Raw genomic sequence first — 42,818 nt, 5'->3', positions numbered from 1 at the left:
CGGATCATGCGGTTAGCTGAATCGTTCTACGGTCAGACGTCAACCCGTCAAAAGTCGGGTGCTCGAGGACTCTGTGTATAATTAAACTTGGTGCAGCTATAGGGAAAACAGGGTTCTTCAGTTTGCAGTTAACCAAAACCCCTTATTTTACTTGCTATTATGAAATTATGTGTTGTTTCAGCATCAGTTTTATCCACAGGCTAAAAGATGAAAAAAGGCGGACTTGTGAAGGGTGCGAAACAGTCCAGTTATCTCGTTCAGATTGTTCACTTATTTGTCTGAAAATAGAAAGCACTGCTACGAATCGCTCATATGGAAATGCGATTCCTCTCTTCGATTTGTCTCATTTTGCAGAGCTTAAGGATAGCGTGATACCCTCAGAACGTAAAACACCGGCAAAGAGATGCCGGTGTCCAAATCAATTCAGGCGAAAAATGGCTCAGCGCGTTACGGAGCCGCCTCTTCCACAATCACCAGATCACGCTCAGATGCACCCCGCGCGAAATCGAGCGCTTTTTGATAGGCATCCGAATGATAGCAATCATGCGCAGCTTGCAACGATGGAAAACGTGCAACGACATTGCGCGCACGATCACGTCCCTCGAGTTGTTCATGCTTACCTGCCCGCGCCAGAAACACACCGCCATGGTCCGCTATCGCCCCAGTTGCACGACTTGCGTACTCTTTATAGGCGTCCTCGTCAGTGACATGAACATTCGCAATCCATAATGCAGTTGGCATCGGTTAACCCTCCAGTACTTTTTTCGCAGCGGCAATTGCAGCATCAGCGTCGGAAACATCCTTGCCGCCACCCTGAGCCATATCAGGACGCCCGCCACCGCCCTTACCGCCTAGCTCGACAACAGCGGCCTTTACCAGATCCACGGCAGAGACCTTGTCTTTGCAGTCATCCGTAACACCCGCGGCAACCGCCGCTTTACCGCCAGCATCCGCGATCAACAGCACAGCACCAGAGCCGATGCGCGCTTTATGCTCGTCAATCAAAGTCGGTAAATCTTTGCCCGAAACGCCGCTGAGCACCTGAGCAATAAAGCTCATACCATTCACTGTCTCTGCTTCAGCACCACCCTGACCGCTGCCACCAGACATCGCGAGTTCACGGCGCAGCTGCGCAACTTCGTTGCTGAGCGCCTTTCGCTCTTCGAGCAGCGCTTTAACACGCGCGGGCGCGTCCGCAGCAGGCGCCTTTAGATCGATCGCAATCTCGGCAAGGCGCATATCCTGTGCACGCAGATAATCGAGCGCAGGCTGACCTGTCAGCGCTTCGATGCGACGCACACCAGCGCTGGATGCGCTATCGCCGAGCAAAACAAACGCGCCAATATCACCGGTTTGGCGTACATGCGTCCCACCACACAACTCTAATGAGTACGTGTCGCCCTGCGCGCCTTTGCCAGAACCTGCTTGGGTGCCCATGGACACAACGCGCACTTCGTCGCCGTATTTCTCACCGAACAAAGCTTGCGCACCTAGCGCGCGTGCATCATCTGGCGTCATGATACGCGTCTCAACAGGCGCGTTCTGACGGATATAAGTATTAACGTCTTTCTCGACGCGCGCGATTTCTTCCAAGCTCAACGCATTGCTGTGCGAGAAATCAAATCGCAAACGATCTTGCGCATTCAAAGATCCACGCTGCGCTACGTGATCACCAAGCGCTTCGCGCAAAGCTTCGTGCAACAGGTGCGTTGCAGAATGGTTCGCGCGAATAGATGTGCGGCGCGTGTGATCAACGTTCAAAACAGCGGCGCTGCCTTTGGAAATTTCACCCTCTTGCACCGTGGCAATATGAATAAAGATGCCTTGGCTCTTCTTCGTGTCTGTAACTTTCGCAATGCCCGTTTCGGTTTTAATCACACCTTGATCACCGACTTGGCCGCCACTTTCCGCGTAAAACGGAGTTTGGTTCAGAATGATCTGTACCTCTTCACCTGCTTTTGCGATGTCCGATTGCTTGCCATCTTGAACAAGTGTCGCGACCTGACCTTCTGCCGTTTCCGTGTCATAGCCAAGGAAATCCGTGGCACCATATGCGTCAACAATATCAAACCAAATGGCGCTATCCGCTGCCTCACCTGTCCCAGACCAAGCTGCGCGCGCCTTTGCCTTTTGCGCATCCATTGCTTTGTTGAAGCCATCGACATCCGCTTCACGCCCTTTTTCGCGCAACGCGTCTTGGGTCAAATCCAATGGAAAACCGAAAGTGTCATACAGCTTGAACGCAGCATCACCAGAAAACACTTGTCCTTCTGGTAAACCAATCAGCTCATCATCAAGCAACTTCAAACCACGATCCAAAGTCTTCTTGAAACGTGTTTCCTCTTGGCGAAGGGTCTCTTCGATCAAGGCTTGCGCTTGTCCAAGTTCAGGAAATGCGGCCCCCATCTGCCGTACAAGCGCTGGAACAAGACGATGCATAAGCGGATCTTTTGCACCCAACAAATGCGCGTGACGCATCGCGCGGCGCATAATCCGACGCAAAACATAGCCGCGCCCATCGTTCGCAGGCATAACACCATCAGCAATCAGAAAAGAGGTTGAACGCAGATGGTCTGCAATCACACGGTGATGCGTGTTGGTCGGGCCGTCAGGATTGACACTTGTGGCATCTGCGCTCGCTTCGATGAGCGCGCGCATAAGATCTGTGTCATAGTTATCGTGTTTGCCTTGCAACAGCGCACCGATCCGCTCGAGCCCCATGCCCGTATCAATGCTCTGCATGGCAAGAGGTTTAAGAGTACCATCCTCGAACTGCTCGTTTTGCATGAAAACGATGTTCCAAATCTCAATAAAACGATCGCCGTCTTCCTCGGGACTACCAGGAGGGCCACCCCAAATGTGGTCCCCATGATCAAAGAATATTTCAGTACAAGGCCCGCAGGGTCCTGTTGGCCCCATCCGCCAAAAATTGTCATCCGTGGCGATACGAATGATGCGATCATCACTGAGACCCGCAACTTTCTTCCAGATTTCAGCAGCCTCATCATCCGTATGATAGATCGTGACGAGCAGCTTTTCTTTGGGAATCTTGAACTCAACGGTAAGAAGTTCCCAAGCATAGGCAATTGCCTCAGCCTTGAAATAGTTGCCAAAACTGAAGTTACCAAGCATCTCGAAAAACGTGTGATGACGCGCAGTATATCCGACGTTGTCTAGATCGTTGTGCTTACCACCTGCGCGCACGCATTTCTGAGAGGTGGTTGCTCGCGTATAATCTCGTGTTTCCAAACCGGTGAACAGGTTCTTGAATTGAACCATCCCCGAATTAGCGAACATCAAAGTGGGATCGTTGCGCGGAACAAGCGGGCTAGACGGCACAATCGCGTGCCCTTGCTTTTCAAAGTAATTCAGAAACGTGGATCGAATATCGTTGAGACTTGCCATGTGACATATGCCTTTTGGGCCGGATTTGCGTTGCCTTTGAGATACCCGCCCATCAAGTCACTGTCCACAGGGCACGCTTACTTGAAGACGTTTCATGCCCGAAACAAACAAAGCGCCCCCGAAGGAAGCGCTTTGTTCAAGTTCTAATGTACCTATTTGGCTCTATGCCTCTAAGATATCATCGTCATCTTTTTTCTCTTCTTTCGGCATTTCAAAATCAAGACCATGAGATGCGCGGATCTTATCTTCGATCTCAAAAGAAATACGTGTGTTTTCTTTCAAGAAGGTTTTCGCATTTTCGCGCCCCTGCCCGATCCGTTCATCACCATAGCTGAACCAAGATCCTGACTTATCAACGATGCCAGCTTTCACCCCGAGATCGAGCAGCTCGCCCATCTTGGAAATCCCTTCGCCATACATGATGTCGAATTCCACCTGTTTGAACGGCGGAGCCACTTTGTTCTTTACAACTTTCACACGCGTTGCGTTTCCGACGACTTCATCGCGGTCCTTCAATGCGCCGATACGGCGAATATCGAGACGGACAGAAGAGTAAAATTTCAAAGCGTTGCCACCAGTCGTGGTTTCCGGCGAACCAAACATAACGCCAATCTTCATCCTGATCTGGTTGATAAAGATAACCATACAATTAGAACGACTGATCGACCCGGTTAACTTACGCATCGCTTGGCTCATAAGACGCGCGTGCACACCAACGCTGCTGTCGCCCATGTCCCCTTCAAGCTCAGACTTTGGTGTGAGGGCTGCAACAGAATCGACGACGATCATGTTCACAGCGCCAGAACGAACCAATGTATCGACGATTTCGAGCGCTTGCTCACCGGTGTCCGGTTGTGAGATCAATAACTCATCAATATTTACGCCAAGCTTCTTCGCGTACTGAGGATCAAGCGCGTGCTCGGCATCAACAAATGCACAAACGCCGCCCTTTTTCTGCTCCTCGGCAACGGTATGCAATGTAAGTGTAGTCTTACCAGAGCTTTCCGGACCGTAGATTTCAATAATGCGCCCCTTTGGCAGTCCCCCAATGCCAAGTGCGATATCAAGTCCAAGCGAACCTGTTGAGGTCGCCTCGATTTTTTGAACCGCGTTTTCATCACCCAATTTCATAATCGAGCCCTTACCGAACTGACGTTCGATTTGCGCCAACGCGCTATCAAGGGCCTTTTGCTTGTCTGCTGCTGCTTTGCTGCTCATGTTCAATAAATCTGCCGTTGCCATTGTTTCTGCTTCCTTATTTCATATGCTACAGGGCGCAGCAATCGGTTCGCATGTTCTACTCTTGTTCTAGATGGATACAAAAAGAGAACAAATCAAGTTAAATCTTCATTCTGGTAGATTCCAACAGATCAGTTAAGATTACGTTTAGACGCTCTATGAATGTGGAAATTTGAAGTATGCTTGTGTTCTGGAAGGAAAAATTGGTTCTTTTGTCGTATCAGAGCTTGTTCGCACTCTGCGTCGTCTAAAAACCGCTTCGAGCCACAAAACCAATAGAATAATCGAAAAAACGAATAGTCCCATTGAGGCGGTGCGCTGCGTCAAAATTGAAGCGAAATAGGCGGCCACCAGAAAAAACACCGGGGCTGCCAGCATAAAAAAGCGATACAATCGTAACGATGTCACTGGCCCTATCTGTTTGATTATCGCGTCAGTCACGATGTGCTCCCATGGATCGGCTTGCTTTGCTCTTAAGCTGCATGGGTTAACACTAGATGAATATGCACCAATTTGCAATTTTTGGTTGAGTGACTATCCCTTAAATTGCAAAACTGCGACGTAAAACCCATCGCATCCATCCAAGGGAGTCCACGATTTCTGCGATATCAAAGCAAAATCATCATTACCTTTGAGAAACGCGTTTACCTGTTCTTCATTTTCTTGTGTGAAGAGAGAACAAGTTGCGTAACACAACACACCGCCTGCCCTAACAAACACACTTGCATCACTTAAAATACGCGTCTGCAACGCAAGGAGTTCTTCGAAATCCAATCTAGTCGTTTTCCATTTCGCATCAGGACTACGTCGCCATGCACCCGATCCCGAACACGGCGCGTCACAAAGTACTAGGTCAAAAGGAGCCTTCATGCGTATCGCATCTTTATCAATGCAATGAATTTGAACCCCTGCGCGGTTTGCGCGGGTTGGAATATCCTGCATTCTTTTAGAATTTACATCATGGGCAAAAATCTGCGCCTGCGTACGCGCGGCCATTGCAAGAGACTTGCCGCCCCCGCCTGCGCAATAGTCAAGAATGGTCTCACAATCATTGAGTGGTAAGTCATCAATCAATGCTTGGCTACCTGCATCCTGCAGCTCTACCGCGCCACCTAAGTATGCTTTCGAATTTTTAACTTTGCGAGGGTTGGACTTTACCCGCAGCGCCGTTTCACTGATCTGAAAACGTTCAGTGTCAATGTCGTCTTCCTCCAGCTGTTCAATTGCCTCAGCAGAAGTGCTTTTTGAGAGGTTAACACGCAAGTCGACAGGAGCGCGTTCGGTCAGCAAGTTCGCGATTTTAAAAGCATTCTCAGGATACGAAGACTTCAGGAGATCCACACACCAATCTTGCAGGTTCCATTGTTCTAGAGTTGGCACATGATCATGCGCAGTGTGACTCACCTTAGAATTTTTAAGAAGCAGTTCGCGTTCTATATCGTCCAAGAGTGCCGGAGCATGCCCTTCTCCCGAAAACAGCTCAGCGAGATTTGCATCTTGAAGCCTCATAAGACCGATCATCACAGCGCGGCCAGTCAGTGCACCGCCAAGATCTGCGCAACTATCGCGTTTTCTCAAAGCATCAAAAACATGATCACGCACGGCGGCGCGGTCCTTTGAACCAGCAAACCGAGAGCGCCGTGCCCAACGGGTAAGTGTTTTTTCCGCAGGGTCTCCTGCAAAAATTTGATCTAAACACTCAATAGCTGCTGAAACGCGTGCGCCAGGGGTCATGTGAGAAGCCTATCCAATGCGGTAATTGGGCGACTCACGTGTGATTTGAACATCATGCACATGACTCTCTTTCAAACCAGCACCCGTGATTTTAACAAAGCTACAATTGTGGCGCATTTCCTCAATGGTCGCGCATCCAGTGTACCCCATGGCCGCGCGCAAACCACCAACGAGTTGATGAACCACTGCACTTGCAGACCCTTTGTAGGGTACCTGCCCCTCAATTCCTTCGGGAACGAGTTTATCGCTTGCGGCGTCTTTCTGAAAATACCTGTCGGCCGAACCGCGCGCCATGGCACCCAAACTTCCCATGCCGCGATAGCTTTTGAAGCTACGCCCCTGATAAAGAATGATTTCTCCGGGGCTTTCATCGGTCCCTGCAACCATCGAACCAACCATGGCACAACTTGCGCCTGCGCCAATCGCTTTTGCAAAATCACCGGAAAACTTAATGCCGCCATCGGCAATGATCGGCACATCGCCAGCAGCTTTCGCACAATCGACGATCGCTGTCATTTGCGGCATCCCGACACCCGCAACCATACGCGTTGTGCAGATCGAACCCGGACCAATACCGACTTTCACCGCATCCGCACCTGCATCAATCAAAGCACGCGTCGCTTCTGGAGTAACCACATTGCCAACCACAATCTGCACATCCCCAGCAATCGCCTTCGCGCGTTTGACCGCTTCGATCACACCCGCAGAGTGACCATGCGCCGTATCAATCACAACGATATCAACCTGCGCATCGATCAAAGCCTGCGTGCGCTCGAAACCTGAGTCACCAACGGAAGATGCCGCCGCCACGCGCAAACGGCCTAAACCGTCCTTGCACGCTGTTGGGTTCAGCACCGCCTGCTCGGTATCTTTCAAAGTCAAAAGACCTGTCAAAACACCGCTACCATCATGCACCAGTAATTTCTCAATGCGGCGCGCCCGCATGAGGCTCTTGGCTGCCTCTAAATCAGCAGGCTCCGCCAGCATCGCCAGGTTCTCCGAGCTCATCATAACATGAACCGGCGTTTCGTCAGAGTTCGCAAACCGCATATCGCGATTGGTCAGAATACCCACGACACGCCCTTCAGGATCAACAACTGGAAAACCTGTAAAATTGTAGCGTGCCACCAGCGCCTTGGCATCGGCGAGCGTTTGATCCACACGCAAGGTTACCGGACTATAAACGATTCCGCTCTCAAAACGTTTCACGCGGCGTACTTCACGCGACTGCGCTTCCACATCGAGGTTCTTGTGAATTACCCCCATGCCGCCCGCTTGCGCCATTGTAATTGCCATTCGGCTTTCGGTCACCGTGTCCATCGCTGAGCTCAAAAGTGGTATGTTAAGAGCGATCGACTGGGTCACAAAAGTGCGCGTATCTGCAGTGCTGGGAAGCACGCTAGAGGCCCCGGGGACCAGCAGCACATCATCAAAAGTAAGAGCCTCGCGAATCTCCATGAGAGTTCTCCTTGGGAGGGTACGTTTGGCAGTTTCCTATTTCACGGCTTTAAGAGAATGAAAAGGGGACCCAAGGCTTTATGCGGTCGCAGCACCCGTTTTTATCGCCAAAGCACCGCTCGCCCACATCATCAGCACCCGAGCAAATATCAAAGGGGCCAGTAAGCTCACCAATAACAAAGGCACCAAAGCGAGCCATGCAAACGCGCCGACCTGAGCACTAATCAAAAATAGTGCGACGCTCAGAGTGCCTACAGGAAAGGTAAATGCCCCCCAAAGAGGGGAAAATCCAGCGTTGGTCAAATATCGTGTCGCGCTCAGAAGGACGCCGGCAACACCAACCGCCAAAACTGTGAAGACGAGCGCCAAAGTTGTATAGCCCAAAAGCACCGACACCGTCGCGAAAAGACTGATTGGTGCAAGGTGGATTGCAAGCATCGGTCGCAAAGGCGGCGGCATGTCGGTTTGGCTCATCTGCAACAAACTAACCCCGTATATAATCGAAGCTGTAGAGACGGTAATGACCAAGATGGCGGCAGCCAACCCGGTGTAACCAAGTGGAATCGCCGCCAAACAAGCAACAACGAAACCCACAAAACTCAGGTGCCAAGCGGGCGAAACCACCAAACCATCAGGCGTGCGTATCATCACACTCAACGCCAAGACGGTCGTAAAAATATGAAGCGGCAGCGCTATGAAAAGCGCAACAGTGGCAACTGTCGGTGAAATCGGTGCAAGGCTTGTCGCAAACAAAAAGATACTCACGGTAATTGCAGACACGCCCGCGCGCCCCGGCACGCTCTTCATATCATCTAGGATGACGCTTGGGCGGTAGCTCAATTTTGAGATGTAGGAAGACAGAAGAAACAGTTGGACCAAACAAGCGAGGCCTAAAATACAGTAGCTAATCCAAGGTGTTATGGAAAATGGCGCGAACTCGGACGCTGCACGCCACGCTAACCCCAGCCCGAAAAAACCCATCATTGACGGAAACAAAGCAGGCGGAGTGCGCCGCCAGAATTCAAGCGAAGTCTCAGATTGAGGCGCGTCTGGTGATGGCATCGACATGGTAAATGACCTTAGAGAGCATGAGGCAGCGCAACGCGTGCGGTCTAACCCTTAACAACAGCTTGTGCGTGTGGAAAGTCTTCTTACTCTTAGCACTGCGCAAATAACGAGCTACCTGCCTCGTAAAAAGACGCTCATGGCGGTTTTTATGACGCTTGATAGCTTTAGCCTTGTGCAGATGCGCCCTATGGTCTTGAAAAATAGTTCAACTTTCAGGTGCACCCTATGTCTGCTGATCCACTCGTCGTCTTCACGCCCTCCGGCAAGCGCGGGCATTTTCCTGTTGGCACGCCCGTTCTCACGGCCGCGCGCCAGCTTGGCGTTGATCTTGATAGCGTGTGTGGTGGGCGCGGAATCTGCTCGAAGTGTCAAATCACGCCATCTTTTGGTGAATTTCCAAAGCATGGTGTAACGGCTCACAAGGACGCCCTGTCCGAATGGAACTCTGTAGAGCAGCGCTATGACGATAAGCGTGGCTTGAAAGAAGGTCGCCGTCTTGGCTGCCAGGCAACTGTTCAAGGCGATATCGTCATTGATGTGCCCGAGGAAAGCCAAGTGCACAAACAGGTTATTCGCAAAGCTGCCTCTGATCGCATCATTACAATGGATCCGGCGACTCGCCTTTATTTTATTGAGGTGGATGAACCGGATATGCACACGCCAACCGGCGATCTCGAACGCGTCGCACGGGCCCTGCAAGAGCAGTGGCAAATCGACAATGTGCGCGCCGCTCTGCCCGTTCTATCAAAGCTCCAACCCGCTTTGCGCAAAGGCAAATGGCAAATCACGGTTGCCTTGAACAAAGGTCATGATGATACCCATGCGCGTATTCTGGATGTTTGGCCCGGTCTTTATGAAGGCGGTATTTACGGCCTCGCGATCGATCTTGGCTCAACCACCATCGCGGCGCATTTGTGTGATCTGGTCACTGGCGAAGTGAAGGCTTCCTCTGGTCTGATGAACCCGCAAATCCGGTTCGGCGAAGATCTGATGAGCCGCGTATCCTACGTCATGATGAACCCCGGCGGAGATGTAGAAATGACAACCGCCGTGCGCACTGCCATCAACGGGTTGATCGAAACAATCGCGACCGAAGCCGAGATTGATCCAAATGCGATTTTTGAGACTGTCTTTGTGTGTAACCCTGTCATGCACCACTTGCTTCTTGGTATTGACCCTGTGGAACTCGGACAAGCGCCATTTGCGCTCGCGACTTCTGACTCAATGAGCCTTGATGCACGTGAAATGGATCTGCACGCGATGAACGACAATGCGCGCGTGTATATTTTGCCCTGTATCGCGGGTCACGTTGGCGCAGATGCTGCCGCTGTGGCCTTGTCCGAAGAGCCCGGTAAATCGGACGATTTGGTTCTGATCGTTGACGTAGGCACGAACGCAGAAATCCTGCTTGGTGATAAAGATCGCGTGCTTGCGTGTTCCTCCCCGACGGGTCCCGCATTTGAAGGCGCGCAAATTAGTTCCGGTCAGCGGGCAGCACCCGGTGCGATAGAGCGGCTAGAGATTAATCCCGAGACCAAAGAACCGCGTTTTCGCGTGATTGGCTCTGACATTTGGTCTGACGAAGACGGCTTTGACAACGCCACCGCAACCACAGGGATCACCGGGATTTGTGGCTCTGGCATCATCGAAGCGGTCGCTGAAATGCGTATGGCAGGATTGCTTGATGACAGCGGTCTCATCGGCTCTGCCGAACAAACAGGCACGTCGCGTAGCATTCCTGAGGGGCGCACACATTCCTACCTTATCCATGATGCGACAGCAGATGGCGGCCCCTTGATTACCGTCACCCAAGGCGACATTCGTGCGATTCAGCTCGCGAAATCAGCGCTTTACGCAGGCGCGCGTCTTTTGATGGATGAACGCGGTGTAGATACCGTGGACCGCGTGGTTCTTGCGGGGGCGTTCGGTGCACATATTTCCTCGAAACACGCGATGGTGCTTGGCATGATCCCTGATGCGCCTCTGGACAAGGTCACAAGCGCGGGCAATGCCGCAGGCACCGGTGCGCGGATTGCACTTTGCAATGTGATGGCTCGCGCGACGATTGAGAAAACCGTTGGAGAAATCACAAAAGTCGAAACCGCGATTGAACCGAAGTTCCAAGAGCATTTCGTTAACGCGAATGCGATCCCACACAAAACGGATCCGTTTCCTGAGCTTGCAAAGATCATGACACTGCCAAACGTGAGCTTTAACACAGGTGGTGGCGACAGTGCTGGTGGCGGGCGTCGACGTCGGCGGCGCGGCTAAGCGCCCTTGACCAGGCTTTAGAGCGCGCGTATCCAAAACAAGTGGCGGGTATGGTGAAAAGGTATCACGGCAGCTTCCCAAGCTTTAGTTACGGGTTCAATTCCCGTTACCCGCTCCATACGCTCGATGCGTCAACTGTTCGCCTTTTCCTCAAGCAATAGCCACTCTTCTTCCGCGTCGCTGAGCGTCGTGTGACGCTCAACCAAGGCATCGCTGGCTTTTGCGAATTTTGCAGGTTCATTGGTGAACAAGTCTGGCTCCCCAAGGAACTCCTCAAGTTTGGCAATTTCCGCCTCAAGTCGCGCGATCACACTGGGCAGTTCTTCAAGACGGTGTTTGTCTTTAAACGTCATCTTTCCGGGCTTTTGTTGCGCGTCTTTTTGAGGCTCAGCGCCCTGCCCTTTGCCAGCTTTGCCGCTGCTTTGAGCAACCGGCGCATCCACGCTGCGCTGCGCTTGGTAGTCGCTCCAACCGCCCGCATAAACGGTTGCGCGTCCATTGCCTTCCATCGCAATCGTCGTACTCGCGACGCGGTCGAGAAAATCACGGTCGTGGCTCACCAGCAAAACAGTGCCCGGGTATTCGCCCAGTAGGTCTTGCAACAAATCCAGCGTTTCGACATCAAGATCATTGGTCGGTTCGTCCAAAACCAACAAATTACTCTCGCGCGCCATGATTTTCGCCAGCAAAAGACGCGCTTTTTCCCCGCCCGAGAGCGATCTCACAGGTGCACGCGCTTGCGCATCATCAAACAGGAATTCTTTCAGATAGCCGACCACGTGTTTAGGCATCCCACGCACCATGATCTGATCCGCTTTACCTGAGACACGCATCTCAGGATCGCCTGCGAGACTGTCCCAAAGCGTCATATCCGGGTCAAGCTGTGCGCGCGCTTGATCAAAGATCGCCGCCTCGAGCTTGCTGCCAAGCTTTACCGTGCCTTGATCGACAGGCTCCTGCCCCATGAGCATCTTGATCAACGTTGTTTTACCCACGCCATTCGGCCCAACGAATGCGATTCTATCGCCACGTTGCACAGTAAAGGTAAAATCCTGAACAATCGGTTTACCGTCAAATGCTTTCGCAAGCCCGACGGCCTCGATGACCTTCTTGCCCGAAGCTTGCCCCGCATCTAACGCCATTGCCGCGGTACCCTGACGACGTATCTGGGACGCCCGCTCAGCACGTAGATCCTGCAATGCGCGCACACGTCCTTGGTTCCTTGTACGGCGCGCTGAAATACCTTCAACGGCCCAACGCGCTTCAGACTTGATCTTGCGATCGAGCTTGTGGCGCTGCATGTCTTCTTCTTCCCAGGTCGCATCGCGCCACGCTTCAAAACCCGCGAAACCCTTTTCCTGACGCCGGACTTGGCCGCGATCAATCCAAAGCGTCGCACGAGTCAAAGCATTCAAAAACGCGCGGTCGTGCGAAATCAGAACAAACGCTGTGCGCGTTGTGCTTAATTCGGCTTCTAACCAGCCAATCGCTTCAATATCGAGATGGTTCGTCGGCTCATCAAGCAACATCAAACCGGGCGCTTCCGCCATGAGCTTCGCCAAAGCGGCACGGCGACGTTCCCCACCCGATGCCGTCTCAACCGGACGCGCGGGGTCAAACTTTAGACCAGCGCCTGCACGTTCCACCTTGTACGCTTCGGATGGATCAAGAGCGCTCAAAGCAAAATCGCCAAGGGTCGCGAAACCCTTCATCTCAGGCTCTTGCTCCATGTAGCCAACGCTCACGCCCGGTCCTGCAACAATGCTGCCTTTGTCCGGCTCAACGAGCCCTGCCATCACCTTCATCAAGGTCGATTTGCCAGAGCCGTTGCGCCCCACCAAAGCCACCCGATCGTTCGGTTGAACAACCAAATCGAGAGCATCAAAAACAGGATCACCGCCAAAAGTAAGCGAGATATCGGAAAGCTGGAGAAGGGGTGCGCGTGCCATACCTGCCAGCTACGCAAGGCCACCAAAAAGGTCAACGCCCTACTTCACCGCAATGGTGTTTGCACCACCGCTTCATCTTTCCAAATAAACTTCCCGCGGAGCGTCCCGCCCTAACCGACAACTGCGCGCAATAAACGTTTTCGCGCTTCTGGGATCTTACAAACCTCGACGCCTGTGAAAACATGCATTGTGTTCATTTGTCGATCAATCACTGCGTGATCACTCACCCAGCCGCCCATCATCAGATAGGTCCGCAGCAATGATGGCATAACACGTTCTGACCTTTGCTTAGCTGTGGAAATAAGATCGAAACAAAACGTATCAGCGGCCTTTTGTCTGGGCCGCAAATGTTCTGGCGCTAGATGTTTATTCGCCAACATAGAAAAACTGCCCAAATATGGCGTAGGATCCGTCCCGACAAATGACGAACACCCAAACATCAACGCAACTTCATGCGTGTCCACAAAAGCAGTCATCGCCCCCCACGCAATACGCAGAACGTCAGGATCGTTCTTAACCTCAGGATCTATGCAAAAGCGGCCCATTTCAACGAGCAACCCATCGTATGTCTGCAAAGCAGACAGGTCATAAAACTGCGCGGAATAGCTTTGCCCAATCTTTGTAGAAGGCAACAAGAGCATCCGAAAACAGCATCGCACTTCGCCAGAACCAACCTCCTCAACAAGAATATGTACAGAGCGCGCATCCAGAGCGTCGCGATCATCGCAGCCAAACGCGCGTGCCCGCAAAGATTGCGCTTTGATGATATCTTGCGCCAGGGTGCTTTGTCGCGCGCGATACCGCCCTTTTTGCAAGACGATTGTCATGGACGCGCGCGTGAACGCCAGCCACCACGTCGACGCGGCTTTTGCGATGCGGCTAAACCTTCGCGTAAAACATCAGTCATTGGATGACCCTCTAAGCCATGGCGCTCAAGCAAAACGGGCAAAGCCTCTGCGCTATCGCCTTCCAAATTCAAGGCCCAATCAAGGAAAATACTACGACATTCGCCCAGTGTTATCCCGTCAATTTTATAGCTCTCCGCGACCAGCCCCTTCGGGTCCAAAGCATCACCTTTAAGTGAGCGCATGATCAGCTCTCCTCATACGTTGACAGAACCGCGTGCAACACTTGTGCCGCGTCTTTTGCCGTTTCAGCGATACCTGTGCGTAAATTGTCCAAGCTGTCAAACCCTGTTTCGCGCAGCAAAAAAGCAAGACCACCCAGCCCGATCACATCCGGCATCTGTTCGTCATCAATCACTTGTTCACTCAACAGTTTCGTTGAAAGCTGCATCTGCCAAAAAAGCCGGTAACTGCGCGCCAAAGCAACACTTTGCTCTGGTGCCAGCCACCCCAATGCTACACTCTGTTCCAACCCTATCTCAATGCTGCGCGCATCCGAGCCACCACCAAGCAACCCTGCTTGGCCGATCAATTCGATCTCTTGCAGACGTCCAGCACCCAGTTTGCCATCCCAAAAGGCCGCTTGTTTTGCAGCTTGTATGCGCAAACGCATTTTGGCGACTTCGCTGAGCACCATCTCAGGGGGCCGCGCGCGCGCTACCATCTCGCAGCGCAATGCTTCGACATCCTCTCCCAACGAACCCTCTCCCGCGATCACCCGCGCGCGCGTCAGTGCAAGATGCTCCCACAACCAAGCTTTGTTTTGTTGATAGTCCTTAAAGCTTTGCCAAGACGTAGCGACGGGCCCTTGCGTACCCGACGGCCGTAGCCGCATGTCCACCTCGTACAGACGCCCTTGTGCCATCGGTGCAGTCATTGCAGTCACCATCGCTTGGGTGAGACGCGCATAATACTGGCGTACGGGCAATGGGCGCTTTCCTTGGGACATTTCGACCCCATCCGCATCATAGATCATGATTAAATCAAGATCAGAAGTCGCGTTCAGCCGCCCTGCCCCGAGGGAGCCCATTCCGACAATCACAGCACCCCGACCGGGCATCGCCCCGTGCTTTTGTGCGAAATGTTGGACCACAAACGGCCAAAGCGCTTGTAAACAAGCTTCTGCTAGTTCCGCATACCGCGCTGCGATTTGTTCAGCGCTCGCAATCCCGCGCAAGTGATGCACACCAATACTAAAGTGCCATTCTTTCGCCCAGCGACGCGTGGCATCCAACTGGTGTTCATAGTCGCTTTCACGCGCAAGTATGTCCGTAAGCTCAGCGCTCAAGGCATCCACCCCGAGCCACTCATCAAAAAAGCTTCCTGCAATCACCGCATCGAAAACAGAGGCATTTCGCGACAAATGACGCGCCAGCGCAGGCGCTGTGCCAACAATATCGATTAGCAGATCAATCAGCTGTGGATTCGCTTCAAACAGCGAAAACAACTGCACCCCCGCGGGCAAGCCAGACAAAAAGCCGTCAAATGCCAACAAAGCCTCATCCGGTTTCGCAGCTTTCGCAAGACGTTCCAGAAAATCCGGTTTCAGCCGCTCGAATATCTCGACGGCACGCTCGGAACGCAACGCTGGATAGGTTTGCCAGTGCGCAACCACATCTTTATCAAATGCATGGCTCTGCGGCGCGGATTTTGCATCAGGGGCAAAGAACCCTTCGGTTAATTCATGCACCGCTTCCAAACGCTGCTTTAAATCGCGGCGCAACTCTGCGTCCTCTCGCCCCATAAAAGCGGCGAGACGTGCGAAGCCTTCATCAGAGTTTGGCAAACTATGGGTCTGCGCATCGCGCACCATTTGCAAGCGATGTTCAACCTCGCGGTGCGCACGATAGTGATCGGTTAGCTCACGCGCAGCGTCATCGGGCACCCATCCTTTGGCGCGCAAGACTTCAAGCCCCTCAACCGTCCCTCTCACGCGCAACTCAGGGTCACGTCCGCCCGCAATGATCTGGCGGGTCTGTGTGAAAAACTCGATCTCGCGAATACCGCCGCGCCCAAGCTTCATGTTGTGCTCTGGCAGCTTCATCGTGCCGCCCAAACCCTTATGCTCGCGATACCGCAGGCGCATGTCATGAGCGTCCTGAATGGCCGCGAAGTCCAGATGCTTGCGCCACACGAAAGGTGTCAGCGTGTTCAAGAACCCCTCACCCGCAGTGATATCCCCCGCGCAAGGGCGTGCTTTGATATAGGCCGCGCGCTCCCATGTACGGCCAAGGCTTTCATAGTAGCGCTCTGCTGCTTCCATCGCCATGCAAACCGGTGTCACCCCGGGATCAGGGCGCAAACGCAAATCGGTGCGAAAAACATACCCGTCGCCCGTGAGATCATTCAACATCGCCGCCATACGACGGGTCGCGCGAACAAAAGAAGAGCGCGCATCATGGAAATCATCCGGCTCAAAGCGGGTTTCATCAAACAGGCAAATGAGGTCGATATCGGAAGAATAATTCAACTCAAACGCCCCCATTTTCCCCATAGCCAACACCGTCATGCCACCTGCATCTTCGATGTTGTCTTGCGTCATGCCCGGAAGCTTGCCGCGCGCAATCTCTGCCGCAATACATGTGCGCAAGGCCGAATTGACCGCAAGATCCGCAAACTGCGTCAACACCTGCGTGACCTTCTCCAAGCTCCAAACTCCGCCTAAATCCGCAAGTCCCGTGAGCAACGCAATCCGACGCTTGGCTTCCCGCAACACCGCAGGCATCGCTTTCGCGTCTATCTGTGGTAACGCTTCAAAAAGATCCGCAACAGCGGCGTCAGGCCCTTCGAGTGCGCTTTGAAGCCACTTCGCTTCTTTAAGGATCAATCCTTTCAAATAAGGACTGCACCCTGCGGCACCATAGATCAATTCCGCTTGCTGCCCTTCCAAAGAGGGCAAAACATTCAACGCGTCTTGTCCGAGATCAGGTTCAAACGCAGTTGGGACACGGGTTATTTTAGAAAAATCGCTCATCTATGTATCAAGGCGCGCGCCACACTGATTTGCAAGTGGGCAAATGATCCGCTTTAATCTGCCAACAGCCATTTTAGAGGACTTTAAATGAGCAAATCATTGAAACGCGTGCGCGCGGCCTTGCTCGCGCATGGGATGGACGACACGATCATTGAGACAGGCCAAGCCACAACAGCACAAATGGCTGCGGATGAGATCGGCTGTGAGGTCGATCAGATCGTAAAGTCTATCATCTTTCTGGGCGAAACGAGCGGTGATTGTATCCTTTTCCTCACCGCTGGCGGCAATCAAGTCGATCCGATCAAAGCCGCAAAACTCGCAGGTGAACCTCTTGGCAAGGCCGATGCAGCAACTATTCGCGCGCAAACAGGGTTTGCGATTGGTGGCGTCTCTCCGATTGGACATCTCACGCCGCCTCGTGCGTTTTTTGACCCCAGATTGCTGGATTTCGCACTAATTTGGGGGGCTGCTGGCACGCCGCGGCATGTTTTCAACGCGGCTCCAGCAAAAATATCTGAATCTTCGAACGCTCAACCATCTGATTTTACGTCATAATTTAAATAAATGTAAATAACATTCACATTTAACCTTGCGCCGGGCTCGTTTGTCACCGTCTTATTCAATGTGAAAGACATTCACATTAACGCAACAAACAGGAGTACATCATGTCCACCCTTGCCCAAGCGCCGACTTATACAAATGAACCCAGCGGCTGGTTCGCTCGTTCTGAGGCTTGGCTCGACAGTAAAGGTAAGGGCGCATGGATCGCAGCCATGGTCCTCGGCTTTACCTTCGTCTGGCCCGTCGGTCTCGCCCTTCTGTTTTACATGATCTGGAGTAAACGTATGTTTAGTCGTCATCACCGTGGCTCTTATGGCCGTCATGGATCCTCTGCCCGTCACGGGTTCTCTGCAATGCGCCCCTCTGGCAACAATGCCTTTGATGCGTACAAAGCCGACACTCTGCGCCGTCTAGAAGATGAGCAACACAGCTTTGAAGACTTCTTGCAGCGCTTGCGTGATGCCAAGGATAAAGCTGAGTTCGACGAGTTTATGGACGACCGTGCCAGCGCCAGTGCCGCGGCTTCCTCCAAGGCGGATGAAAAAGAAGACGCATAAGCATGCTCTTTGAACAAACTGTGGGCCGCCCTTGTGAGTGGGTGGCCCACCAAATAAACATTAAACGACAGTAGGACCATGACCCAGAGTTTCGCCAATCAACCCGACCCCATCCGCGCCCCGCAGTTTTACGCGTCCGTGCCAAGCAAACGCTTGATCGCTTGGATCATTGATGTGGCATTCACGGTTGTGCTTGCGCTTTTGGTTATCCCTTTTACCGCATTCATCGGCATATTCTTTTTTCCCGTACTCGTTATGCTTATCGGATTCGCTTACCGCACCCTGACCATCGCCTCCTCCTCCGCGACTTGGGGCATGCGGATCATGTCGATCGAGCTGCGCGATGAGAACGGCGAACGCTTTGATTTCACCAAAGCGCTGCTGCACACTCTGGGCTACTCGATTTCTATCGCGTTCTTCTTGATACAGGTCGTGTCTGTCGTGATGATGATCGGCTCCGCACGCGGCCAAAGCCTGACGGACCTCGCGCTAGGTTGTGTGATGATCAATCGTCGCTAAGCCCTGATCACAGTTTGTCAAATTCGGGGCTTGGCCCCTGAGTAAATTGAATGCTAGCCTGCGCATGAAGGATAAAATTCACTCATGCGCCACTCGCTTCCCGTTGCCCCGCAGTTCTACGTGACTGCACCGCAGCCCTGCCCTTATCTTGAGGGTCGGATGGAGCGAAAACTGTTCACAGCATTGCAAGGCGACGGCGCGGATACTCTGAACAACGCATTGTCCAAGCAAGGGTTTAGACGCTCGCAAAATGTGCTCTACCGTCCGACTTGCGCCGATTGTGCGGCTTGTCTGTCTGCGCGCATTGATGTGTCAAAATTCACGCTTAGCAAAAGCCAAAAACGCACCCTGCGCCGCAATGCTCATCTTGAACGACGCGCGACATCTCCTTGGGCCACCGAAGAGCAATACGCACTGTTTCGCAGCTATCTGGAATCGCGCCATGCGACCGGCGGAATGGTCGATATGGATGTGTTCGAGTTCGCCGCAATGATCGAGGAAACGCCAATACGCTCGCGTGTTATCGAATACGCTCATCAAGACACATCCGAACTTGAGGCCGTGTGCCTTATGGATGTGCTCGATGATGGTCTCAGCATGGTGTATTCGTTTTACACGCCCGACGTGCCGCGCCAATCACTTGGCACGCATATCATCCTTGATCATATCGAGATCGCGCGCAACGCTGGTCTGCCATATGTTTACTTAGGCTATTGGGTGCCTGGCAGTCCCAAGATGGGCTACAAAGCCAGCTTCACAGGGCTCGAAGTTTTCAGCCAAAACACATGGAATCCCATGCGCGACCCTGCGGAATTTGAACCAACGCTACATCCGCTCTCCACCGCCCCCATCGCCGAGCAGGTCGCCAATATCTCGCTCCCCGATGGCAACAAAGCTGTGTCCGAGTAAAGACGCACCCCCTCCCCTTCATCTTTCCAAATAAACTTTCGTCGAAGACAAAAAAAGCGAGGCTCGTGAGCCTCGCTTTTCTCTTTTTCACAAAGATCGCTCAGATCAATTCGGGATCAGGTCCGGAACGATCGTAACAATCGCGGGGAACATCCATAGAAGTCCCAAACCCGCAACTTGGATCAAAACGAAGGGTGCAACACCGCGATAGATATGACCTGTCGTGACCTCTTTGGGTGCAACGCCGCGCAAGTAGAACAGCGCGAAGCCAAAGGGCGGGGTCAGGAACGATGTCTGCAAATTCACCGCAATCATGATCGTTACCCACTTCGGGTCGAATGTGCCGCCATAAATCACAGGGCCGACGATGGGGATCACGATGTAGATGATCTCTAGGAAGTCGAGTACGAAACCCAGCACGAAAAGCACCAGCATCACGATCAAGAAGACCGTCAGCTCGTTGTCAAAGCTGCGCAAGAACTGTTGGATATAGTGCTCTCCACCAAACGAAATCACCACAAGGTTCAAAACCTGAGAACCAATGAGAATGGTGAAGACCATGCTCGTGACCTTCGCCGTTTCACGCACCACCGGTGGCAGGATGCCAGCGCGGTAAAGAACATAGCACGAGAAGAGCAAACCAAAGAACGCATAGAGCCAAGCCGTATAGGCAAAACCGAACGCGACCCATGTCTCAAAGCTTGGGCTGCCTTGGTTCACGCGCAGATCGAAGTTCACGCCAATCAGGATCATCAAGATCACCGCAAAGGTGGAGAAGATGACAACCTTACCTGACTTGTCCTCATCACGCAGACGACGATAGGCCGCCAGCATGATCGCACCCCCTGCACCAAGAGCCGCCGCAGGCGTTGGGTTGGTGATGCCCCCTAGGATAGAACCAAGCACAGCAACAATCAGAATGAGCGGCGGGAAAACCACGCGCAACAGTTCGTTCTTGGCCAGCATCAGTGCCGCATGGGTACAGCCATAGATCGCGATCACCCAAGGGATGAGCATCAAAACAACCGTCACACCCGGGCTGGTCGAAGGGCTGATGAACAAGATGTCCACCAACAGCCCCAACACAACACCAATCAATCCGATGTAAATCGGACGGTGATCCGCGCTTGGGCGCACACCGCGCGCAGTCGTCAGAACCAGAGCAAGGATGACCGCAAGGATCGCGATACCTGTCCCTATTGGCGCTGCTGCTGCTTCTTTCGCGGCAATCGCTGTTGCCAGCTCTTCTTCGGTGAGTTTCACGCTTTCTGCGACGCCACCTGCGGCTTCGATCTCGGCCGATTGTGTGATGGCAGAATCCCAAGCTTCTTGGCCGTGAAGTTCAATCATCGAAACTTGGCAATCCTCGCCCACATTCGTACGCAAGCTCGCGCTTTGTCCGATGTCAGAATAGCTATCCACTTGTATGCTTTGGCTGCCGACGATGTTGAGGTTGCTCATCAACATCAGACCAGCGATCAATGCGATGGGAACACCAAGGAACCACGTGAAGCCCTCTGAACGCGTGATGACTTCGCCGTTGCCAGAGCCCATTTCAACCGCTGGGGCCTTGGATGGATTCACCAGCGCATAGCCAAAAGCATAGAGCGCATAGAGCAGAGCAAGCAAGATTCCCGGCAAAAGTGCGGCTTGGAAAAGTGTCCCAACCGACAGAACGGCAGGTTGGCCTAAGTAGGTCAAAGCATCCGTACAGCCCGCTTCAATCGCGCGCGCTTCTTGCGCCGAAGAGTAGAGATCGCCAGCAAGCGTTCCGAGTAGAACAATAACGATGGAAGGTGGAATGATTTGCCCCAACGTACCAGAGGCCGCGATGACCCCTGTGGCAATCTCAGGCGAGTAATTGTTGCGCAACATCGTCGGCAAACTGAGCAAGCCCATGGTCACAACCGTTGCACCTACGATACCCGTAGAGGCTGCTAGGAACGCACCAACCACAACAACAGACACGGCCAAACCACCTGGCAGCGGTCCGAAAACCTTGGCCATGGTTGTAAGCAAATCATTCGCGATCTTGGAGCGTTCAAGCGTGATGCCCATAAGGACGAACATCAAAACCGCGAGGAGTGTTTCGATAGACTGGCCCGCAAGAACACGCTCGTTCATACGGTTCACAATGAACGAAACGTTGCGATCAAGTGCGAATTCCCAGCCGCGCGGAAACACTGCTTCTTCCATGCGCGGTAAGTCAGGGTATCGGAAGATCGATATGGCCTCGGGTTTGACCCCGGAATTGACCAGATCGGAATACATCACCGACCCTTTGTCGATCGCTTGGTGAATAAGCAACCCTGCCCCATCGAGCATCGCGATGATAACAAAGGATATTACGCCCGCACCACCAATTGCAAACGCAACTGGAAAGCCCGACAGGATCCCGCCAAAAAGGCAAAGGGCTACAATAATCAGGCCGACTTCAACGCCATCTAAACCGAAGAACATTAGTGTGTCCCCTCATAAGCTTCTTCGCCCTCACCGAGCGTGTCTTTGTCGAGGTACTTGCCCTCGCTTTCAGGTCCCTCTTTCCACTCAAGGTATGAGCGGTAGAAGAACGCGACGGCCTGCAAGAAGACGAGTGCTGCGAAAGTCACGAGCAAGATCTTGAAGAGGAAATAAGCGGTAAATCCGTTGGGTGAGAAACCAATGGTTTCCACGTTCCACTTGAGCAGCTTGGACTTGCGCATCAACAGATCGATGCTGTCAGACGCTGAAACCTTCGGCGTTACAAGGTGGCGCCACATGAAATACCAACCATACATCCAGATCAGGATCGCGCTCGGCATCATGAAGATGATGGATCCGACCATGTCGATGACTTTTTTGGACCGGTACTTTACCGCGGAATAGAAAAGGTCGACGCGCACGTGACTGCCTTGAACGAAAGTGTAGGTTACGCAAAGACAAACAACTAAGGCGTTGTAAAGCTTTAGTTCTTCCGCGAACCAGCTTATGTCGAACTGCAGCGGGATACCAAAGCCGAATGAGATATCAGGGCGCGTGAAGATACGCTGCATAAAGACGATAACGATCTGTTGGATCACCATCAAAAGACCTGCCCACGCAAAGAAGCGCCCAACAGTGTTCGCCATTCCCTCAAGGAAACGCACGGTGCCCCACATGATAGAATTGCGCCACATGCCGACGGCGGTCAGGATCAGGAATGCTGTAAACACAACAAAGAAGAATTCTTGCGAGCCACCATAGTAGATGAACCGCATCATGGATTGGCTGTTTGACCAATCCAGCCAGCTGGCTGGATGCGTAACGGCATAACCGAAGTTGTAAAATGCCATTCCGATGCTCTGAATGAACCAGAGCACGAAATCAGCAATCGCTGCGAGTGCTCCGCGAGATGCTTCGTCGTCCATTGCTATCCCCCTACTGTGTCGTCAAAGGCTGCGCTCTTTTAGTCTGCGCCGCTCGTTTTGATTTAGAATGAGAGCGGGCCTTCGCGCATATGCAAAAGCCCGCCCTCTATTATGTTGGCAAAGGTTTAGCCGTTGCCCAGAACGCGATCACGCTGTGCGACATAGAAGCCGTCAGACTTACCGATCCAGGAAGAAGACGCTGCCATGGACTCTTCGAAAGACTTACGTGTCTTCGCGAAGATTTCGTCGCCCATGTTCTCGTCCATGACTTCTGCGGACGCTTTACCAAACGCATCCCAAACATCGTCAGAGAACTGCAGAACTTTGACGCCCTGAGACTGAAGACGCGCAAGGGCTGCACCGTTGTTTGCAAGTGTCTCAGACAGCTGCAAATGCGTTGTCGCCATCGCAGCGTTCGAGATGATCGCCTGATGCTGTGGGGACAAGTCATTGTATACGTCAAGGTTCATACCAGCCGTCAAACCAGAACCTGGCTCGTGGAAGCCAGCCGCGTAGTAGACTTTCGCAACTTCTTGGAAGCCGGCGCGCTCGTCAGCCATTGGGCCAACCCACTCAAGACCGTCCAAAGCACCGGAAGACAGAGCTTGGTACAATTCGCCGCCCGGGATGTTCTGAACAGATGCGCCCAGCTTACCCAAAACTTTGCCACCAAGACCTGGCATACGGAACTTCAAACCGTTGAAGTCTGCCGCAGAGCCGATTTCTTTACGGAACCAACCACCAGACTGTGAACCGGAGTTACCCGCAAGGAAGGACTTCAAGTTGAAGATCTCGCCCAGCTCGGAGTGCAGCTCGTGGCCGCCGCCGTGGTGATACCAGTTTGTCAGTTCTTGTGCTGTGCCGCCGAATGGAACAGCTGTGAAATACGCATACGCAGGGTGCTGACCGATGAAGTAATAGTCCGCAGAGTGGTACATGTCAGCCTGACCGGAAGACACAGCGTCGAACACTTCAAGCGCGCCAACTAGCTCGCCTGGTGCTTTCTTGTCGATGGTCAACTGACCGTCAGACATAGCGCCAACCATTTCCTGCAGGTACGTTGCTGCGTCATCAAGAACAGCAAAGCCACGTGGCCAAGACTGAACCATTGTCAAAACGCGCTTGCCTTGTGCGTAAGCTGGAGCTGCGAGCGTTGCCGCGGCTGTAGCCGTGCCGCCAAGTGCGGATGTTTTTAGAAAAGAACGACGATCCATTTAGAATCCTCCCAATTGTAATGATGCGCAAAAGGGCAAGATTGATCAGCCCTCCCAGCGCGGATCGTTTCAAGTAAGCAAACCCTAACGAGCGATACGCGGAAGCGGAATACCAAGTAATGCGTAGGAAGCCGCATTTTTAGAGAAAGATTGCGCTAACAAGCCTGTTTTTTAAGCTTTTTAACAATCAGGCAAACCAATCATACTTGGATCACTTGCTCAATTCGCTTTGATTCGCCTTTGATTCGCCGCTAGCAGAGTGACATGACAAAACGCCGCTCACCTTCTTTAAGCTATCAACAAAAGCTCATCCTGCTCGGCACGGTCCCTCTAATACTGGCCGTTACGGCGATCTCTTTGATCGTCGCCTACCAATCGCGCCAGCTTGCAGAGCGCGAGATCGCAACACTTGAGCAGACTTTGATTGATGCCAAGAAAGACGAGTTGCGCAACTACGTCACCCAAGCGCGCAACGGGTTTTACTTTATCTATGGCAGTGCTCCACCCGATGATGAGAACGCCAAGCAACAAGTAAAACAGATCTTATCGGCGATGATCTACGGCGATGAGGGCAGTTTTTTCGTCTATCAATACGACGGCACCAATCTTGTCAGTCCGCGCGACACGCAGCTAATCAACGGTAATTGGAGCGGTTTGAGCGATCCCGAAGGCACCCCTGTGGTGGATGAGTTGATCCGCATCGCGCGCTCCGGTGCGGGATATCACAGCTATCTTTGGCCCAAACCATCGACTGGTGAACCCGCACGGATGATCACCTATGTGACTAGCTTCCCGAGCTGGCAATGGGCCGTCGGCACGGGTGTGTTTATCGACGATGTGATCGCCACTGTCGCGACCAGCCGCGCACAGGTAGAAGCACGCACACGTAAGACGTTTTTATACATTGGAGGCATCACCTTAGCGGCACTTCTTACAGTCTTTGGCTCGGGTCTTTTGCTTAACATTCGCGAGCGACGTTTGGCCGATACCAAACTCAAAGCCCTGACCCAACGTGTGTTTGACGCCCAAGAAGAAGAACGCGGGCGCGTGGCGCGAGAACTCCATGACGGGATCAGCCAAACGCTTGTGGGTATTCGCTACGCTTTGGATGTGACCCGCCGCCAGCTTGGACTGAACAAACGCGAAGTGCCAAAGACGCTGGACCAAGGGATTGAAGGGCTCGCCAGCGCTATCCAAGAAATTCGCAGCATCAGTCGCGATCTGCGCCCAGGTGTGCTCGATGATCTTGGCCTGGGTCCCGCTTTGAAAACGCTCACTGACGATTTTACTGCGCGCACGGGAATGACCTGTGCGTTTTCCACTGTTGTGTTCCGCAATCGTCTAGATGGGGATGCTAAAATTGCCCTCTACCGGGTCGCCCAAGAAGCGTTGACCAACATCGAACGTCACGCCGATGCAAGCCACGTTAAGATGTCTCTGCGCGGCGATCGCCGTGGCGCGGTCCTGACAATTGAAGACAACGGCCAAGGTTTAGAGGAAGGACGCAAACGCGCTGATGCCTCCCCGCGCGGCGGGATCGGGCTTCGCAATATGCAAGAACGAATGGAGCAGCTCAACGGCGCCTTTACTGTCATAAGCAGCAGTCAAGGCACCACTCTTGAAGCACGCGCACCACTCAGCCATATGTTGCCCCCAGAACCAGACAGCCGCAAAACACCGCAAGAAACAGAGGACGTACCCTCATGAACACACGCGTTGCTATCGTTGATGATCACCCAATGGTCGCAGAAGGCATCCGTGCCATTCTAGAAAGCTTTGAGGATATCGAAGTCGTTGCGACCTATTCCTCTGGCCAAGAGATCATCGACAATGCCGCGTCCCTTAGCCCCGATGTGATCCTGCTTGATCTGAATATGCCCGGGATGAACGGGCTAACGGTGATGGAAATCTTGCTCGAAACCCACCCCAAAATGCGGATTTTAGTGCTCAGCATGCATGACAGTCCCGAATATATCAGCACGGCCCTCAGCCACGGTGCGATGGGATATGTTCTAAAAGACGTCCCAACAGAGGAAATCAAAACAGCGATTGATACTGTAATGACCGGACAGCGCTACATGTGCACAGGCGCGAAAGGGTCGCTTGTGCCTGATGACGGCGCAGAAACGCGCGAGGCGCTAACGGGGCGCGAACAAACTGTCCTGTTGCAGCTTGCCAAAGGACGCTCAAATAAAGAAGTCGCCGCAGCACTCGATATCTCGGTGCGCACGGTGGAAACACATCGCAAAAACATCAAACGCAAGCTTGGAATTTCTTCGACCGCTGGTCTAACGCGCTACGCGATGGAACATGGCGTCTTGCAAGGTACAGGCGCGTTTCTTTGAGCCGCGTGATATTGCTGAACAAACCTTTCGGCGTGTTGTCTCAGTTCACAGACAAAGGCCTCGAAGGATCCAAGCGCCCGACCCTTTCTAGTTATGTTGACGTTCCAGAGGTTTATCCTGCTGGCCGATTGGATCGCGATAGCGAAGGGCTGCTGGTGCTAACAGGTGATGGACGGCTACAAGCGCAAATCGCCGACCCAAAGTTTAAGAAACCGAAGACCTATTTGGTGTTGGTCGAACGCATTCCTGACGAGGCGGCTCTGCAGTCTCTGCGCGATGGCATTGACTTAAAAGACGGCAAGACCCGCCCTGCCGAGGTCGCGCCTATTGATCCGCCTGAACTCTGGGAACGCGATCCCCCCGTGCGCTATCGTAAATCCGTGCCCGACTGCTGGATCAAACTTACGATCCGCGAAGGTCGCAACCGACAAGTACGCCGAATGACGGCCGCGGTCGGACATCCGACTTTGCGGCTTGTGCGCTGGTCCGTTGGGGAGTGGAGCTTGGACGGAATCGCAAGTGGTACATGGCGAGATGCGTGACGTGATCGATTTTTCTTGAAAAATAGCGCCCCATTTCCGCGTTATGTCGCCAAACACCCCTGCGCGCGCAATAAATGGAAAGAAAAAGCCGCTCAAATGGACACTTTTTCACAAAAGTGCTGTTGACGGCCTGTTTCAACACAAATAGTGTCCTTGGACGCAAAGAGGAGCGATCAGCAATGAACGACGTCGTCGTCATTCTATCAAGACAGCGCATGGAGCCATAAAGGCAGCCCGTGAGGGAACCCATGCGCCCCCGCCATTTGGACGGGGGCTTTTTTATGTGTAACGAAAATTGACAACGCCTTTTATATGGAGACAGGCGCATGGCCCAGAAAATGACCGGTGCGGAAATGGTAATCAAAGCTCTGAAGGATCAGGGCGTCGATACCGTCTTTGGATATCCAGGCGGCGCAGTCCTACCGATTTACGACGCTATCTTTCAGCAAAATGACATTCGTCACGTTTTGGCGCGACACGAGCAGGGTGCTGTGCATGCCGCAGAAGGCTATGCGCGCTCGACGGGCAAGCCCGGCGTGTGTCTCGTAACATCCGGCCCCGGTGCCACGAACGCTGTGACCGGTTTGACCGACGCTTTGATGGACAGCATTCCGATTGTTGTTTTGACGGGTCAGGTTCCAACATTCATGATCGGCTCTGATGCGTTTCAAGAAGCGGACACCGTCGGCATCACGCGCCCTTGCACCAAACATAACTGGCTGGTGAAAGAAACATCCGAGCTGTCGAGCACGCTGCACGAAGCGTTCCACGTTGCCACCACTGGTCGCCCCGGCCCTGTTCTAGTGGACATCCCAAAGGACGTGCAGTTCGCCACGGATGAATACACCCCCCCTGCGAAAGCCGATCTTGGCCATTATCAGCCACAAGTGAAGGGTGATCTGGAAACCATCAACGAGTTGGTGGAAGCCATCGAGAAAGCTGAACGCCCGATCTTTTACACTGGCGGCGGCGTGATCAACTCTGGCCCTGCGGCCAGCCAGCTTTTGCGCGAATTGGTTGATGCAACTGGCTTTCCAATCACCTCCACCTTGATGGGTCTGGGCTGTTATCCCGCGTCGGGCGACAAATGGCTGGGTATGCTCGGCATGCACGGGCTGTATGAAGCCAACATGGCGATGCACGGCTGCGATCTGATGATCAACATCGGTGCGCGCTTTGACGACCGCATCACCGGCGTGCTTGACGCTTTCAGCCCGAACAGCCGCAAAGCTCATATCGACATCGATCCATCCTCGATCAACAAAGTGATCCGCGTAGAGATGCCGATTGTTGGTGATGTAGGGCATGTTCTGGAAGATATGCTCAATGTTTGGAAAGCCCGTGGGCGCAAAACCAACTCTGGTGCCGTGAAAAAATGGTGGGGCCAGATTGACGAGTGGCGCCAAGTAGACTGTCTGAAGTTCGAGCAAAAAGGCAAGGTCATCAAACCTCAATACGCCCTCACGCGTCTTGAAGAACTGACCAAAAAGCATGATCGCTACATCTGTACCGAAGTTGGTCAGCACCAGATGTGGGCTGCGCAATACCTTGGCTTTGAGGATCCTAACCGCTGGATGACCTCTGGTGGCTTGGGCACGATGGGCTATGGTTTTCCAGCGTCCATCGGCGTGCAGATGGCGCACCCTGAAGCGTTGGTGATTAACGTCGCTGGCGAAGCGAGCTGGCTTATGAACATGCAAGAGCTGGGAACGGCGATGCAGTATCGCCTGCCAGTTAAGCAGTTCATCCTGAACAACGAACGGTTGGGCATGGTACGTCAGTGGCAGGAATTGCTCCACGGTGAGCGTTATTCTGAGAGCTGGTCCGACGCTTTGCCCGATTTTGTGAAATTGGCGGAAGCTTTTGGAGCGAAGGGTATTTTGTGCTCTGATCCGGATACGCTTGATGACGCGATCATGGAGATGATCACACACGACGGACCTGTTCTGTTCGACTGCCTCGTTGAGAAGCACGAAAACTGCTTCCCGATGATCCCGTCAGGCAAAGCGCATAATGAGATGCTTCTTGGCGAAGCGGACACACAAGGTGTGATCGACGCCAAAGGCTCTGTACTGGTATAAATTCGGACCGAGGGGCGTGCATCGCCCCTCCCCCTAAAGCTAATAAAGACCAAAGAAGGACACCCCATGTCACCTCTTAAAATCAAAAAAGGCGCGACAAGCCATTCAGCCTATAACCTGCGTCCGAATTTCTCTGATGTTCAGGAAAAGCACACGCTTGCTGTGATTGTCGATAATGAAGCAGGCGTACTTGCACGCGTGATTGGCCTGTTTGCTGGCCGTGGCTACAACATTGAGAGCCTGACCGTCGCTGAGATTGATCACTCAGGCAAGCTCAGCCGCATCACAATTGTAACGACTGGCACGCCGCAAGTCATCGAGCAGATCAAAGCTCAGCTGGGGCGCATTGTGCCTGTGCATCAGGTGAACGATCTCACGGTTGATGGACCTTCGGTCGAGCGCGAATTGGCGCTTTTCAAAGTCGAAGGCTCTGGCGACAAGCGCGTCGAAGCGCTGCGTTTGGCTGATATCTTCCGCGCAAATGTTGTGGATAGCACGCTGGAGAGCTTTGTGTTCGAGCTGACCGGTCCATCCGAAAAAATCGATGCGTTTGCAGACCTTATGCGGCCCTTGGGCCTAAGCGAACTCGCACGCACAGGCGTGGCAGCCCTGTCACGCGGCGCATAACGGCGCATACAGAAAGCAGCGTTGCATCTTGGCTATGCAGCGCTGCCAACAGACCCAAGCGTATTTCGTTGCTTGGCACGGGTAAAATTCAGCAGTTTTGAATTCTTAGGTGGCAAATTTGGCATAGCCTCTGCTTGTACTTTAACCGCGGACTCCATCACCGCTTTGATATCACCACAATACTGCTGTTCAATCTTGCGCGGATTATGCGCCATGCGAAGATTGCGGTGCTCTTCAAGATCAAATTGGATCAAGTCACCCTGATCCAATTTCTCAGCGCCCGACTCAACCTTTGCGGGTTGAGATAGAAATGCAAGCTCGCCATGGTCTTCACACCTGATAATTGCTTTGCTGTCATCAGCATCAGTCCAGATTACAACCCCAAGCATATTGCTCTCTCCTACAAACTCATCATAAGTATGCCTGACAAAACCGTTAACGCTAGGTAAAACGCAGCATCGTACGGGTGCAATTTGTGGTCACTTTTGATAACACTGACTCAAAAATGAGTCTGGCTTGACCGGATTTGTATAAATTAGGCATTATTTTAGCTTTTAGGCTTCATTACATTTGGATGAGCCATAGATTCGCGAGCGAGTGGCAAGTATGGACAAGACAATGAAGTCGGTCGCTATTCGCGCGCAATTTGGCAAAAACCTCAGGTTGTTGTGCGCTGATCATCCATCCGTGTCCGAAGTCTGTCGGCAACTCAATATCAACCGAGCCCAGTTCAATCGCTACTTGAATGGCGAGAGTTATCCACGTCCTGATATGCTTTCTCGGATCTGCAACTTCTTCAATACAGACACTCGCATTTTGACTGACCCTATGAGCAGCATCACCGCCCCTTCCAGCGACCTTATGAGCCATCCAGAGATCAGCGCGTTTACCGCTGTAAAGCAAACCTTGGTAAGCGAAGACGAGCTACCAAGTGGCTTTTATAAACTGTCACGCCAAAGCTTTATGTTCCCAGAGCGTTACATCACAGCTCTGCTGATGATCTATCGCAAGGATGGATGGACCTTTTTGAAAGGCTCCGAGGCGTTACAATCCCTAAGGGCGCAAAGTTTGCCCATGAGCCCAGAGATGCGCCAGTTCAAAGGCTATGTACAAAAGATAGAAGGCGGTTTCACTGCAATGGTGTCACGGCGCAATGCGTTGACCTTTACCTTCAATTTCATAAGCCCCGTCGCCTCCTTTGATCGAAACTTTTGGCAAGGCTATTCGACACGAACCGTGAATGAGTCGATCAACAGCAACCGTGTCACACGGATCGTTTATGAACACCTTGGCCCCTCGACCAAGCAGATTTTGCAAACAGCCCGTGGTGCCGGATTTTGCGAGTTTGATGACTTGCCGATCTATCACCAACGCTTGTTGCGCGTTGATGAACCGTTTGCCTAAACCGATATCGTCGCAGTGAGAAAAGTTGAGGTCGCTGTTGAGCATGTGACAATAGCTTTGCATCCTATGCTGGTCTCATCGCTTTAGGGAGGCTTTGCACATGACCGCTCACATCACAGATCTATCCGCCGTCCGTCGCCCTGTTAGCGAAGCGCAAGGACTCCCCAATCCGCACTACATCGATCCGGCAGTCTTTGAGGAAGAAAAACACGCCGTGTTGTTTTCCTCATGGGCGGGTCTTGGTGTCACAGCGGATGTACCTGAGGCTGGCGATGCGGTTCCGATTACTTTCCTTGGCATGCCCCTTTTGATCGTGCGTGACAAGAATGAGACCGTACGCGTCTTTCAGAACATATGTCGTCATCGCGGCATGATCCTTGTGGAAGAGCCGCGCAAAATTGAAGGGGCAATTCGCTGCCCTTATCATAGCTGGTGCTACGGCACAGATGGTCGCCTTGTTAGCACACCTCATGTTGGTGGCCCCGGACAAAACACCCATGCCAGCATCGATCGCGATTTGCTTGGGCTGATCGAAGTGCGCAGTCACATCTGGCGCAACGTCATCTGGATCAACATCGACGGCAAAGCCCTGCCCTTTGAAGAAGAAAATGCAGAACTCATTAAACGCTGGGCAGAATTCGACAAACCGCTTTTCCATGGCGGCGCAGACAGCCAATTTCAGCTCAAAGTCGACTGCAACTGGAAGCTCGCCGTCGAGAACTATTGCGAGAGTTATCACCTGCCTTGGGTACATCCGGGCTTGAACAGCTATTCGCGCCTTGAGGATCACTATCACATTGAAGAGCCAGATCTGTTTTCGGGCCAAGGCACCTTAGTATACCGCCAACTCAAAGGCGCAGAGGGACAAGTGTTTGAGGACTTCGAAGGCGTCGGCGCAAAATGGAATGAAGCCGCGGAATATATCAGTGCCTATCCAAACGTGCTGCTTGGTGTGCACCGAGACCATGCTTTTGCGATCATCTTAATCCCAGAATCCGAAGGCAAAACCGTCGAGAACATTCATCTGTACTACGCCACCCCCGAGACCGATGACGCGATGCGCGCCGCGAATACACAACAATGGAAACTGGTCTTTGAGGAAGATATTTTTGTCGTGCAAGGCATGCAAAAGGGTCGACATGCACAAGATTTCGACGGCGGTCGCTTCTCAGCGGTGATGGATAGCCCCACGCATTGTTTTCACGCTTGGGTCGCGGGCAAGATCGAAAATCACCGCGCGCAGGCTCAAGCAGCTGAATGAACACGCTTGATGCGCAATTGCTCAAGGCGCACGAGGACGATGATCGCCCTGCCCTCGTCGCGCTCTACCAAGAGGCCGCTAAAACAAGCAATACGGACGATGCGGCAGGTTTTTATCTAACCCATGCTTATATATTTGCCCTGGAACTAGGGCATGCTGATGCGCCCCTTTTGCATGCAACGCTCAAAGAGATGGGTCGCGAGGCTTAAGCTGTCTCTTCTGGCGCAATGCGGATTGCACTATAAAGGTGCCAACTTGCGTGTCCCAGCAGCGGTAGAGTGATCAAGATACCCAAGAACGCAGGGATCATGGACACAAACAAAAGCATAGCTATGAATATACCCCAGCCAAACATCGGCAAGAAGTTCGCCTGTACTTGTTGAAAGCTGGTGATCATCGCCGTCACGAAATCCACTTCGCGTTCAAGCATCAGAGGTAACGCAAACACCGTAATCATGAACAGCAATAGACAGATCAGCGCGCCCACGGCACTGCCAACGGCCAGCATCATCACCCCTTGTGGGGATAGCCATATCTCAAGGCTACTGTGAATATTGGTCATTTTAGAAAGCCCTAAAAACAGGGCAAAGATCATATGACCGATGAAAAACCAGAACAAAAAGATGAACACAATGATGGAGCAAAGCGATGGCAACTGTCGCTTACTTTGCTGCCATACGACGCCGAAGATGCTCGGATCCGTCATCGCCATCCTGTGCTCTGTGCGACGGCTCACTTCATACAGACCAGCCGCAGCAAAGGGGCCAAGCAAAGGAAAGCCGATCGCCGCTAGAACCAACCAGTAAGTCGTGTGGGTTTTAATCGTGATCCACGCCATCAACAGGCCGACGAGCACATAAAAACCCGCGAATAACAGCCCATATCTCGGATGCGCTCTAAAATCCTGCCACCCTTTTGACATGGAAATTTTAAAGTCTGACATCTGAACAGGTCTAAATTTTGGAACCCCGTGGACGGGCGAAAGAGGCATTTGCTTTCCTTCGTTTTGCTAACTTCGCAAGCGTTTCACTTACGAGTTAAGCACATCTAAGTCCGGTTTGCACAGTTTGAAATCACAAGCGTCATGCCAGCGCGCGCCAATTTTCAGCAATTTCGCATCGCTATGGCGCGGTCCAATGACCTGCATCCCCATCGGCAAACCACCCTCACCAAAGCCTGCTGGAATGTTAAGCGCAGGCACACCGACAAGGCTGGCGGGCACAACAACTTCCATCCAACGATGGTAAGTATCCATGCTGCGCCCCGCGATTTCGCGTGGGCTTGTCCACTCTTGCGGGAATGGCCAAACCTGTGCGGAGGGCAATATCAGCGCATCAAATTGGGTAAACAGCGCGTTCAGTTTGGTAAACCATTGCGTGCGGATGTTGCTCATTTTGTGAACCTCCATCGCGCTAAGCGCCATGCCTGTTTCGATCTCCCAGATTGCATCCTCTTTAAGCAGCGCGCGCGTCTCAGGATTCTCATAAAGCGCCAGCTTACCGCCTGCATTCGCCCACGCACGCAGCTTTACCCAAGCCTCCCAAATCTGCTCCGCTGGGAATGGCGGCGCGACTTTTTCCACGTTTGCACCGAGGGCTTCGAATTGCTTTAACGCATTCTGACAGGTGTCCAACACGCCCGCATCCATCGCGTAAGCGCCGCCCCAATCACCAAGCCACCCAAAGCGCATCCCTTTGATATCGCTGTCTAATTGATCGCCCGCAACTGATTGCTCAAAGCTATGGGGGTGGCGCGCATCAAAGCCAGCTTGTACATCCAAAAGCAGCGCCACATCGCGCGGAGTACGCCCCATTGGACCCGCTACAGCCAGTTGATGCGAAAACATATCGCCGGGCATATCAAGCGGCACGAGACCGTAGGTCGGTCTCAAACCATAGACGTTATTCCAAGCCGCCGGATTGCGCAGGCTGCCCATCATGTCAGAGCCATCTGCAAGCGCGATCATACCTGTTGCCAACGCGGCTGCCGCCCCTCCCGACGATCCGCCTGCCGATTTGCTCGGATCATATGGGTTAACAGTCGTGCCATGCACAGGGTTAAATGTATGCGAGCCAAGGCCAAACTCTGGCGTGTTGGTTTTGCCAATAACAATCGCACCAGCCGACTTCATGCGCGCAACAAACAAATCATCAGTCTGCGCAATATTGCCATTGAAGATAGGAGAGCCCATCGACGTATGCAGCCCTTGTGCATTAGCGAGATCTTTGATCGCGACCGGCAAGCCATGAAGCCGACCTTTGATATCGCTTGCATCAGCAGCTTTCGCATCGGCCAAACAAGCCTCTCGCGCGCGCGGCGACACGATCGCATTGACCGTGCCATTCACCTGATCGATGCGATCTAGTGACGCTTGAATCAACTCGACGCTGCTTAGTTCTTTTCGTGCTATTTTGCTGGCGAGATCACCGGCGCTCTGATCTAGAATATCGCTCATATTGCGCCCTCCCAAGCGACATTAGTCCTCGCCCTGCGCCTCCGCACGGCTCTTGCCCGATACGTTCATCGCCAATGTGGCACCCATGAAGCCATCAAGATCACCGTCCAAAACACCCTTGGTGTCAGAGGTTTCGTGATTGGTGCGCAAGTCTTTAACCATTTGATAGGGCTGCAAAACATAAGATCGAATTTGATTGCCCCAACCCGCGTCGCCAGCATTCTCATGCGCCTCGTTCACCAGTGCGGAACGTTTATCCAGCTCGATCTGGTAAAGGCGCGATTTCAAAGCTTTCATCGCGATATCGCGGTTCTGGTGCTGTGATTTCTCGGATGAGGTCACGACAATTCCAGTCGGTGCGTGGGTGATACGAACGGCAGAGTCTGTGGTGTTGACGTGCTGACCGCCCGCACCCGAAGAACGATAGGTGTCGATCCGAATATCGGACGGGTTTACTTCGATCTCGATGTTATCATCAACGACAGGATAGACCTTCACCGATGTGAACGACGTATGCCGCTTGGCAGCACTGTCGAAAGGCGAAATACGCACCAACCGATGCACGCCACTTTCAGACTTCAACCAGCCATAAGCATTGTGCCCAGAAATCTTGTACGCGGCGGATTTGATGCCCGCCTCTTCGCCCGCACTTTCGGATTGCAACTCGACTTTATAACCGCGCTTCTCGGCCCAACGCACGTACATACGCGCGAGCATTGACGCCCAATCGCAGCTTTCCGTGCCCCCCGCGCCAGAATTGATCTCAAGAAACGTGTCGTTGCTGTCGGCTTCACCATCGAGCAATGCTTCAAGCTCTTTCTCGCCTGCTTTTGTCGCAAGCGCTTTCAGTGCTTGCTCTGCTTCGGTGACGACCTCTTCATCGTCTTCCATTTCGCCGAGTTCAATCAATTCAATATTGTCGGATAATTCTTGCTTTATGGATGTATAAACGCCCATCGCATCAACCAAAGTTTGCCGTTCGCGCATCAGTTTTTGTGCTGCGTCAGCATCATTCCAAAGGTCTGGATCTTCTACACGCGCATTAAACTCTTCGAGACGGAATTCAGCCGTCTCCCAATCAAGTCGCTGCTTAAGCAACTCCAAAGATTTTTCAATCTCTTCAACCGTGTTCTGAGCGTCTGCGCGCATGGGACATCCCGTCTAAGTGGCTTACAAAAACGTGATAAACCAGCGCTCTGCCACTCACAAGGGTTGCTGCAATTAGTAAAGCCCGCCCGAACTCAAAGTTCCAAAAGTTGCCCTTGGACCCACCCCCGCTTTCTTGCCCGTCGATGTCGTCACCTGACGTGCAACTTGGCCATCCGGACGGATGAGCGACAGGTTGCTCCCCATCGCGAAACCACCGTCAAACGAGACACCAAAGATTGGCTCTTCGCCCTCACGGAAACATTCATTCACGACGTTGTCGCCAGACGCTCCACCAGACAAACGCGCACCAGAAAAGCGATCAATTTTGATGAACTGACAGCCCTCAGGCACGCGGAACTTGCTCGCGCCGTATTTCTTTGTCGCTTTTTTCATAAACTGGTTGAAAACAGGCCCACACATGCCGCCACCCGACGCGCCTTGCCCAAGGCTGCGCGGCGTATCGTAGCCAATGTAGCAACCTGCAACGATCCTGTTGGTGAACCCAACAAACCAAACATCTTTAGCGTCGTTTGTTGTACCCGTCTTTCCCGCTGTCGGCACACCAAGGTTAACTGTTTTGGACGCAGTTCCACGCTCAACCACGCCGCGCATCATGGATGTGAGCTGGTAAGCAGTTACCGCATTCATCACTCTTTCACGGTCAGACACGATCCGTGGGCTACGTGTCGGGGCGATCGCGGGGTCATTACAATCGGTGCAAATTCGCTCGTCATGTTTATAGACAGTTTTGCCGTATCGATCCTGCACTCGGTCCACCAGCGTAGGTTCCACACGCTCGCCGCCGTTTGCGAACATCGCGTAGGCTGCAACCATTTTGAACAAAGTCGTTTCTTGTGATCCAAGCGAGTTCGCAAGAACACGCAAAAAATCACCTTTTTCGTACACGCCAAATTTTTCAGCGTAGCTGCCAACCGTATCCATACCCACCTCTTTCGCGAGACGGATCGTCATCAAGTTACGCGAGCGTTCAATACCCGTTCGCAAAGGCGTCGGGCCATAGAAGGTTTTGGAAGCGTTTCGTGGCCGCCACAAACCTTGCGGCGTGTTAATCTCAATCGGCGCATCCACAACAATCGTTGCAGGTGTGTAACCGCTATCTAGCGCAGACGCGTAAACAAAAGGTTTGAAACTGGACCCTGGCTGGCGCTGCGCCTGAGTGGCACGGTTAAAGACCGAATGTTGGTAAGAAAAACCGCCCTGCATCGCAATAACGCGACCAGAGTTCACGTCCATCGCCATAAAACCGCCCTGCACTTCGGGCACTTGACGGATGGTCCAACGAATGAACGCACCATTGTCATCAGCGGTCATTTTGCCCACGTGCAAAACGTCGCCAACCTCTAGCAAATCACCGGCGACTTGAGCTTTTCGACCAAGCTTGCCGTCAGCCAAACGCTTGCGCGCCCACTGGACATCCTTTGCAGGGATCCAGTGTCCGTCGCCATCCTCTTGCACACCTTCAAGACCTACGCGAGCCTCGTTCGATCCGACCTCCAGAACCACGGCTGGATGCCATTTATTCTCAAGCGTGATATCACGCGCAATATTCACATCGCTCAACGCTGCGCGCCACGCCTCTTCACTACTTAGTTGTTCGCGCGCGATCTTTTTGCCAGTTCCGCGCCAAACCCCTTGGGATCGGTCATACCGCTCAAGGCCGCGACGCAGCGCATCGGCCGCTTCGGCTTGCATTTCAGGGTCGATCGTTGCGCGCACAGTCAAGCCACTGGTGAAGAACTCGCCTTCCCCAAAATCACGGCTCAATTGTCGACGAATTTCATCAGTGAAGTAGTCACGCGGTGGCAATGCGGATTTAAAGCTTTCAAAGTCGCCATTTTGCACAGAGCGCAGCGGCTGCTGCACTTCGCTTTGGTAAACGGCATCAGTGATATAGCCGTTTTCCATCATCTCTTTCAGCACAAAATCACGGCGTTGCTTCAAACGCTCTTTACGTCGCACAGGATGGAACTGGCTCGGCGCTTTGGGCATAGATGCGAGAAACGCAGCCTCGTGAGGGGCGAGTTCACCCATAGTTTTATTGAAATAGGTCTGTGACGCCGCCGCAAAACCAAAGCTGTTTTGGCCTAGGAATATCTCGTTCATGTAGAGTTCGAGGATTTCATCCTTGGTCAGCGTTTCTTCGATGCGTGTCGCGAGAATGATTTCTTTGATCTTTCGTTCGGCGCGACGTGATCCGTCCAGCAGAAAGTTCTTCATAACCTGCTGGGTAATCGTTGAAGCACCACGCACGTTTTGCCCACGCGACACCACAGCGTCCCGCAAGGCAGAGGCCATACCGCGCGTATCGTAACCGGCATGTGTGTAGAAATTCTTATCTTCCGCAGAAATCAGAGCTTGCTTGACCATATCGGGAATTTCATCTGCCGGTGCGAACAAACGACGCTCTTTCGCGAATTCGTCAATGATCTGCCCTTCGCCTGAATATATCCGCGAAATCGTCGGAGGTTTATACTGAGCAAGGCTTTCATGGCTCGGCAGATCGCGGCCATACATCCAGAAAATCGCACCGATGGTCAGCGCGACCATCATCAGCCCCATCGTCACAAGGGAAAAAATTGATCCAAAGAATGTTAATATTGCTCTGAGCACGTGTCGGCCCCCGTTTTTTATATGCAGTCTATACGCGTCGCGACCCAAATGGTCAAAACACATCCCACGCAGGAATAAGCAGCTTTTTGCGCATGCGCTTTGGTTGCGTCTGCCTCATCATTTTCGTCTTAGTTGTGCGTCGGCTGCATCGTTCAAAAGCCAGGCTTGAATGCCGTTGTGAATGCCGATCACCATTTTCATACGCCATTTCGGATCAGTCAGCTTGCTGAGATCATCTTTGCTCGACAAAAAGCCGACTTCGATCAGCACGGATGGAATATCCGGCGCTTTCAACACTGAAAAACCAGCTGATTGGATCGGGCGTTTATAGGTATGCCCCGCCTCAGTATTGATCCCGAGAATGATCCCGCGAGCAAGTGCTTCTGAACGCGGTTTATTTTCAAGCCGTGCCAGACCCATCAAAATCGCAGCGATTTCATCGTCTTGCCCGCTTAAATCAACGCCTGCGAGCAGATCGGCGCGGTTGTGACGTTCGGCCAAAGCAGCGGACGCGGCGTCGCTTGCCTCTTTGGAAAGTGTATAGACCGCAGCGCCATTCGCTTTCCCGCTGGCAAGGGCATCTGCATGAAAAGACACGAATAAATCAGCTTGTGCAGTGCGTGCGATCTTGACGCGTCTTTCGAGCGAGACGAACTCGTCCCCGTCCCGTGTCAAAACCACATTCACATCCCCAGAGCGCAGCAACGCATCACGGACTTCCTGCGCAAGCACAAACATCAAATCTGCTTCAGTTATCCCCCCGCTCACTGCACCAGGATCAATTCCCCCATGACCGGGATCCAGCACAATTGTGAGCGCGTCGGCTTTCACTTGCGCTTTGCTCTGCGACACGCTTGGCTTTAGCCTGTCCCATTCAGGATCGCTCGGCGCACCGGATTTTTGTTCAAATTCATCCATATCCGCGAGCTGCATCGCGATGCTTAATAGCGCGACGCCAGAGCTTGCATCAACGCGAAGCCCCGCATGCGCAACGATTTGCGGCTTTGGTAGATCAAGCACCAAACGAGACCAGCCAGGGCGCACGGCTCCGAAACGTAGTGCGTTGGAATTACTTTGCGGTAACAACGACTTGGCGTCGACACCAGTATAATCAATTTCGCGAAAATCAAGTACGAGACGCGCAGGCTCGGTCAAGGTGTAGACGCGGTATGGCACGCCCTGGCTTAAACTTAGGTTAACCTGAAATGCCCCGCCTTGAGTTGTTATTTGACTTTCGCTGACATCGAGACGCGCAAGTGCTGTGAACGGCTGCGCATATGCAGTCGCAACGGCACCCAAAAGTGCCCAAAGGGCAAAAATCACTACTCTTATCATCGGCCTGTTTCCGGCTCATTTCATGAAAATACTATAGGCGCAGCAAGCGTGACACGGAACCGTTAATTTTGATCAAACGCAGACGTGATATCGTAGCCGTAAAGCCAATCAAATTGCTTGAGCATAACACTGGGTGCGATGCGACTGCCCAGCCCAAGCGCCATATGAGCGGCCAAGCGCACAGGTCCACGCGGTAGATGATAGCGCCACGCGTTGTTGTTCGCCGCTTCGATCACTTTGCGCACGCGCGGCTTTCGGATTGTTTCATAGTGCAGCAAGGCCGAATTCAAATCAGGCGTGCGCAGTAAACAAGCGCAAAGCGCCCAAGCGTCTTCCAAAGCCATATTCGCGCCTTGCGCCAGAAAAGGAAGCGTCGGATGCGCCGCGTCACCAAGCAGGACACACGCTTGCCCGTACCAATGATCCGCGACAGGATGGCGAAAGAGCCCCCAAAGATTAACGTCCTCGACGCGCTCAAGCATTTTTCGCACGCTTGGCGCGGCACCATTGAACACAGCACGTAGGTTGTCAGGATCATCGCGGTGTGACCAACCTTCATCGCTCCATTCGCTACGTTCCTGCACCGCAACAAGGTTCACCATTTCACCGCCGCGCAATGGGTAGCTCACAATATGGCTGCGCGGAGCCATGTGAACCTGCACATCACGCTGACGGTTATCGACATTCGAAACCAGAGCGCGCCAAGCAACTTGGCCCGTAAAAAACGGCTCTGTCTTTGAATTCAATGAACCTCGCAGGACGCTGTGTAACCCGCCCGCATCAATCACCAGATCGCTTCGGTTCGACGTTCCATCCGCAAAACGCACGGTTGCAGGCACCCCCGGCTCGATCGCAACAACGCTCTGTGCAAGCTTCACCGCGACACCCGCGTCGAGCGCCGCCGTGTATAACAAGTCAATCAAATCAGCGCGGTGTACGAAATGATATCGCTGATCGTTTGGCAGTCTGTTCAAATCAAGCCGCGCAACTTCATAGTCGCTTTCAGCTCTTCGCAAGCTCACAGCCTGCCCTTGGCTTGAATGCTGGCTCAGTCGCTCTTCCAACCCGAGCGCGCGCAACACCCGTAGACCGTTGGGGCTAACCTGCAGCCCTGCCCCAACTTCCGCAATTTGCGCGGCTTGCTCAATTACAGTTACCTGCATGCCACTTTGAGCGAGCGCAGTCGCGACAGCGAGACCGCCGATCCCACCACCCACGACACTTATGCTTAGATGCTTATCCATACATTAACATGTGCAAATAAAAACGCCGAAGCGAAAGCCCCGGCGTTCTAGAATTCAACGATATGCCTGCGATTAGTCGTCGCGATGCACCTTCTCGCGGCGCTCGTGACGCTCTTGCGCCTCAAGGCTCATGGTTGCGATCGGGCGCGCATCAAGGCGTTTCAAGGAAATTGGGTCACCCGTTACAATGCAATAGCCAAACTCACCGTCGTCGATCCGGCGCAACGCAGAATCAATCTTGGCCACTAATTTACGCTGGCGATCACGTGTTCGCAGTTCAAGCGAGCGGTCCGTTTCTTCGCTAGATCGGTCGATCACGTCAGGAATATTGCGTGTCCCGTCTTGCAAAGTCTCGATAGTGTCGCGTCCATCAGAGAGCAATTCATCGCGCCAATCTGTCAATTTTTTGCGAAAATACTCTGTCTGCCGTTCGTTCATAAATGGTTCATCTTCGGCCGGACGATAGTCATCCGGCAAAAATACTTCAGCTTTCATGTCGTCGTTCCCCTTGCGGCCATCATCCATGGGTAAATTCCTTTGATTTCTGGCTACGTTGGGCGCGATTTACCCTAAGGGAGCAGTGTTGTCACTACCGAATAAACTCACATTGCGGCGATATTTTGTGCGCTATAAGGTGACTCAATTCATTGGTTTAGGGAAAGAGCACAGATGAAATTCAACGGAACGCAGGACTACGTGGCTACAGACGACCTCACAATCGCGGTGAATGCGGCTGTGACTTTGGAACGGCCCCTTTTGGTTAAGGGCGAGCCCGGTACAGGTAAAACCGAACTTGCGCGGCAAGTTGCGACAGGCCTTGGCTTGCGGATGATCGAGTGGAACATCAAATCGACGACTAAAGCACAGCAAGGTCTTTATGAGTACGATGCAGTCAGCCGTCTGCGTGATAGCCAACTCGGCGAAGAACGTGTTCATGATGTGGCGAACTACATACGCAAGGGCAAGTTGTGGGAAGCGTTTGAAGCGGGCGAGAAAGTCGTTTTGCTGATCGACGAAATCGACAAAGCCGACATCGAATTTCCAAATGACTTGCTGCAAGAACTCGATCGCATGGAGTTCTATGTTTATGAGACCGGCGCGACCATCAAAGCGGAAAATCGCCCCATTGTGATCATCACATCCAACAATGAAAAAGAGCTGCCAGATGCGTTCCTGCGACGCTGCTTCTTTCACTACATCCGCTTTCCTGAGCCTGACGTCATGCGCAAGATCGTTGAAGTCCATCACCCCGGCATCAAAGAAGCCTTGCTCACCACCGCTTTGACGCAGTTTTATGATATAAGAGAGCAACAAGGTCTCAAGAAAAAGCCATCCACTTCTGAAGTGCTCGACTGGTTGAAACTGCTTTTGGCAGAGGATCTTACACCCGAAGATCTAAAACGTGACGGCGCGAGTGCGCTTCCAAAATTGCACGGCGCATTGCTCAAAAACGAACAGGATGTACATTTGTTTGAACGGTTGGCCTTCATGGCCCGTCGCGGCTGAAAAAGTTGTTATACACAGAGTCCTCGAGCACCCGACTTTTGACGGGTTGACGTCTGACCGTAGAACGATTCAGCTAACCGCATGATCCG

General features: G+C 52.8%; 35 protein-coding genes and 1 tRNA gene. 15 read left to right on the top strand and 21 right to left on the bottom strand.

Features of this window, described 5'->3' with window-relative positions:
* Positions 1 to 447: 447 nt before the first annotated feature.
* The 6 genes from PFRI_RS10090 to PFRI_RS10065 all read right to left on the bottom strand — a co-directional run bounded on the left by PFRI_RS10090 (position 448) and on the right by PFRI_RS10065 (position 8,904).
* Positions 448 to 741 (bottom strand): DUF1330 domain-containing protein, encoded by a 294-nt coding sequence (locus PFRI_RS10090; protein ID WP_072630583.1) that lies wholly within the window; start codon positions 739 to 741, stop codon positions 448 to 450.
* 3 nt (positions 742 to 744) lie between these two features.
* Entirely contained in the window at positions 745 to 3,405 is a 2,661-nt protein-coding gene (alaS, locus tag PFRI_RS10085) for an alanine--tRNA ligase (RefSeq protein ID WP_072630582.1), read from the bottom strand.
* A 162-nt stretch (positions 3,406 to 3,567) separates the two neighbouring features.
* Positions 3,568 to 4,647, bottom strand: a complete 1,080-nt coding sequence (gene recA / locus PFRI_RS10080) for a recombinase RecA (RefSeq protein ID WP_072630581.1) — start codon at positions 4,645 to 4,647, stop codon at positions 3,568 to 3,570.
* A 531-nt stretch (positions 4,648 to 5,178) separates the two neighbouring features.
* Entirely contained in the window at positions 5,179 to 6,378 is a 1,200-nt protein-coding gene (locus PFRI_RS10075) for an RsmB/NOP family class I SAM-dependent RNA methyltransferase (RefSeq protein WP_072630580.1), read from the bottom strand.
* Positions 6,379 to 6,387: 9 nt separating this feature from the next.
* Positions 6,388 to 7,836 (bottom strand): IMP dehydrogenase, encoded by a 1,449-nt coding sequence (gene guaB, locus PFRI_RS10070; protein ID WP_072630579.1) that lies wholly within the window; start codon positions 7,834 to 7,836, stop codon positions 6,388 to 6,390.
* 78 nt (positions 7,837 to 7,914) lie between these two features.
* Positions 7,915 to 8,904, bottom strand: coding sequence for a TDT family transporter (locus tag PFRI_RS10065; RefSeq protein WP_072630578.1), 990 nt, complete (start codon positions 8,902 to 8,904; stop codon positions 7,915 to 7,917).
* Between the two features lie 225 nt (positions 8,905 to 9,129).
* On the opposite strand from PFRI_RS10065, the gene PFRI_RS10060 reads away from it, so the two are divergent.
* Together PFRI_RS10060 and PFRI_RS10055 are read left to right on the top strand one after the other, a co-directional pair.
* Positions 9,130 to 11,175 (top strand): ASKHA domain-containing protein, encoded by a 2,046-nt coding sequence (locus PFRI_RS10060; RefSeq protein ID WP_072630577.1) that lies wholly within the window; start codon positions 9,130 to 9,132, stop codon positions 11,173 to 11,175.
* 44 nt (positions 11,176 to 11,219) lie between these two features.
* Positions 11,220 to 11,293, top strand: a tRNA-Gly gene (locus PFRI_RS10055).
* Positions 11,294 to 11,306: 13 nt separating this feature from the next.
* Here PFRI_RS10055 and PFRI_RS10050 read toward each other — a convergent pair.
* From PFRI_RS10050 to PFRI_RS10035, 4 genes are all read right to left on the bottom strand, one after another.
* Positions 11,307 to 13,124 carry an ABC-F family ATP-binding cassette domain-containing protein gene (locus PFRI_RS10050; protein WP_072630576.1) on the bottom strand — a complete coding sequence of 606 codons (1,818 nt, stop codon included), beginning with the start codon at positions 13,122 to 13,124 and terminating at the stop codon, positions 11,307 to 11,309.
* A gap of 110 nt (positions 13,125 to 13,234) precedes the next feature.
* Positions 13,235 to 13,951: a GNAT family N-acetyltransferase gene (locus PFRI_RS10045; protein WP_072630575.1), complete on the bottom strand. Its 717-nt coding sequence runs from the start codon at positions 13,949 to 13,951 to the stop codon at positions 13,235 to 13,237.
* Positions 13,948 to 14,214 carry a hypothetical protein gene (locus tag PFRI_RS10040; RefSeq protein WP_072630574.1) on the bottom strand — a complete coding sequence of 89 codons (267 nt, stop codon included), beginning with the start codon at positions 14,212 to 14,214 and terminating at the stop codon, positions 13,948 to 13,950. The genes PFRI_RS10045 and PFRI_RS10040 overlap by 4 nt, the downstream gene beginning before the upstream one ends.
* A gap of 2 nt (positions 14,215 to 14,216) precedes the next feature.
* Entirely contained in the window at positions 14,217 to 17,003 is a 2,787-nt protein-coding gene (locus PFRI_RS10035) for a bifunctional [glutamate--ammonia ligase]-adenylyl-L-tyrosine phosphorylase/[glutamate--ammonia-ligase] adenylyltransferase (RefSeq protein WP_072630573.1), read from the bottom strand.
* Positions 17,004 to 17,090: 87 nt separating this feature from the next.
* Between PFRI_RS10035 and PFRI_RS10030 the strand changes: the two genes are divergently transcribed.
* The 4 genes from PFRI_RS10030 (at position 17,091) to PFRI_RS10015 (ending at position 19,549) form a co-directional block, all read left to right on the top strand.
* The gene (locus PFRI_RS10030; protein WP_072630572.1) at positions 17,091 to 17,558 is read left to right on the top strand and encodes a YbaK/EbsC family protein; all 468 of its coding nucleotides are present in this window, start codon (positions 17,091 to 17,093) and stop codon (positions 17,556 to 17,558) included.
* Between the two features lie 110 nt (positions 17,559 to 17,668).
* A complete protein-coding gene (locus PFRI_RS10025) occupies positions 17,669 to 18,121 on the top strand; it encodes a DUF2852 domain-containing protein (protein WP_072630571.1) in 453 nt (150 codons plus the stop codon).
* Between the two features lie 78 nt (positions 18,122 to 18,199).
* Positions 18,200 to 18,640: an RDD family protein gene (locus PFRI_RS10020; protein WP_072630570.1), complete on the top strand. Its 441-nt coding sequence runs from the start codon at positions 18,200 to 18,202 to the stop codon at positions 18,638 to 18,640.
* Positions 18,641 to 18,724: 84 nt separating this feature from the next.
* Positions 18,725 to 19,549: an arginyltransferase gene (locus PFRI_RS10015; RefSeq protein ID WP_072630569.1), complete on the top strand. Its 825-nt coding sequence runs from the start codon at positions 18,725 to 18,727 to the stop codon at positions 19,547 to 19,549.
* A gap of 105 nt (positions 19,550 to 19,654) precedes the next feature.
* Here PFRI_RS10015 and PFRI_RS10010 read toward each other — a convergent pair whose 3' ends face one another.
* From PFRI_RS10010 to PFRI_RS10000, 3 genes are all read right to left on the bottom strand, one after another.
* Entirely contained in the window at positions 19,655 to 22,009 is a 2,355-nt protein-coding gene (locus PFRI_RS10010) for a TRAP transporter large permease (protein WP_072630568.1), read from the bottom strand.
* A complete protein-coding gene (locus tag PFRI_RS10005; protein ID WP_072630567.1) occupies positions 22,009 to 22,935 on the bottom strand; it encodes a TRAP transporter small permease subunit in 927 nt (308 codons plus the stop codon). Before PFRI_RS10005 ends, PFRI_RS10010 begins: the two co-directional genes overlap by 1 nt.
* A 125-nt stretch (positions 22,936 to 23,060) precedes the next feature.
* Positions 23,061 to 24,149 (bottom strand): TRAP transporter substrate-binding protein, encoded by a 1,089-nt coding sequence (locus PFRI_RS10000; protein ID WP_072630566.1) that lies wholly within the window; start codon positions 24,147 to 24,149, stop codon positions 23,061 to 23,063.
* A 264-nt stretch (positions 24,150 to 24,413) separates the two neighbouring features.
* Between PFRI_RS10000 and PFRI_RS09995 the strand changes: the two genes are divergently transcribed.
* From PFRI_RS09995 to ilvN, 5 genes are all read left to right on the top strand, one after another.
* The gene (locus PFRI_RS09995; protein ID WP_072630565.1) at positions 24,414 to 25,856 is read left to right on the top strand and encodes a cache domain-containing protein; all 1,443 of its coding nucleotides are present in this window, start codon (positions 24,414 to 24,416) and stop codon (positions 25,854 to 25,856) included.
* Complete coding sequence (locus PFRI_RS09990; protein WP_072630564.1) at positions 25,853 to 26,494, top strand: response regulator transcription factor; 642 nt, start codon at positions 25,853 to 25,855, stop codon at positions 26,492 to 26,494. Before PFRI_RS09995 ends, PFRI_RS09990 begins: the two co-directional genes overlap by 4 nt.
* Positions 26,491 to 27,036, top strand: a complete 546-nt coding sequence (locus PFRI_RS09985) for a pseudouridine synthase (RefSeq protein ID WP_072630563.1) — start codon at positions 26,491 to 26,493, stop codon at positions 27,034 to 27,036. The genes PFRI_RS09990 and PFRI_RS09985 overlap by 4 nt, the downstream gene beginning before the upstream one ends.
* A gap of 326 nt (positions 27,037 to 27,362) precedes the next feature.
* Entirely contained in the window at positions 27,363 to 29,117 is a 1,755-nt protein-coding gene (locus tag PFRI_RS09980) for an acetolactate synthase 3 large subunit (protein ID WP_072630562.1), read from the top strand.
* Positions 29,118 to 29,183: 66 nt separating this feature from the next.
* Entirely contained in the window at positions 29,184 to 29,744 is a 561-nt protein-coding gene (gene ilvN, locus PFRI_RS09975; RefSeq protein WP_072630561.1) for an acetolactate synthase small subunit, read from the top strand.
* A gap of 32 nt (positions 29,745 to 29,776) precedes the next feature.
* Here ilvN and PFRI_RS09970 read toward each other — a convergent pair whose 3' ends face one another.
* Positions 29,777 to 30,133: a S1 domain-containing protein gene (locus tag PFRI_RS09970; protein ID WP_072630560.1), complete on the bottom strand. Its 357-nt coding sequence runs from the start codon at positions 30,131 to 30,133 to the stop codon at positions 29,777 to 29,779.
* 217 nt (positions 30,134 to 30,350) lie between these two features.
* Between PFRI_RS09970 and PFRI_RS09965 the strand changes: the two genes are divergently transcribed.
* The 3 genes from PFRI_RS09965 to PFRI_RS09955 all read left to right on the top strand — a co-directional run bounded on the left by PFRI_RS09965 (position 30,351) and on the right by PFRI_RS09955 (position 32,618).
* Positions 30,351 to 31,148, top strand: coding sequence for a helix-turn-helix domain-containing protein (locus PFRI_RS09965; protein ID WP_072630559.1), 798 nt, complete (start codon positions 30,351 to 30,353; stop codon positions 31,146 to 31,148).
* A gap of 100 nt (positions 31,149 to 31,248) precedes the next feature.
* Complete coding sequence (locus tag PFRI_RS09960; protein ID WP_072630558.1) at positions 31,249 to 32,409, top strand: aromatic ring-hydroxylating oxygenase subunit alpha; 1,161 nt, start codon at positions 31,249 to 31,251, stop codon at positions 32,407 to 32,409.
* The gene (locus PFRI_RS09955) at positions 32,406 to 32,618 is read left to right on the top strand and encodes a hypothetical protein (RefSeq protein ID WP_072630557.1); all 213 of its coding nucleotides are present in this window, start codon (positions 32,406 to 32,408) and stop codon (positions 32,616 to 32,618) included. The genes PFRI_RS09960 and PFRI_RS09955 overlap by 4 nt, the downstream gene beginning before the upstream one ends.
* Here the strand turns inward: PFRI_RS09955 and PFRI_RS09950 are convergent.
* From PFRI_RS09950 to dksA, 7 genes are all read right to left on the bottom strand, one after another.
* A complete protein-coding gene (locus tag PFRI_RS09950) occupies positions 32,615 to 33,352 on the bottom strand; it encodes a DUF2189 domain-containing protein (protein ID WP_245812337.1) in 738 nt (245 codons plus the stop codon). The two genes, PFRI_RS09955 and PFRI_RS09950, sit on opposite strands and share 4 nt — an antisense overlap.
* A gap of 87 nt (positions 33,353 to 33,439) precedes the next feature.
* Positions 33,440 to 34,864 carry an amidase gene (locus tag PFRI_RS09945; RefSeq protein WP_072630555.1) on the bottom strand — a complete coding sequence of 475 codons (1,425 nt, stop codon included), beginning with the start codon at positions 34,862 to 34,864 and terminating at the stop codon, positions 33,440 to 33,442.
* Positions 34,865 to 34,885: 21 nt separating this feature from the next.
* Positions 34,886 to 36,013 (bottom strand): peptide chain release factor 2, encoded by a 1,128-nt coding sequence (gene prfB / locus PFRI_RS09940; RefSeq protein WP_072630554.1) that lies wholly within the window; start codon positions 36,011 to 36,013, stop codon positions 34,886 to 34,888.
* 72 nt (positions 36,014 to 36,085) lie between these two features.
* Complete coding sequence (locus PFRI_RS09935; RefSeq protein WP_072630585.1) at positions 36,086 to 38,644, bottom strand: penicillin-binding protein 1A; 2,559 nt, start codon at positions 38,642 to 38,644, stop codon at positions 36,086 to 36,088.
* A gap of 117 nt (positions 38,645 to 38,761) precedes the next feature.
* Positions 38,762 to 39,979: an N-acetylmuramoyl-L-alanine amidase gene (locus PFRI_RS09930; protein WP_072630553.1), complete on the bottom strand. Its 1,218-nt coding sequence runs from the start codon at positions 39,977 to 39,979 to the stop codon at positions 38,762 to 38,764.
* A gap of 62 nt (positions 39,980 to 40,041) precedes the next feature.
* The gene (locus tag PFRI_RS09925; protein WP_072630552.1) at positions 40,042 to 41,223 is read right to left on the bottom strand and encodes an FAD-dependent monooxygenase; all 1,182 of its coding nucleotides are present in this window, start codon (positions 41,221 to 41,223) and stop codon (positions 40,042 to 40,044) included.
* 72 nt (positions 41,224 to 41,295) lie between these two features.
* Positions 41,296 to 41,718, bottom strand: a complete 423-nt coding sequence (gene dksA / locus PFRI_RS09920; RefSeq protein WP_072630584.1) for an RNA polymerase-binding protein DksA — start codon at positions 41,716 to 41,718, stop codon at positions 41,296 to 41,298.
* Between the two features lie 174 nt (positions 41,719 to 41,892).
* On the opposite strand from dksA, the gene PFRI_RS09915 reads away from it, so the two are divergent.
* Positions 41,893 to 42,729 carry an AAA family ATPase gene (locus tag PFRI_RS09915; RefSeq protein WP_072630551.1) on the top strand — a complete coding sequence of 279 codons (837 nt, stop codon included), beginning with the start codon at positions 41,893 to 41,895 and terminating at the stop codon, positions 42,727 to 42,729.
* Positions 42,730 to 42,818: the final 89 nt, after the last annotated feature.

The sequence above is a fragment of the Planktotalea frisia genome, from assembly GCF_001890925.1.
Taxonomy (GTDB): domain Bacteria; phylum Pseudomonadota; class Alphaproteobacteria; order Rhodobacterales; family Rhodobacteraceae; genus Planktotalea; species Planktotalea frisia.
Note: the sequence above shows the minus strand (reverse complement) of the source record. Positions and strands in the feature narration are given on the sequence as shown.

Excerpts from the sequence above, each read along its gene's own strand:
- PFRI_RS10090 (WP_072630583.1), bottom strand. The coding sequence starts at position 741 with ATGCCAACTGCATTATGGATTGCGAATGTTCATGTCACTGACGAGGAC.
- alaS (WP_072630582.1), bottom strand. The coding sequence starts at position 3,405 with ATGGCAAGTCTCAACGATATTCGATCCACGTTTCTGAATTACTTTGAA.
- recA (WP_072630581.1), bottom strand. The coding sequence starts at position 4,647 with ATGGCAACGGCAGATTTATTGAACATGAGCAGCAAAGCAGCAGCAGAC.
- PFRI_RS10075 (WP_072630580.1), bottom strand. The coding sequence starts at position 6,378 with ATGACCCCTGGCGCACGCGTTTCAGCAGCTATTGAGTGTTTAGATCAA.
- guaB (WP_072630579.1), bottom strand. The coding sequence starts at position 7,836 with ATGGAGATTCGCGAGGCTCTTACTTTTGATGATGTGCTGCTGGTCCCC.
- PFRI_RS10065 (WP_072630578.1), bottom strand. The coding sequence starts at position 8,904 with ATGTCGATGCCATCACCAGACGCGCCTCAATCTGAGACTTCGCTTGAA.
- PFRI_RS10060 (WP_072630577.1), top strand. The coding sequence starts at position 9,130 with ATGTCTGCTGATCCACTCGTCGTCTTCACGCCCTCCGGCAAGCGCGGG.
- PFRI_RS10050 (WP_072630576.1), bottom strand. The coding sequence starts at position 13,124 with ATGGCACGCGCACCCCTTCTCCAGCTTTCCGATATCTCGCTTACTTTT.
- PFRI_RS10045 (WP_072630575.1), bottom strand. The coding sequence starts at position 13,951 with ATGACAATCGTCTTGCAAAAAGGGCGGTATCGCGCGCGACAAAGCACC.
- PFRI_RS10040 (WP_072630574.1), bottom strand. The coding sequence starts at position 14,214 with ATGCGCTCACTTAAAGGTGATGCTTTGGACCCGAAGGGGCTGGTCGCG.
- PFRI_RS10035 (WP_072630573.1), bottom strand. The coding sequence starts at position 17,003 with ATGAGCGATTTTTCTAAAATAACCCGTGTCCCAACTGCGTTTGAACCT.
- PFRI_RS10030 (WP_072630572.1), top strand. The coding sequence starts at position 17,091 with ATGAGCAAATCATTGAAACGCGTGCGCGCGGCCTTGCTCGCGCATGGG.
- PFRI_RS10025 (WP_072630571.1), top strand. The coding sequence starts at position 17,669 with ATGTCCACCCTTGCCCAAGCGCCGACTTATACAAATGAACCCAGCGGC.
- PFRI_RS10020 (WP_072630570.1), top strand. The coding sequence starts at position 18,200 with ATGACCCAGAGTTTCGCCAATCAACCCGACCCCATCCGCGCCCCGCAG.
- PFRI_RS10015 (WP_072630569.1), top strand. The coding sequence starts at position 18,725 with ATGCGCCACTCGCTTCCCGTTGCCCCGCAGTTCTACGTGACTGCACCG.
- PFRI_RS10010 (WP_072630568.1), bottom strand. The coding sequence starts at position 22,009 with ATGTTCTTCGGTTTAGATGGCGTTGAAGTCGGCCTGATTATTGTAGCC.
- PFRI_RS10005 (WP_072630567.1), bottom strand. The coding sequence starts at position 22,935 with ATGGACGACGAAGCATCTCGCGGAGCACTCGCAGCGATTGCTGATTTC.
- PFRI_RS10000 (WP_072630566.1), bottom strand. The coding sequence starts at position 24,149 with ATGGATCGTCGTTCTTTTCTAAAAACATCCGCACTTGGCGGCACGGCT.
- PFRI_RS09995 (WP_072630565.1), top strand. The coding sequence starts at position 24,414 with ATGACAAAACGCCGCTCACCTTCTTTAAGCTATCAACAAAAGCTCATC.
- PFRI_RS09990 (WP_072630564.1), top strand. The coding sequence starts at position 25,853 with ATGAACACACGCGTTGCTATCGTTGATGATCACCCAATGGTCGCAGAA.
- PFRI_RS09980 (WP_072630562.1), top strand. The coding sequence starts at position 27,363 with ATGGCCCAGAAAATGACCGGTGCGGAAATGGTAATCAAAGCTCTGAAG.
- ilvN (WP_072630561.1), top strand. The coding sequence starts at position 29,184 with ATGTCACCTCTTAAAATCAAAAAAGGCGCGACAAGCCATTCAGCCTAT.
- PFRI_RS09970 (WP_072630560.1), bottom strand. The coding sequence starts at position 30,133 with ATGCTTGGGGTTGTAATCTGGACTGATGCTGATGACAGCAAAGCAATT.
- PFRI_RS09965 (WP_072630559.1), top strand. The coding sequence starts at position 30,351 with ATGGACAAGACAATGAAGTCGGTCGCTATTCGCGCGCAATTTGGCAAA.
- PFRI_RS09960 (WP_072630558.1), top strand. The coding sequence starts at position 31,249 with ATGACCGCTCACATCACAGATCTATCCGCCGTCCGTCGCCCTGTTAGC.
- PFRI_RS09955 (WP_072630557.1), top strand. The coding sequence starts at position 32,406 with ATGAACACGCTTGATGCGCAATTGCTCAAGGCGCACGAGGACGATGAT.
- PFRI_RS09950 (WP_245812337.1), bottom strand. The coding sequence starts at position 33,352 with ATGTCAGACTTTAAAATTTCCATGTCAAAAGGGTGGCAGGATTTTAGA.
- PFRI_RS09945 (WP_072630555.1), bottom strand. The coding sequence starts at position 34,864 with ATGAGCGATATTCTAGATCAGAGCGCCGGTGATCTCGCCAGCAAAATA.
- prfB (WP_072630554.1), bottom strand. The coding sequence starts at position 36,013 with ATGCGCGCAGACGCTCAGAACACGGTTGAAGAGATTGAAAAATCTTTG.
- PFRI_RS09930 (WP_072630553.1), bottom strand. The coding sequence starts at position 39,979 with ATGATAAGAGTAGTGATTTTTGCCCTTTGGGCACTTTTGGGTGCCGTT.
- PFRI_RS09925 (WP_072630552.1), bottom strand. The coding sequence starts at position 41,223 with ATGGATAAGCATCTAAGCATAAGTGTCGTGGGTGGTGGGATCGGCGGT.
- dksA (WP_072630584.1), bottom strand. The coding sequence starts at position 41,718 with ATGAAAGCTGAAGTATTTTTGCCGGATGACTATCGTCCGGCCGAAGAT.
- PFRI_RS09915 (WP_072630551.1), top strand. The coding sequence starts at position 41,893 with ATGAAATTCAACGGAACGCAGGACTACGTGGCTACAGACGACCTCACA.